At 40.8% G+C, this 53492-nt stretch carries 49 protein-coding genes and 3 pseudogenes; 26 read left to right on the top strand and 26 right to left on the bottom strand.

Annotated features, from left to right (window positions below):
- Nucleotides 1-364 (top strand): IS1 family transposase (locus FXV91_RS18590; RefSeq protein WP_229392286.1); only part of this gene is annotated, 364 nt, incomplete at its 5' end.
- A gap of 862 nt (nt 365-1226) precedes the next feature.
- Here FXV91_RS18590 and FXV91_RS18585 read toward each other — a convergent pair.
- The 4 genes from FXV91_RS18585 to FXV91_RS18570 all read right to left on the bottom strand — a co-directional run bounded on the left by FXV91_RS18585 (nt 1227) and on the right by FXV91_RS18570 (nt 4008).
- A complete protein-coding gene (locus FXV91_RS18585) occupies nt 1227-1781 on the bottom strand; it encodes a YkgJ family cysteine cluster protein (RefSeq protein ID WP_229392285.1) in 555 nt (184 codons plus the stop codon).
- Nucleotides 1782-1870: 89 nt separating this feature from the next.
- The gene (locus FXV91_RS18580) at nt 1871-2230 is read right to left on the bottom strand and encodes a DUF5615 family PIN-like protein (RefSeq protein WP_229392284.1); all 360 of its coding nucleotides are present in this window, start codon (nt 2228-2230) and stop codon (nt 1871-1873) included.
- On the bottom strand, nt 2230-2475 hold the full coding sequence (locus tag FXV91_RS18575) for a DUF433 domain-containing protein (RefSeq protein ID WP_229392283.1): 246 nt from the start codon (nt 2473-2475) through the stop codon (nt 2230-2232). The genes FXV91_RS18580 and FXV91_RS18575 overlap by 1 nt, the downstream gene beginning before the upstream one ends.
- A 936-nt stretch (nt 2476-3411) precedes the next feature.
- Nucleotides 3412-4008, bottom strand: a complete 597-nt coding sequence (locus FXV91_RS18570; RefSeq protein WP_229392282.1) for a dihydrofolate reductase family protein — start codon at nt 4006-4008, stop codon at nt 3412-3414.
- A 983-nt stretch (nt 4009-4991) separates the two neighbouring features.
- Here FXV91_RS18570 and FXV91_RS18565 point away from each other — a divergent pair.
- The gene (locus tag FXV91_RS18565) at nt 4992-5411 is read left to right on the top strand and encodes a hypothetical protein (RefSeq protein WP_229392281.1); all 420 of its coding nucleotides are present in this window, start codon (nt 4992-4994) and stop codon (nt 5409-5411) included.
- 323 nt (nt 5412-5734) lie between these two features.
- Here FXV91_RS18565 and FXV91_RS18560 read toward each other — a convergent pair whose 3' ends face one another.
- Nucleotides 5735-6262: a hypothetical protein gene (locus FXV91_RS18560; protein ID WP_229392280.1), complete on the bottom strand. Its 528-nt coding sequence runs from the start codon at nt 6260-6262 to the stop codon at nt 5735-5737.
- 138 nt (nt 6263-6400) lie between these two features.
- Here FXV91_RS18560 and FXV91_RS18555 point away from each other — a divergent pair, with 138 nt between their 5' ends.
- Nucleotides 6401-6622, top strand: coding sequence for a hypothetical protein (locus FXV91_RS18555; RefSeq protein ID WP_255680710.1), 222 nt, complete (start codon nt 6401-6403; stop codon nt 6620-6622).
- 1079 nt (nt 6623-7701) lie between these two features.
- Complete coding sequence (locus FXV91_RS18550; RefSeq protein ID WP_229392278.1) at nt 7702-8271, top strand: DUF234 domain-containing protein; 570 nt, start codon at nt 7702-7704, stop codon at nt 8269-8271.
- A gap of 762 nt (nt 8272-9033) precedes the next feature.
- On the opposite strand, the gene FXV91_RS18545 is transcribed toward FXV91_RS18550, so the two are convergent.
- Nucleotides 9034-9624, bottom strand: coding sequence for a nucleoside deaminase (locus FXV91_RS18545; protein WP_229392277.1), 591 nt, complete (start codon nt 9622-9624; stop codon nt 9034-9036).
- Between the two features lie 597 nt (nt 9625-10221).
- Here FXV91_RS18545 and FXV91_RS18540 point away from each other — a divergent pair.
- The 8 genes and pseudogenes from FXV91_RS18540 to FXV91_RS18505 form a co-directional block, all read left to right on the top strand.
- Nucleotides 10222-10614, top strand: a pseudogene (locus FXV91_RS18540) (IS630 family transposase); the annotation flags it as partial.
- Nucleotides 10615-10725: 111 nt separating this feature from the next.
- Nucleotides 10726-11403, top strand: coding sequence for an HAD family hydrolase (locus tag FXV91_RS18535; protein ID WP_229392275.1), 678 nt, complete (start codon nt 10726-10728; stop codon nt 11401-11403).
- A 200-nt stretch (nt 11404-11603) separates the two neighbouring features.
- Nucleotides 11604-11945: pseudogene (locus FXV91_RS18530) on the top strand (BREX system Lon protease-like protein BrxL); the annotation flags it as partial.
- An 882-nt stretch (nt 11946-12827) separates the two neighbouring features.
- Nucleotides 12828-13121 (top strand): hypothetical protein, encoded by a 294-nt coding sequence (locus FXV91_RS18525; protein ID WP_229392273.1) that lies wholly within the window; start codon nt 12828-12830, stop codon nt 13119-13121.
- 866 nt (nt 13122-13987) lie between these two features.
- Complete coding sequence (locus tag FXV91_RS18520) at nt 13988-15553, top strand: lamin tail domain-containing protein (RefSeq protein ID WP_229392272.1); 1566 nt, start codon at nt 13988-13990, stop codon at nt 15551-15553.
- A gap of 2 nt (nt 15554-15555) precedes the next feature.
- Complete coding sequence (locus FXV91_RS18515; protein WP_229392271.1) at nt 15556-15792, top strand: DUF3006 domain-containing protein; 237 nt, start codon at nt 15556-15558, stop codon at nt 15790-15792.
- Nucleotides 15793-16096: 304 nt separating this feature from the next.
- Entirely contained in the window at nt 16097-16672 is a 576-nt protein-coding gene (locus FXV91_RS18510) for a helix-turn-helix domain-containing protein (protein WP_229392270.1), read from the top strand.
- The gene (locus FXV91_RS18505; RefSeq protein ID WP_229392269.1) at nt 16669-18159 is read left to right on the top strand and encodes an FAD-dependent oxidoreductase; all 1491 of its coding nucleotides are present in this window, start codon (nt 16669-16671) and stop codon (nt 18157-18159) included. Before FXV91_RS18510 ends, FXV91_RS18505 begins: the two co-directional genes overlap by 4 nt.
- Nucleotides 18160-18230: 71 nt before the next feature.
- On the opposite strand, the gene FXV91_RS18500 is transcribed toward FXV91_RS18505, so the two are convergent.
- The 4 genes from FXV91_RS18500 to FXV91_RS18485 form a co-directional block, all read right to left on the bottom strand.
- Complete coding sequence (locus FXV91_RS18500; RefSeq protein ID WP_229392268.1) at nt 18231-18524, bottom strand: FtsX-like permease family protein; 294 nt, start codon at nt 18522-18524, stop codon at nt 18231-18233.
- A gap of 396 nt (nt 18525-18920) precedes the next feature.
- Entirely contained in the window at nt 18921-19634 is a 714-nt protein-coding gene (locus FXV91_RS18495) for an ABC transporter ATP-binding protein (protein ID WP_229392267.1), read from the bottom strand.
- Nucleotides 19635-19637: 3 nt separating this feature from the next.
- Nucleotides 19638-20846: an FtsX-like permease family protein gene (locus FXV91_RS18490; protein WP_229392266.1), complete on the bottom strand. Its 1209-nt coding sequence runs from the start codon at nt 20844-20846 to the stop codon at nt 19638-19640.
- A gap of 15 nt (nt 20847-20861) precedes the next feature.
- A complete protein-coding gene (locus FXV91_RS18485) occupies nt 20862-22088 on the bottom strand; it encodes a COG1361 S-layer family protein (RefSeq protein WP_229392265.1) in 1227 nt (408 codons plus the stop codon).
- A gap of 779 nt (nt 22089-22867) precedes the next feature.
- Here FXV91_RS18485 and FXV91_RS18480 point away from each other — a divergent pair.
- The gene (locus tag FXV91_RS18480) at nt 22868-23509 is read left to right on the top strand and encodes a TetR/AcrR family transcriptional regulator (protein WP_229392264.1); all 642 of its coding nucleotides are present in this window, start codon (nt 22868-22870) and stop codon (nt 23507-23509) included.
- A gap of 76 nt (nt 23510-23585) precedes the next feature.
- On the opposite strand, the gene FXV91_RS18475 is transcribed toward FXV91_RS18480, so the two are convergent.
- The 4 genes from FXV91_RS18475 to FXV91_RS18460 form a co-directional block, all read right to left on the bottom strand.
- Nucleotides 23586-24104 (bottom strand): plasmid pRiA4b ORF-3 family protein, encoded by a 519-nt coding sequence (locus FXV91_RS18475; RefSeq protein WP_229392263.1) that lies wholly within the window; start codon nt 24102-24104, stop codon nt 23586-23588.
- Between the two features lie 87 nt (nt 24105-24191).
- Nucleotides 24192-26336, bottom strand: coding sequence for a type I restriction endonuclease subunit R (locus tag FXV91_RS18470; protein WP_229392262.1), 2145 nt, complete (start codon nt 26334-26336; stop codon nt 24192-24194).
- 466 nt (nt 26337-26802) lie between these two features.
- On the bottom strand, nt 26803-27186 hold the full coding sequence (locus FXV91_RS18465) for a hypothetical protein (protein WP_229392261.1): 384 nt from the start codon (nt 27184-27186) through the stop codon (nt 26803-26805).
- A 65-nt stretch (nt 27187-27251) separates the two neighbouring features.
- The gene (locus tag FXV91_RS18460) at nt 27252-27602 is read right to left on the bottom strand and encodes a hypothetical protein (protein WP_229392260.1); all 351 of its coding nucleotides are present in this window, start codon (nt 27600-27602) and stop codon (nt 27252-27254) included.
- A gap of 603 nt (nt 27603-28205) precedes the next feature.
- Here FXV91_RS18460 and FXV91_RS18455 point away from each other — a divergent pair.
- A complete protein-coding gene (locus FXV91_RS18455; protein WP_229392259.1) occupies nt 28206-28907 on the top strand; it encodes a hypothetical protein in 702 nt (233 codons plus the stop codon).
- A gap of 336 nt (nt 28908-29243) precedes the next feature.
- Here FXV91_RS18455 and FXV91_RS18450 read toward each other — a convergent pair whose 3' ends face one another.
- From FXV91_RS18450 to FXV91_RS18425, 6 genes are all read right to left on the bottom strand, one after another.
- Entirely contained in the window at nt 29244-29567 is a 324-nt protein-coding gene (locus tag FXV91_RS18450) for a hypothetical protein (protein WP_229392258.1), read from the bottom strand.
- Entirely contained in the window at nt 29564-29863 is a 300-nt protein-coding gene (locus tag FXV91_RS18445) for a hypothetical protein (protein WP_229392257.1), read from the bottom strand. The genes FXV91_RS18450 and FXV91_RS18445 overlap by 4 nt, the downstream gene beginning before the upstream one ends.
- 215 nt (nt 29864-30078) lie before the next feature.
- Entirely contained in the window at nt 30079-30285 is a 207-nt protein-coding gene (locus FXV91_RS18440) for a hypothetical protein (RefSeq protein ID WP_229392256.1), read from the bottom strand.
- Nucleotides 30286-30517: 232 nt separating this feature from the next.
- A complete protein-coding gene (locus tag FXV91_RS18435) occupies nt 30518-30730 on the bottom strand; it encodes a hypothetical protein (protein WP_229392255.1) in 213 nt (70 codons plus the stop codon).
- Between the two features lie 104 nt (nt 30731-30834).
- Complete coding sequence (locus FXV91_RS18430; protein WP_229392254.1) at nt 30835-32010, bottom strand: class I SAM-dependent DNA methyltransferase; 1176 nt, start codon at nt 32008-32010, stop codon at nt 30835-30837.
- A 474-nt stretch (nt 32011-32484) separates the two neighbouring features.
- A complete protein-coding gene (locus tag FXV91_RS18425) occupies nt 32485-32877 on the bottom strand; it encodes a zinc-ribbon domain-containing protein (protein ID WP_229392253.1) in 393 nt (130 codons plus the stop codon).
- A 447-nt stretch (nt 32878-33324) separates the two neighbouring features.
- On the opposite strand from FXV91_RS18425, the gene FXV91_RS18420 reads away from it, so the two are divergent.
- The 6 genes from FXV91_RS18420 to FXV91_RS18395 all read left to right on the top strand — a co-directional run bounded on the left by FXV91_RS18420 (nt 33325) and on the right by FXV91_RS18395 (nt 37302).
- The gene (locus tag FXV91_RS18420) at nt 33325-33510 is read left to right on the top strand and encodes a hypothetical protein (RefSeq protein ID WP_229392252.1); all 186 of its coding nucleotides are present in this window, start codon (nt 33325-33327) and stop codon (nt 33508-33510) included.
- Nucleotides 33511-33534: 24 nt separating this feature from the next.
- The gene (locus FXV91_RS18415; RefSeq protein ID WP_229392251.1) at nt 33535-33885 is read left to right on the top strand and encodes a hypothetical protein; all 351 of its coding nucleotides are present in this window, start codon (nt 33535-33537) and stop codon (nt 33883-33885) included.
- Nucleotides 33886-34157: 272 nt separating this feature from the next.
- Nucleotides 34158-34829 carry a flavodoxin family protein gene (locus FXV91_RS18410; RefSeq protein ID WP_229392250.1) on the top strand — a complete coding sequence of 224 codons (672 nt, stop codon included), beginning with the start codon at nt 34158-34160 and terminating at the stop codon, nt 34827-34829.
- A gap of 18 nt (nt 34830-34847) precedes the next feature.
- Complete coding sequence (locus FXV91_RS18405) at nt 34848-35702, top strand: DUF169 domain-containing protein (protein ID WP_229392249.1); 855 nt, start codon at nt 34848-34850, stop codon at nt 35700-35702.
- A gap of 179 nt (nt 35703-35881) precedes the next feature.
- Nucleotides 35882-36724 carry a fumarate hydratase gene (locus tag FXV91_RS18400; RefSeq protein ID WP_229392248.1) on the top strand — a complete coding sequence of 281 codons (843 nt, stop codon included), beginning with the start codon at nt 35882-35884 and terminating at the stop codon, nt 36722-36724.
- Nucleotides 36724-37302, top strand: a complete 579-nt coding sequence (locus FXV91_RS18395; protein WP_229392247.1) for a FumA C-terminus/TtdB family hydratase beta subunit — start codon at nt 36724-36726, stop codon at nt 37300-37302. Before FXV91_RS18400 ends, FXV91_RS18395 begins: the two co-directional genes overlap by 1 nt.
- Before the next feature lie 90 nt (nt 37303-37392).
- On the opposite strand, the gene FXV91_RS18390 is transcribed toward FXV91_RS18395, so the two are convergent.
- From FXV91_RS18390 to FXV91_RS18370, 5 genes are all read right to left on the bottom strand, one after another.
- Nucleotides 37393-38226, bottom strand: a complete 834-nt coding sequence (locus FXV91_RS18390) for a winged helix-turn-helix domain-containing protein (protein WP_229392246.1) — start codon at nt 38224-38226, stop codon at nt 37393-37395.
- 258 nt (nt 38227-38484) lie between these two features.
- Nucleotides 38485-40053, bottom strand: coding sequence for an MFS transporter (locus FXV91_RS18385; RefSeq protein WP_229392245.1), 1569 nt, complete (start codon nt 40051-40053; stop codon nt 38485-38487).
- 35 nt (nt 40054-40088) lie between these two features.
- Nucleotides 40089-40640, bottom strand: coding sequence for a hypothetical protein (locus FXV91_RS18380; RefSeq protein WP_229392244.1), 552 nt, complete (start codon nt 40638-40640; stop codon nt 40089-40091).
- Between the two features lie 38 nt (nt 40641-40678).
- A complete protein-coding gene (locus tag FXV91_RS18375) occupies nt 40679-41248 on the bottom strand; it encodes a DUF308 domain-containing protein (RefSeq protein WP_229392243.1) in 570 nt (189 codons plus the stop codon).
- 1030 nt (nt 41249-42278) lie between these two features.
- A complete protein-coding gene (locus FXV91_RS18370; protein WP_229392242.1) occupies nt 42279-46865 on the bottom strand; it encodes a NosD domain-containing protein in 4587 nt (1528 codons plus the stop codon).
- A gap of 435 nt (nt 46866-47300) precedes the next feature.
- On the opposite strand from FXV91_RS18370, the gene FXV91_RS18365 reads away from it, so the two are divergent.
- The 6 genes and pseudogenes from FXV91_RS18365 to FXV91_RS18340 all read left to right on the top strand — a co-directional run bounded on the left by FXV91_RS18365 (nt 47301) and on the right by FXV91_RS18340 (nt 53193).
- Nucleotides 47301-47822, top strand: coding sequence for a DUF367 family protein (locus tag FXV91_RS18365; RefSeq protein ID WP_229392287.1), 522 nt, complete (start codon nt 47301-47303; stop codon nt 47820-47822).
- A gap of 147 nt (nt 47823-47969) precedes the next feature.
- Nucleotides 47970-48439 (top strand): annotated as a pseudogene (locus FXV91_RS18360) (TIGR00725 family protein).
- A gap of 97 nt (nt 48440-48536) precedes the next feature.
- Nucleotides 48537-48692, top strand: a complete 156-nt coding sequence (locus FXV91_RS18355) for a hypothetical protein (RefSeq protein ID WP_229392241.1) — start codon at nt 48537-48539, stop codon at nt 48690-48692.
- A gap of 89 nt (nt 48693-48781) precedes the next feature.
- Entirely contained in the window at nt 48782-51037 is a 2256-nt protein-coding gene (locus tag FXV91_RS18350; RefSeq protein WP_229392240.1) for a DNA topoisomerase I, read from the top strand.
- Nucleotides 51038-51595: 558 nt separating this feature from the next.
- The gene (locus FXV91_RS18345; RefSeq protein WP_229392239.1) at nt 51596-51736 is read left to right on the top strand and encodes a hypothetical protein; all 141 of its coding nucleotides are present in this window, start codon (nt 51596-51598) and stop codon (nt 51734-51736) included.
- Nucleotides 51737-52728: 992 nt separating this feature from the next.
- Entirely contained in the window at nt 52729-53193 is a 465-nt protein-coding gene (locus FXV91_RS18340) for a universal stress protein (protein WP_229392238.1), read from the top strand.
- A 96-nt stretch (nt 53194-53289) separates the two neighbouring features.
- Here the strand turns inward: FXV91_RS18340 and FXV91_RS18335 are convergent.
- Nucleotides 53290-53492 (bottom strand): transposase (locus tag FXV91_RS18335; protein ID WP_229392237.1); only part of this gene is annotated, 203 nt, incomplete at its 5' end.

The raw sequence follows: 53492 nt of genomic DNA, 5'->3' as shown, positions 1-53492 counted from the left end.
AGTTGAAACAATTCAATGTATCATTTTTGGAGATCCTAAAGAAATATTCAAAATGCTTGGAACTAATTCGGAGAGTTATATTGGCACTTCATATGCAGAAAGGATAAATCTTACGATCAGGACATCTCTTGCAAGATTTATAAGAAAAGGGATGAATTTCAGTAAAACAATGAAGATGCATCAGAAAGCTTTTGATTTATTCCAGGCATGGTATAACTTTATAAAACCTCATAAGTCCCTAAGATTAGAAATAAACTCTGGAAATAGAAAATGGTTCCAAAGAACCCCAGCAATGGTAGAAGGAATAACCGATCACATATGGACTTTAAAGGAATTACTAACGTTTAGAGTTCCAGTTCAATAACTTGGGGACACGACCAGATATAAAAATGTCTTTTTTCCATTTTCTCACTTAGTTCCTGTGAACAAAACACAAATTTTATTGGGCAGTGCGTGGAGAAACCTGCAAATTTCAGATAACTCAGCCTATTTTTTTTCTTTAACACAACAAATAGGTTCTTATTTTTACTTTTTCGCAGAATTGGGAGAAAATACCTAATTCTCAATTAATTTTAAATTTGGTTAGGAGACCATTCCTTTGGCGTAAACAAGGCATGAGAGGTCCTTAAGCTTGTAACATATTTTTCAACATCGAAATTATTAGCGTTATCTGCACTGAATATTGGGACGGGATAGGGGCTCATCCCCAAGATAATGAATCTTAAAGAGAAATAATTTTTAGGATTGAACAATCTATTTCTTGTAATAAATTCTTGAGAGTAATGTGCTTAAAAATTATGAAAGAATGATATAACAGTAATTTGGAGAGAAATAAGACGAAAATAAACATATGGTTCGTGATTGCCTCGTTGAGTTATATTGCAGCAATTGGTTTTATTATTGCATATTTTATCGGTGGATACTTTCCCTATATAGCTATAGCTATGATGTGGGCGTGTATAGGAGGTCTGGATATGATACTTGGTATACACAGCAGGAGAAAAGAAAAATAATAGATAAACGAGCTGATCCCAAAACTCAAAATTACTCTTACGAACTTCGAATTTGGAATAGTCAATCGAGGTTCGGATCATCAAAATAGTTCTAGATATAGGAATGAAAATGGTTTTGGGATGGGCTCAAACTTTAATTTGGTATAACGCCACGCAGTATACTCCCTCGCATAAAGGAGTATATTTTATGCAAAAAAAGGAAACGAATAATGATTACTTCCTTTCAAGAAATTCAATGAACGAATCTAAATTATGCTCTTTCATTTGAATACAAAAATCATTATTTTTGTCTATGTTTTTATACTGTTCGTACACGGCATTTAATTTACTATACATTGTTGAGTTTACCAATTTATACCACTGTGCATAATCTTGAATTATGTTAACGGACATCGGACACAATAACAACGTTAAACCAAATCCTGCTTCCAAATCCTGAAAAATTACAAAAGGAAAATTTCTACATGCTTCCGGCCTATTATCGTATATTCTGCATTTTGAGTTTATCAATAATGGGCACTTCTCAACGGCATTTATTGCTTTATAACATCCTTCTAGCTCTGATTTTATCGCATTCAATTTTAAAATATTCGCACTTTCTTTATCTACATTTTTTAAGATTTTCTCGTATTCTTTTCTATGAAAGTCAATAATATGATGTCTGCAGCAACTCGCATTACATGATTCAGGACAGATATAATGTTTGAGTATGCTTTGAGTTTTTGAGATTAACCAGTCGTATTTTTCAAAACGTTTTCTTTTATCCATAGCATTCACCCAATTGAAAGAAAAAAGAGATGTTAAGTATATAATAGCTATCAATTGCCCTATTTATGAGAACTTAACAAAAAACGTTTTTAATCTCTTTTCAATGACCTTATTCTAATTCTATTCTCTTCAACAACTGCAAAATGTCCTTCCCAATCATCACGTGAATCTATAACTTTTACAAGGGCTTTCGCTATGTAGGCTGAAGAGATCATGGGTATGCGAAAAAGAATAATTCCACGCGCTGGGGGTTGCTTTGTGGAAAAAACCAGCTCTCCGAAGTCTTTGTCGAATGTAACAAGAATACGTTTTTCTCTATGGCCCAGTTCCATAACTTCTATATCAGTGATACCCGGCGATTTTTCTCTTATCCACAGGACGTCGTGTCCACAGGCTCGGAGAGCCCCCACCGCACTCAGAGGAATGTTTTCATTTGCCAGCAGGCGCATCAGTCTACTTCCTGAGAAATCTCGATAGGATAAACCCTTTCTGTCCGGAGCAAATCGCTTGCGTACCCCAAACACGCTTGAATATCTTCATGGGTCAGGTCGGGGTAGTTCCGAAGGATCTCCAACTCAGTCCAGTCATGAGCCAGCAGGTCGATAATAAACTCTACTGCAAGGCGTGTACCTTTGATGATGGGTTTGCCTGTAAGGACTTCTGGGTCAATAACGATATGTTCTCTCCAGTTCATAGATCTCTCCAATGCTTTTTTGACACACAAATCGAATCAGTTGTGAACTTTCAAACGATAAGATATGGTTACTGAGGTCGATTTTTGTTGTTTTCTATCAATTCATTGTTGTTTTTCTATATCAATTTGATATTGTTTTTCTTCAATTTAATATTGTTCTACAACAAAATTTTTGCTTTTTTGATACGCAAACTGAATCAATTGCTAATTTTTCAAATGATGAAAAAGCATATACAGATACTCTCGGAAAAGTTCGGGAAAATGGACTCTGGATGAAGCAGGTGGCGTATGAATAAAGTTATTGACTCTATTTTTCTTCTTTTCTGTCAGTGGCCGCCCGATATCGCTCACTTTGCGAGCATGCGGGCATGGAGGGAAGTTTTATAATGAATTTAAAAAAGAAATTTAGTAACTCCTTGAGAGTCAACAAGGCGCTGCGGGATCTTTATACCTAAAACTCTCCTATTTTCACCGTTGAAATTATTAGCGTTATCTACACCGAACATGGGGTGGAGTAGAGTTCCTCCCAGGATGATGACATCCCAGGATGATGAATCTTAAAGCGAGATAATTTTAGGATTGAACAAATGCTCTTTTAATAATATACTTAAAAAATATCCATGGATAGTTAGAATATCACCCGTTTGTAAGGAGGGATCATTTACTCTTTCTATCCCTCGCCATCAGGCGGAATGCTAGTTTTTTCTTAATACTAGCAAAAAAATTAAAGTTTGCCACGGCGCCAGCTAATTTTCAAAGCTAATTAGCAAAAGCTTAATGCTATATTATTTTTACGTCTTTATATAATTATCTTGAGTGTGTTTTAAATCCAGATCGGTTCTACAACTGGGCAATTGGTTTTCTCCATGCTGTCTTCCACCCGACATTCTATTGATATTCATTATGTATTTCTGTTTTTCCCCTAAGATACATTCCTCAAAAAGATCCTGTCTTAACCTCGCCTGCACGCTCATAATTGGCAATAATGACACCGCTTGGCAACACCTTACCATCGGTTAACTTGAAAGCAGCCGGGATCGTTCCTTCGGCAAATAAGCGCTTTCCTGAGCCAAGTGTCACGGGAAATATTTTTAGCCATAATTCATCAACCAGATCGTGTTTCAAAAGCGTTTGGATGAGGTTGCCGCTGCCATGAACCTGTAATTCAGGCCCATCCTGCGCCTTAAGTTTTTTTATTGCTTCAACTATATCACCTTGCAGCAAAACCGATTTATCCCATGTAAATTGCATGGACTTATGTGAGGCGACATATTTTGTTGCCTGGTTAATCCCAGGACCCTCGTCTTTATGATGTGGCCAATAGGAAGCGAATATCTCATATGTTTTTCTTCCAAGTAGTAAATCAAACGGCTTGCTCATCTGCTCGTACATAACCTTACCTAAAAACTCATCAAAATAAGGAACAGTCCAGCCCCCATATCTGAAACCGCCCGAAATATCTTCCTCGGGTCCGCCGGGAGCCTGCATAATACCATCGAGTGTTATGAAAGATAGAACAACAATTTTTCTCATATTCTTATTTCTCCCTTTGTCGCTAAATGTAATTATTCATATCATCTTTTTCATTTTGAACAACACAGTATTTAGGTGCTCGGATTTTACTCTGTCATTGCCTTCATTTATTATACAAATTCGCCGTTGTGTAACTCGTTGCACTTCTATTAATCCTGCTTCACTTAACATAAATAGGGTGTTTTGAAATTAAAAAGCTGGCTTAGAGCTTATCCGAAAAGTCCTACTACTCTGAACATTGTTATGCGGAAATGAGCACAGAAGCTTAATCCTATTTTTTCTTATCATATTCTCGTAGTTGTGTCCAGTTTTTAGTTTGTTTTTACAGCACATTAGCTTGTATTGCGATTATTTTACTTTTCGGATAGGTTCTAAGAGACTATCTTAAAATTTAATACAAAACATAATTAGTCGTGAGTGTACAATCAAATAAATAGTTCCTCAACACCCGAATGCTCGCAAAGTGAGCGATATCGGGCGGTCACTGGCAAAAAAAGAAGAAAAGTAGAATCGACCAGCTGCCATAAAGAGCGTTTTATTGATGGCGCATCTTAGCAGCATCTGTGCTTATAACCAGGTGAGCAAGCTCGCTTAGTAAACTCAAGGCAGCAATGAAGATTACATGTGTCCAAATTGAAAATGGAAGTTTTATAAAGTAACATTAGAACAGAAACTGCATAAGATTTCTTACTATTCAGTAAAAGAAGATTTTTAATTGCAGGAAGCTAGCCACGAGCTCCCCGCGGACACAAACATAGAGATCTTATTTACAATTAATTATGAGCTACTGTCTATAAAACTTAAAGAATACACTCTTCTGAATATTATTTAAAAATGAGACGTCGTGAAGGAGCTAGACCAAGCTTGTTATTATTTTTCGAAAATGTATCAGTTTTGCAGTGGCTAACTGGAAAAAATAACAAACCCTAAAAACTCAGAAAATGAAATTCTTTCAGATTAAAGGACACAACAAAGGGAAAAAGATGGAACTAAAAGATCTCATCATACTAGTATTCAGCTTCATATCAATAATCTTCGCATTTCTTACCTACAGATTGCATAAAGCGGAATTCAAAAACAAAGAAAGAGAAAAGGAAAAAGATGAGATAGAACGTAGAGTAAAAATTCATGAACTTCTACTAAAACGGATAAAAAATGGAAAACTAGAAAATTTGGAAGAATTCACAGATTCTTCCGATTTTCAAAACGTAGCAAATAGTAATATAAAAAACAAAGTCAATCGATTTTTAAACGATTTTCATCTTACTCCTGAAGAGAGAAGAGCACAATCCATAGAGGGGCAGCTCCAAGAACGTGTCAGATGGAAGAGGAGACAGCTTGCTGAACTCGAAAAAGAGTTATTAAATGAAATTAACAAAGATAGAGCGAAATTGAGATACTAAAAAACGTACAATAGCAATTTGGCTGTGTGCCAATTTTTCTATAAAATTTTTACAAAGCTCCATTTTTGACTTTTATGATCTGCCTGAGCGCTTCAGGCAGAATGCGCTGCTAAACGAGCCAGACGTGGCCACCACCTTCTACGTGGAAGGTACGAAAGGTTACACGGACTATCTGCGTGGATGGGTGTATCCTGTTTTTTGGATATAGTCAGCGAACCCAAACCCGGAAGTAACGAGATGCGTACAGGATGAAAGATTGTTTGTGTTTGCTCCCATTATTGAATTAATTTAAAAGAACCTGTTAATTCGTCAATTGAGGAAAATCAGTGTATCTCTTGCTCATTTTTTATTTCGGTAATTTGTTCGTCTTTTAATCCTGTAAAACCTTCATAGACTACTGTGATTAAGACGAGGAAGAAATATAACATTGGTATTGGTATGTTGAATATTCTACTGTCTGGAAATAATATCATTGGAATAGTTACTGATATTGCGAAAAATGTCATCATCAACCATATAATTGATTTTTTTAGTGTTTTTGCTGGGTCGTTATCGTTTGGGGCGGTGACTGCAACGAATGTTGTGAGCCCTGTCAAACCACACATGGTGAGGAAATAGATGGCTAGGAAGAAGAACAGTCTGATGTTATTTCCCATTTTGCCGTAATCATCGAATTTTATTATTGTGACTGCGTGTACTAGAAGTCCCATTAGTACTCCAGTTAAACCAATAATAGTTGTTATTCGATCTTTGATTAAATCTGGATCTTGTGGTATTGTTGGTTCTTTCCAGTTTCGCAACTCTTCTAAAAATGTTGATTTCTCATGCTTTTTAGGACTTTCAGTAACCACTCAATCACCTTTCTGAACACTACACGATTAACATAACGCACGTCTTCCTAAATTTATCTTTTTATTTTTGCATGCTAACTATTGCACTGGTGACGGGTTTACTTAAGTAAAAAATCTATTTTGTTTGTTTGCTAAAATCTGCTAAAACCTGCTCTTCAAAGGCAACCTAAAACCCAGATTTTGTTAGAAGATGAAAAAATTGTCATTGAAGCTAAGAAAATGAGGGAAAATCTCGAGAGCAAGCAAGTAGGGGATCAATTATTAATTGACATTGCAAAGTATGGAAAGCATCTTGGCTGCAAAACTTTGCTATGTTTTGTCTATGATCTGAAGAAAGAATTGGAAATCCAATTGGTTTAGAAAATGACCTTAATATGATGTCAACAGAAGAATTACAAATCATTGTAAAAAATCGAACAAAAGATACTGGTTAACTCGTCTTATTGTGAGTGAATTTTTGTTTTATTAATTTGATGTATAGTGTATTCTTTTTAAGAAGTAATTAAACAAAGTACATAAATCACATTTATTTGCGGTACTTGTAGTCTGCGGGGTTTGATCTTCGGAATGGCTTCAGAGCTTACTGAAATTTATTCCAGCCCCCGCAGACTACATAGAACCGTTACAATTTATGAAGATATACAGGAATTTTTTTCCATTAATTTTTCAGTAATACATCATATTCAATCGAAAAAGCTGACTGATAGTAATTTCTTAAAAATATAAAAAGAAAAACGGATTTTCTTACCAAGTCAATATTTTTTATACTAACTGTAAGTAAAAAATCTGATGGAAAATCAGCCCGATACATAACAGTATCAGTCGGTCAGAGGTTTCTAACTCAAAGAAAAACTTCTTATTCTTGAAGACCAATTTGGTTGTCACTGTACTTTCCTCATTAAATTACTCAGGAAATGTACTGCCATACATTCTCTGAAAAATATTCATTTTTCTGCAACAATCATATTATAACAAGACTATAAATAGCAATATGTGTCATATGCTACATGCATCATATGACATACATCGATCAGTATGGTTTTTAGTTTTTAATAAATAAGTTTCGTGCCGGTTTCTCTCCGTACCTTATCTCATTGTTTTGATATGTCTAAAAACGGGGCAGTGTCATAAGTTTTGTGCTATGTAGTTTGCAGGGGCTGACCTTCGGACTGGCTTCAGAGCTTACTGAAATTTATCTCAGCTCCCAGACCACACAGAGTCTGTTTTTGCATTCAAATTATTTGTTACAAAATTCACAGATATATTTGTCTAATTTGTCTAATGCCAAGTTTTATCAAAAACCTGTGCATAAACTATAAAAAAAGTTGGGTATTTTTGCTCAACCCCTCTAAAATTAAGTTTTCAAGACTTATTTTTCAATTCTCGACGCCGTAGCCGCAAGAAACACAAAACCTTCCGAGATTGCAAACTATGCAGGTATGGAAGCCCGCCAGATCTACCCCTACCTTGAAAACCTGATCCGCCTTGGCTTCCTTGAGCGCAGAGTCTCTCTCTTTGGAACCTCAAAAAAAGGCATCTACCTGATAAAAGACCATATTTTTGACTTCTGGTTCAATTTTGTTTCCGCAAATAAGGAAGCTATAGAACGGGAAAATTCCAGCCTGACCCCTAACCCCGAAGCACTGGCCATGTATTTTGCCAAAAAGTTCGAACTTTTCGCCGAAAAAGAACTTCTCCCCACCCTCCTCCCCCAGTCCCGGCTCACAGGCCGCTGGTGGCACAAAACCGAAGAAATAGACATCCTTGCCGTAAACGAACCCGAAAACTCAATCACCTTCCTTGAATGCAAATGGCGCATTCTTACCAGATCCGCTGCCGAAAATTTCCTCAAAGCCCTCCGCGAAAAAGCCTCCATCGTCCAGTGGCAAAACGAGACCCGCACCGAGACTTTTGGCCTCCTTGCCAGAAAAATCGAAGGCAAAAAAGCCCTCCGCGAAAAAGGCTATCTGGCCTTTGATCTTGAGGATTTCGAAAAGGCTTTATCGTGAAAACCTTCTTTTGCTATTGAATTTACAAAATACTAATCTGGGTTAGTACTAATTGTAATTAGTATTTCTTCCCTGCGGCGATGAAGGTCGATGTTTCTAAAACTTATTGAATTTACAGAATTGGTAAAAGAACTGATTTTGATTAAAATCTTGCAGACAGCTTTGAAGAAACGTTCTTTGGAAAAACAGGGGAACCATATTCGCTTTTTTAACGTGTCTTGTCACGCTCGACGAAGGAGAGCGGCCTTTCCATAAAATCATACATGAAAAAAATCTATTTTCTGAATGGACAAAATATAATTGAAAGTTGATTCAATTTTTAAGTTCTGGGCTTCAGCTTACAAAATAGAACCGGTTATTTATTTTTCCTTGGTCTGAGCTCTCCCTATATTTCATCCATATTAACTGTTGGCATATCTTCTTTAATTTTGTGTATTACATTTTGGGAGTACCTGTCGTTGTAAGCGTGCTGCATAAATGTTCTTTGTGCTTTAAACAAATCCAAATTCCAGGAGAATGATTATAAATATAATGATTAAAAAAATAATCATTATGCAATTCTACAACCGGCAGAAAGAGCTTAAACTTATGGAACTGCCCGATCAGGGGAAACCATCTTTTCTCGTCATAACTCAGCTGCAGTGATATTGGGATACTAAGCCGGAAGGTTGTAGAATTTTTCTAATAGTAGGAAATGGGAAAACAACTATTTTTGCAATAATCTTACTGAAGTTTTTCTGATACCACAGGACCATACCTTTATTAAGCATAGTCCTTTCGAGCTTTGCGAACAGCAGCCAGGCCTTTCCAATCTTCCATGTCGAGCTCCGGCTTTTCGGTTCGATATTTCGCATACAATGCTATTCCTACAGGGTCTTCAAGGATATCGACTTTGACACCCTTCTCGCGCAGCATCTGTTCGTTGCCCGAGGCGTTAGTAACATCGCCGACGACCACGCGGCCGAATTGGCGCATATATATCAACGTAGCGCAAATGTCGCAGGGGCTGAGCGTTGTGAAAATCGTGGTATCGCTGAAGTCCTGCCGTCCCGCATCGCGTATGGCAGACGTTTCACCGTGGTTGTAAGGGTCGTTATCCTGCACGAGCGTATTATGACCTTTGCCGACAATCCGGCGCGTATTGTTATCGATAATGACGCCACCGATGGGGCAGCCGCCCTCATCATAGCTTTTTTGCGCAAGTAAAACTGCTATATGCATAAAATTGCGGTCGCTCAGTTTAGCAAAGAATTTATCTTCAACCAGCGCAGGAAGACTTTTCGTGGGCAAGTGGGCGATGACATTAAGTGCCTCTTCCGTAACAGGCGTGTCCTGTGTAATGAAGTGTCTCATAAGCTCTCCTTTTCAAATCACTCTAGCATTATTTTCAGCATCGCTAAAAAATTTAAAACTGGTTAATTTTAATACTGTTTATCATATGAAATCACATTAAAGATATTAAAGTAAATTCTTGTTGATCATTATAAACTTTTTTATTTACACATTGAATAACAAATTTACATAACTTTAATTTTATGGTTAAATTGTTTTCTTTTATCCTCGAATAAAAGAGAAATCGAACTCATCTTTAACGGAAAAAAATAGTGAAGTGTGAAATTATATGTTGCCTTTTTTAAAATAGAGAGTTTAGAGGAGCCCGATCCAAGAAAAGAATAAAGCTACAATCAACACTCTTTGACTCCTGTATGGGCAGTAGGGGACTTCAACTCAAAGGCTGGACAAATAAACTAATTTGGAGTGATAACAAACTGATAATAAGCAGTTTGAAAACAAAATGACAATAAGCAATTTGAAAACAAAATGACAATAAGCAATTTGAAAAATGGCCTCATTAGAAAAGAAATAGAGCAAATAGTGGAATAAGATTAATTTATATTGATCTACCATTTGATGTTGGTGCTGATTTTTCAATGAAAATATGAATACAGAAAAAATGGAACTCTTTCGCTATTAGCTGAAATCGATTTGATATCAGGAAGAATTCATTATAAAGTATTTGAAAGGCATAGAAGCTGGGAATTCGTACAATTCCTTAAAGAACTTGAGTTAATTTATCCAAGAGAAAAAATCAAAATTCTGACGGATAATCACAAAATACATACCTCAATAGAAACTCGAGAACACCTGGAAAGTGCTCCTGATAAATTTGAATTTGTATTCACACCCAAACATGCTTCGTGGTTGAATATAATTGAAAGTTTTTTCAGTAAAATGACAAGAAGCATGTTGAGAGGAATAAGAGTAGACTCAGTAAACGAATTAAGGGAAAGAATCAGTCGATATATAAACCAGATTAATGAAAATCAGTCACTTTTGCCTTGAAACATTAAGTTGAAGAAAGGGACGAAATGCCTGGAGGAATTACAATCTAAAAGAAAAAGGAATTAATTAGAAATCGATAATCTAGAATTAAAATCATGGGGAGTGAGGTTTATGAAAATAAAAATAAAATACATTGTTTCAGACCTTAATGGAACTCTTGTGGATGCTATGCCAATTTACACCAGAGTCTTCTGCGATATAGTGAAACAATATACGGGAATTGAATCACCTAATATAGCTGCATATTCCATTGCCGCAACAGGCACACCGTGGGATGAACAGTTTTCTCATATTTTGGAATACCACAAACTGCCTAAAGATGCAGTCCCAAAACTGATGGACGAATTCTGTAACATTATTTATAGTGAAACATATTCAATGTTTCCGAAAGCAGAAGAGCTTTTAAAATTATTCAAAGCCAAAGGCTACAAGGTGTTCATCACTTCTGGTAGTGGTACCGGACCGATGATGAAGCGTCTTTATGAAGCTGGTATTTTCCCTTACATTGATTGTTTATTAGGGTTCGATATTTATAAAAAAGGTCCAAAGCATATTGAAATGCTCGCTGAAAAAGAAGGTTTATCTTTAAAACAGTTTGCGTTGCAGTCAGTCTATTTTGGAGACGGACCAGGTGATATGCGACTTGCTAAGAACGCAGGACTTTTCGCTATAGGAGTGGCTCAGACGGTAGATCCAGAGATTCTAAAAGAAGCCGGTGCTGATCTGGTGCTTGCAAAAATCGGCGATGCACTGGAAATAGACTGGGAGAAGATGGATATAAGGATCTGAAGATCATTTTATTAACAATCCATGACAGCAACCTTTTACATAAAATTTTGTTCTTTCTCTGTTTTTCTCTATAGGTCAATCTCAGGCTCATTTTTGGCTACGAATGAAGTCACTCGATTTTGAAAAAAGGTCATAATTTCACAACAACTTTTAGGCTCTTCGTTGTTTTATATGGATTGAAAAGAATTTTCCAGTTAAGAAGTGATAAAGCCTTTTTCAACAGGACGCACTACTACATCCCTGGCTGGGAAATTCCAAAGTTCAGGCCTGAACACTTTACGGACAGGTACGGATTCATAGTTGACTGTATTTCAGAATTCTTCCGGGAAATGAGGAAGCGATCCTACGCCGATAATATAAACAGGTTCTTTAAACTCGGAAACAACCTGAACCAGCGTGATGTGATTGCCGTTAAAAAGACCTTCTCAGGCCTTATGAAACTCATCTACCCGGATGAGAATATCACCAGAGAGCAGGCACAGGAGATCCTTGAGTACGCTCTCGTAGGAAGAAGGCGTGTGAAAGAGCAGCTGAAAAAAATAGAAAAAATATCTCAAGCCATCCAGTCCAAATTAGTGGATATTATTTATCCCAGATAACTTTTACAGAATCTCTAATAAACGCCTTTTTATGTATCCCTTCAACCAGCATCACAAGTATCCGATTTCAACTAATGTGCTTTATAACCTGAAGTGGTGTCCGTAAACCGCCTTCGATAAAACCCTGAAAGTCCGAATAAGCTTCCCCGCATATATGGACGTTCTTGTTTGAGAGCGATGCACCATATAGTGAGAATGCGATTAACTCTTTTATTGCCTCTTCAACATGGAATCCGGCTTTCTAGATATGGCAACCAGCTTCAAAGGGCCTCCAGCTCCAATCTCTACAAAGGGTTCCCGGCTCCAGTCCCTGATGCCGAAACAGCTTATTAATTTAGCCTCTATTTCTTTAGCGTCTTTATTATTAGGATTTGATCGTATAATACTGAAGGTAGCCTTCACCAGGTCGTTGATCGAGATTCAACTTTGCTTTCAGGTGCTCTTTTTGCTGTACAAATGGTGTCCAGTAATACATGCTGAGCTGGTCACTATGAAACCTCCAGTGCAAATCATTATAAAATTCCTTAACATTCCTGGCTGACTCCAGACTTTCACAGTATTCCTTAATTCAAAATGCTTTCGAAACCTTTAAACCTCAGAAAAAACCATATTTAAATAGCTGTTACAGGCGCTATCCTTGAAAAATGAGGATTTGAAGGTATCATTGAATTCAGATAAATACATCTGTATTTTAAACTGGGCTGAATTCAGAAAGATGTGTCTGCATTTTTAATAAATGTTATAGCCATTTTCGTGACTATTTCAAATCTAAAGTTCAGTGTGACGCAGTGGATTACCTGCTTGTCGTACAAAGGAGTTAGAATCATGCATGACGCAAAACTGATAAAAGTAATTGCAGAATATCTCGCTAAATGCGCAGAAATACATGCAAGAGGCGAATCAATACCGCCAGAAAGTCTGGAAGGTTTTACGATTGATGTTGTGAGCTGCCTGGATGTGATTGGCATCGGTGATATTGGTAAAGAGTTAATCCCACTCAAGAAAGCACGTGCAACGATCAGACTTGCAAGGCGTGAGTTTGAGTGGCAGTGTGACAACGTAGAGCATCCCGAAGACTGGGAAACCTGCCTGCGGAATGCAATCTCAGGACATGTATGAAACCTTTTGAGATTTTGCCTGAAAACACCTCAAAATCGCGGCTAACATTTCAGGCACTATTCTCGGGAAAATAAGGATTGAATGCTTTCTACATCTGTTCGAGAATCTGCAGATAAATACATTTCATAAGGTTTCGTACATTCAAATTGAACTATCCATACTCTTTTTTGTGTCATAGTAAGTCAAATTTTGGCGGTGTCTCGGATTTATTGTAAATTCGAACCAAATTTTATGTACAGAACCGAATTCGGTTCTCTGGATGTAGATTTCTTCTCCTAGTGTCCTAAGATTTTTGATTTTGCAGGAAATTTGGCAGCTTCCAAAAAATATATCTTAAAAGCTGGATAACCAGTAAAAAACGCAAGCTGAATATCTATAAACCTTATCTGAAACAGAAATTCATTTTCCAAACAAAAGAATAAAAATAAAAAAGGTAAAAAATAAAAAAGGTAAAAAATAAAAAGAGTAATTCACCAATAAACCTTATAACTTTTAACCGTCCCCATAATCGACCATTTATAATAAGGAGCATATAGAGAAGGCGGAGTTAACGGTTTTCCAACTATCAAGCTTACCAGCTTATCGAAACTACCTTCCTGGACTTAACTTGACAGACTATAATTTTTTATTTCCTTAGTTTTTGAATTCTCATATGGGTCAATCCCCGATATAGAATTTTGCCCTTAATCCTGTTTATGGTGTACCCTGGTGGCTTACCCGCAACAGAATTCCTGAGATACACTGTCGCAAATAATCGCACATTTTTGGCAAATAACCCTAATTTTGAAAGTGTAAGTGGAATATAAAAAGGCAGTTTAATATAAAATCCACTTATATTGTTTAGCTAAAAATATGGTGTGATCGAATTGACGAAATCAGGAAAAACATTCGGAAGCGGATTATCGCGCTGGATTTTCGGTTTAATATTTGTTTTAATAATTATCGCTGTAATAAACTTAGGAATAAAGGACGTTCCGCTCGCTGAAGAGCCCCAGCAAACCACACCGCAGGTAGGAGAAACAGACCTGATTGAGGCTCAGGTTCGGGCTGAAGGAACAGCATCAGGTCAGGACAGCGGGCTTGCAGAAAGTGATTCTAAGGATACCGGGCTTGCAGATGATAATCTTGCAGATGATAATCTTGCAGATGATAATCCTGCACATGATAATCTTGCAGACAACAGTCCTGCTGCAGGTGAAAACCCGGCTGATGAAAACCTGACGGTTCATTTTCTCGATGTTGGCCAGGGAGATTCGATTCTCTTGAAATATAATGGAAAAGCTATGCTCATAGATGCAGGCGAAAGAAACCAGGGGTCAGGGGTTTCAGCATATCTTCACGAAAATGACATCTCCAGCATTGATTATGTTGTTGCAACTCACCCTCATTCGGACCATATAGGCGGCATGGGTGAGGTACTCAACAGCTTCCAGGTTGGGCTTTTCATTGACAGTGGCTTTCCGCACACCTCAAAAACATATGAAAACATGCTGATCACCATTGATGAGAAAGATATTCCTTTTGATGTAGCTGAAAAAGGAGAAGAAATAGAATTTGACCCTGCTGTTGATGTGGAAGTTTTGAATCCAGGCCCCGAATACTCCGATGAACCGAACGAAAACTCCGTGGTCCTTAAAGTAATCTACGGGGAGGTTTCATTCCTGCTTATGGGTGATGCGGGGCTTGAGACTGAAGAAAAACTCATAGACTCCGGGCACGACCTAGACTCTGATATTCTCAAAGTCGGGCACCATGCCAGCGGGTCCGGCAGTGGAGAAACCTTTATTTCTGCTGTAAGTCCCGAAATAAGCGTAATCGAGGTAGGCTCAGGTAATGACTACGGGCATCCCCATACAGAAGTTATTGAAAGGTTACAGAAAGCTTCCATGGTTTACAGAACCGATCTTGACGGCTCAATTGTAGTTACAACAGACGGATCTACTTATACAGTAACTGCTCAGAAAACCGAATCTGGAGGTGGAGTGACCAGAACCGAGCCTGCTGAAAGCGGGGCTGACAGTTCTTTGATGATGACTGAAACCGCACCAGAAGGAACCAAGTCAAAAGAAGCTGGATTAGAAGATTCCGAACCCGAAGAAGACGAAGCGAGTGGAATATTCAGTTCCGCAGAATCAGTCGTCTATGTTAGCGACCTGAGCCTGCAGGATGAATGGGTAGAGATCACAAACAAAGGGTCCTCTCCTGTTTCGTTAAAAGGCTGGAAGATTGAAGATGAAGGCAGCAAACATACCTACACCTTTACGTCTTACACACTGGATTCTCAGGCCACTGTAATTCTATATACAGGAAAGGGTATGGATACAGCTACTGAAATATACTGGGGATCAGGAAACCCTATCTGGAACAACGATGGGGACACGGCGTCTCTCTATGACAGCAGCGGAAAGCTGGTGGCTGTACTGGAGAGGTGACGATGGGAAATTTCAAAGTTACTCTCGACAGGATAGAAGGCAGTACCGTGGTGCTGCTTTTAAGGGAAGAGGAGTCAATAAAACTCAGTATCCCTCTTTTTTTACTGCCTCCGGAGAGCAAAGAGGGTGATATCCTGAATCTCAGCATTAACAGAGATGTTCAGGAGACAGAAGCAGCTAAAGAAAGAGTGTCATCTTTGCTTGATAAACTTAAAAATAAGAATAAAGGGACTGAATGAAACTATCTTTCTCCTTCTTCCGGATTTAAGAGAACTCCCATATTTCTTTATCCAGATGGAAAAAAACACATCATCTCCTGTGCCTGTAAAATGTTTACCTAACCAGTGTCCTGGCGGCCTTTCGCCCGTCCTGGAAATATCTGCGTGGATTTCTGCCGGGTTACGTATATACCCGGTCTGTTTTTCCCTTCCTTTTTCGTTATTTTAATCATTTGATAACATTCCCCGTTTTTTTCTCTTGACAATATATTTTATCATTGAATAACACATGTTATATAACATATGTTATTCAATTGGGGTCTGTATGCCACCCAAAACAAAATATGACAAAGAAGCCATTGTAGAAGCCGCTTTTGCCATCGCAAAAGAAGAAGGATTTGCCGGCATCACCGCGCGCAGCGTGGCGAAACGCCTTCGTTGCTCGGTTGCGCCGATCTATCTCAATTTCGGGACAATTGATGATTTGGTTAAGGCTGTGGTCGAGCGTGTTTTTGCCCTTTCGGATGAACTGCTGGCAAAACAAAAAGGACAGCATCTTTTTGAAAACATCGGGAAAGCCAGTTTAGTGTTTGCGCGGGAATACCCGGTCTTTTTTCGTGAACTGGTAATGCAGCAAAATCCATACATGACTTCGTATGAAACCATTCAGGACACTATGGTTGAAGCACTGGCTGAAGATGAAAGCATGAGTGGTTTGACGTATGATGAACGCAAGCGCCTGCTTTTAAAAATGCGGATCTTTCAAACGGGGATGTCGGTCATGATCGCCAATGGTCATCTGTCCTCGCTTGATGACCAGGCCGCTGAAACGCTACTTATGGAAATGGGGAAGGATCTCCTGCTAATACAACAAATAAAACAAAAGGGGACGGAGCCATGAAGAAAATAACTATTATAGGTGGGGGTATCGCCGGATTGAGCGCTGGAATCTTTGCCCAAAAGAACGGATTTGAAAGCGTTATCCTGGAGAAAAATCACAATTTAGGCGGGGAATGTACCGGCTGGAATCGAGAAGGCTATCACATCGATGGATGCATCCACTGGCTGGTTGGGACAAAAGTAGGAACACCGATTCATGACCTTTGGGTCACTGTTGGCGCACTGGAAGGGGTTAAGATTTTCCATCCAGAGAGTTTTTTGGCTTTTGAGCACGACGGCGTTATGGTACATCTTTATCGCGATCTTGACCGGCTTAAGTACAGCTGGCTTGAACTATCACCGGAAGATAAAGATGTTATTGAAGATTTTTGCCAGGCGATCAAGAAGCTGCAATCGTATGAAACACCCGTTGAAAAACCTGAGGACTTGATGACGTTTATGCAAAGATTCCGGTTGATGATTTCATTGAAAGATGCGGGAACAGTTATGCGAAAATATGGTAAGATCAGCTTAAAGGACTACGCCAGTACCTTTAAGCATCCGGCGCTTCAGGCTGCTCTTGCTTCATTTTTACCGGAAGGCTATAGCGCCTCATTTATTTTCTTTGCGCTCGCGGCCTTTACCAAAGGCCAGGCCTCCATTCCCTATGGTGGCTCTAAGGCGCTGGCAATGCGCATGGTTGAGCGTTACCTTGCCCTGGGTGGAGCTATTGAAGCTCCGTGTGAAGCCGTTGAGCTGACCATAGATCACAACAAAGTCCATCGCGTCATCTGTCACAACGGCAAAATCTTTGAAGCCGATTATATCATTGCAGCATGCGATGCGCACGTACTTTATGAGCGGTTACTTAAAGGCAAGTACCCGGATCGCGAATTCCAAAAGCGATATAGTAACCCAACAGATTATCCACTTGCCTCACAAATTCTGGTGGCGTTAGGCTATGAAGGCACAATCGGAACCCTTCCACGGAGCCTGTCCTTTCCGATGCCCCCATTTGAGATCCATGAATCACCTATAAACCGTTTAACAATGACGCACTACCGGCATGAGCCGGCATTTGCTCCAGAAGGCCACACTCTGATCACCTGCAGCATCAACCAGTTCCATGCAGATTACGAAGCCTGGGATGCTCTCGCCCGGGATCCCGAGGCCTATCAACGGGAAAAAGAAAGAATAGGCAAAGAGATCCTCCGGGCAATTGAAACGCGTTTTCCCCGGATGAAAGGAAAAATCAAAGTCCTTGATGTCGCCACGCCGAAAACTTACGAACGGTATTGCAATGCCTATAGGGGAGCATTCATGCCGTTTTTACCGACCATTCGGGGAAAAATGATGGCCCACACCGGACGGATTAAAGGTCTGGATAATCTCTTTTTAACCGGTCAATGGTTGCAACCGCCAGGGGGACTGCCCGTCGCAGTCATTACCGGAAAAGACACAATCATGCGGCTTTGTAAACAGGAAAAAAAGCCGTTTGTAAGCTGTTAAATAGCCCGAAAAATTAACCTTGCTACCTTTACCCGAAAGTATGGACACCGTAGACCTCACGAGTAAAAGGTTCAGCAGAAACACAGCGACAATAATGAATACAATATTCTGAGCCCGTACAACAACCGGGATAAAGGGCATACCGCCATAGAGGTCAGATTTTGAACTGACGGGACTTCATACTGGCCTATTGTCAGAGCTATAAGGACTCCTGCAAAAGTACCGGCAAGGGTGCCCATAAGGCCGAGGATTCCACTCTGGAGAATGAATATCCTCTGGATGCTTGAGGCAGAGGCACCCATAGCGCGGAGCATACCGATCTGGCCTGTTGCTCCAATAACCGAAAGGTTCAGGGCACTTACCACACCAAAAGAGGCTATGATAATAAGTGTAAATGCTCGGCTATGCGGGCTTGACCTGCTCTCTCAATCTGGGAGGTATCCGCTGCAGAGGCCGGGAGGATCGGTGTAAAAAACAAAAAGAGTACGAAAAGCACGGCTTTCATGGTTTTTTTCCCCGATTTGATGACAAATAGATTGTTTTGATCTCAAAGATTTTTAATTATTTTCTGGGCTATGCATAAATCTTACTAGATTTACTGAATACAGCTTATTAACAACCTTAGTTCCCAAATTTTAAGCGCATATTAAGCATTATTACAAAGATATAATCTCAATTGATGCCGATTTTGAAATTCAGCCCAAAAAATTATGTGCTTATATTTTAAGTGTATAATTCAATACCAGGGGACCTTTATGCGCCTAAAAATGCGGAACGTAGGGGTTATTCTTTACCTCTTTTTTTTTCTCATCGTTAACCAGGTTGCCATCCTCGAGAGTAATTACTCTATCAACATACTCAGTATGCCACGGTTCATGTGTTACCATTACAATTGTTTGGCCATATTTTTCATTCAATTCTTTGAACACCTCCAGTACTTGTTTTGAGTTGTTAGTGTCCAGGTTTGCGCATGGCTCGTCAGCAAACAATATGTCAGGCTTTTTTGCTATGGCTCTTGCGATTGCCACTCTTTGCTTTTCTCCACCAGATAATTCATCAGGAACCCTGTTATGTTTCCCTTTCAGACCAACCTTATCTAATGCTTCAAGAGCAGTTTCATAAGATTCCTTCCTTGATTTTCCTTCCATCATGGAAAGGATATAAACATTTTCCGCAGCACTCATTTCATTAATGAGTGCATAATCCTGAAAGACATAACCGACTTGCGTTAGCCTATAATAGCTTCTTTCTGCTTCAGGCAAGCTGGAAACCTGTAATCCCCGAATGGTATATTCCCCATCTGTTGCGTCGTCTAACAATGCCAATATCCTTAACAGAGTCGTTTTTCCACTTCCAGATGCACCCATTATCGCTACAAATTCCCCTTTATTTATTTCAAACGAAACGCCCTTGAGAGCCTTGACAGCAGTTTCCCCAGTCCCATAATATCTTTTCAGGTTTTTCACTATGATCATTTTTTATCGTCCCCATATAGCTTTGAGTATGCTCTCTTTTGATACACTCCAGGCAGGGAGTGTCCCGGCTATTACTGATAGCGTAAGCATGGTAACTATGCTTTGAATAAGCAGCATGGGATCTATCTGGGGTCTTATTTCCATGGTTTCGTAGAATGTTACTGGATTTGCCTGGAAGTAAAGCATAAGTGAAAAGTATAAAGTCAATCCTGCGAGTATTCCTAAAGAAACATAGAACATGCTAAGGAATGCATAGGACAATACTATTGATCCTGGAGTAATGCCTACTGCTTTTAAAATACCTATCTCTTTTTTCCTATTAAGTACGTTGATATAGATAATGATAAGTACCAGTGCTGCACCTACGATCAAACTCACAAACTTTGACATAATATTTATAGCACCCATGCTTTGCATTGCTTGCTTTATGAGAGTTTCGGATTTATCAGCCCATGTGAAGATTTGCTCATTCACCCCAGCTTCTCTAATTTTATCCTGTACCTGTTCTTCACTTCCTTGCTTGTCAATCCTTACGACTACACTGGTAGCTTTACTCTCTTCTAAACCATAAACTTCTTCAATTTCTTTGTAATGTACCAGGGCATTAAGATCAACAAGTTCAAATGAGCCTTCCATGATGCCTTTGACTTTATAGGTCCTCTTTACGCCATTGCTGTATGTTACGTCAACAAGAGATCCTGGTCTTACTTCACCCAGGTTATCATATATTTCTGATCCAAAACCTGTACCTGCGATCATAGCACCAATGATAATCTCATCCCTGGAAAGCTCTCCTAAGAAATCTCCTTCACTGATAATGTATGGGTATTGTGAAATATCATACTCTTCTGTGGGAAGCAATCCTGTAATAGTTGCCCCTACAACTTTCTGCTTATGCTCAATAGATGCTCCAGCGTCCAGTCGTTTTGTTGCAGCTCTCACACCTTCGACCGCTCTGACTTTCTGCAAAACGTTATCAGCATTGTTAATATAGGTGTTGTCACCTGATGGTTCAATGACAATATCCCCGTAAGGGTAGTCTTGCATAAATCCGGTAAATAGAACAGTCATTCCCCCTATCATTGATGGAAGGAATACTAAGTTCATAAAAATGAGTGAGAGAACAAAAACTATGAACATTAGTGTTTTTTTGTTTCCTCTTTTTACACTGCAGTATGCAATGAGGCCCCCCACTCTGATATCGTTGATCATGTTGAAGACCTCTCATTATTTTTCGTTGTTAGCAGAGTCACCGCTGCCTTCCATTAACTGCTTAATTATCTCATCTTTTGACTTTTTTGTTCTATAATTAGTGTAAATTAGTCCCCCAATAACTGCCAGAATAAGCAATACAATTGCAGCTGTTCCTGCTCTATTATTACTTTCCAGGACTATAAGATTAATTTTCGTTTCAATTTGTTCTTCACCAAAATCATCACCATACGTTATGGTTACAGGGATTTCGTATTCTCCTGCTTGATCAACTAAAAAAGTAATTACTGCAGGCCCATCTTCATTTGGATCAAGAGTTCCTATAAAGGATTCTTTTAATCCTTTGAATGGATGGTCAGCATAGACTCTTATTGAATTTATTGATCTGTCACCAGAGTTTTCGATTCTCATAGTCAATTCTACAGTATCACCCATGTAAGGAAGGACAGGATCTACCTTTACAGATGCAAGATTCAAGCTTCCTTTTTTATCAAGCACAGTTATTTTAATGGCATATGCATTTTTTTGCTTACCAAAATCATCTTCATACTCTATAATGACAGGGATTTCAAACTCCCCTGACTTGTTTGCCTTAAACTTGAATAATGCAGTTTGACTTGCATTTAAGCCAAGAGTTCCAATTGTAGAAGTTTTAATTCCTTTAAACTCATGATCCATACTAACTACTACAGATTTTGCAATTGTGTCACCAAAATTTTCTATGCCTAAACTTAAGTCAACTGTATCTCCCTCATAGATGTATTCAGGATTGGTTTTGACAGAAGAGATTCTTGGCTCTGCATCTTCGCCTATCACCCTTATTTCAACTTCATAATATTTTTCTGTATCAACGGGCTTATTTGCATATGTTAATTTCATTTTTAGAAGATGAGGACCAGGTTTAGCATCGGGGGTTGTTCGCATGTGATATATCAGGTACCTTTCACTTGTACTATAAGTTAATTTTGAAACATTAGTAACCAAATTTTCTGTAACTATTATATCTGGAGGGATGCTGATTATCTCAAAAGTAATATCTTCAGGAGTTTTAGTACCGCAGCTCTCAAGATTAATTCCCAGGGTGAATTCTTCATCGATACCTATTGAACTGGGTCTTATTTCCTGAACCTCTGCGTTTACGCACGCATAACTAGAAATTTCTGCTTCAACAATAGAAATTCCTGTTAAAATAATTGCAAAAACTAATAAAAGCAAATATGTTTGTCTTGTCTTCGGATTCATTTTTTACTCACCTCGTTTTGAATTTTTTCTGTAAATTCAACAAGATTTTTAAAAATTAAATCTAATGAAATCATTTGCTGATAATAATCTCCGATGATTTTGAGCAATTCTTCAGAGCCCTCTTCTTTACTGGTGCATCGATTCCAAATTATGGAAATAAAATTGGATTTTGAAATCAACACAGGTCAATGGGTTTCCCATAAAAGAACCACAGATGGACACAGATGGACATGAATAAACACGAATTGAAATTATCTGTGTTCATCTGTGTTCATGTGTGTTTATCCGTGGTTTATTAAGGATATATGGAATCGATGTACTAGTGTTTCGATTCCAAAATACGTTCCAAAACATGAACTATAAAACCTATCCATTGATCAATTAATTTTTTCCTTCAATTATGGATTCATTTTTGAATCGATACACTAGTTTTACATCTTTCAATTATTGCTGAAAGCTTTAATCGCAGGACTGACCATGAGTTCATTCTTGGATTTTACTGCTTTAATTGTCATTGTAAACATCCTTAGTTCCCATATTTTAAGCTCATAAAGCATTATTACAAATATATAATCTCAATTGTGATGCCGATTTTGAAATTCAGTCCAAAAAATTATGTGCTTATATTTTAAGCGCATAATTCAACATCAGGGGACTTTTATGCGCCAAAAATGCGGAACGTAGGTAATAACGCTCATGAACAATGTTCACTTAAGAGATGTTAATACATACAACTTAGTAATAAAGCTTTTGAACAATGTTCACATAGGTGATTTCATATGCCAGCTAAAAAGACTGTTCAGGACGATCAGAAAAGCATCAAACGGGACAAAAAGGCGAAGATTAGCTCTATTCAGGATGCCACATGTAAGCTGATAGAGACAAAAGGTTATGAAAATGTGACTATCCGGGATATAGCTGAGGCTGGCGGTGTGAGTATAGGGCTGATTTATAAATACTTCCCGGGAGGCAAGTTTGACATCCTTAAGGAGATCAGTTATCAATACACGGATGAGCTATTGATGACAAAAAAGCCCGAAAATGTCAATTTTAATGATTTCCCTGGCTACATAAGAAACGTAATAAACAATATGCAGCAATACTGGAAAGACAACAGCTCTTTGACAAAAGCCTTGATTATGACTGCACTGCTCGACAGCGAGATCGTGGACGAAGTCAAAAATATGGATTTTAAAAACGAGTATTACAAAGCTGTAGCTGAATTTTTTTGCCGTTTCAAAGGCGTTGAGATAGGCGACAAAGATCCTGTTGAAGTTCTTATAGACTGGGGGATTGCGGTAAAAGGTATTATCATCTGCGATGTAATCTATTCCCTCTCTCTTATCAAGAGCGAAAAATCCCTGACTGAACTGATGGTTGATATCTCTCTTAATATATGGGGTTACCAAAAGAATCCCTAAACTTTTTTGACTCAAGCCCGGCAGTAATTATTCTGTATCAAAAGCTATTTCAAAGGTTATTCAAAGAAACCATTCCTTATTCATCGTCCCCATCAGGGTACTGCGGAGGGCTTTTTCTCACTTTCTTTGTGATCTTCGGATATTTTCCTTTTCCCGAATAATCCTCAATTGCTGTGACATCTATCTGGTGTAGCCAGTCGTCTCCGAAATCGAAGCGGTAGCCGAAAGCTCGGCCCACTTCCAGGCCCAAGGAATCAATAGTTGTAGTGCGGACGTCTCCTGCCATTTCCTCTTCCAGGCCCGGAAACTCTACGTCCGCTGGCAGGGAATAGACAGCAGACCTGTCATCCGGACCCACGCCAAGTAAAAACTCATAGAGATATTCGTCGAAGCGGTCAAATGCCCTGAAGATGGCTTCATGGAGGTCTTCTAAAGTTTGCTCCCCCCGGATCTGGATGGTGCGGGAAATAATCAGACCCTCGAACTCGTCACACATAGGCCCTCCCATCAAGTGGACGACCATAGTGTATAGTTTGGAAGGAGTTTTGCCTCTGGCACCCTCCTCCGAGACCTTATTATTCTTTCCTGGAGGCATATTCATTGTGATTGGTGGCGGATGAGATATATTTTACTGAGAAATTGATTTTCCTTGCAGTTAATTTCGCATTTACCCTGCATCAGATTATGCAACAACCGGTGCGTAAAGGTATTCTTGAAATCCAACAAATAGTTCTCTTGTTTTGGCAATCCCGCCCAAGACTGCCTTAGCATCGCTTATTGTATGGTATTTGAGTTCAAGAAGCCCTGGCAATTTTTCCGGGCCGAGTTCTCCAACACCTGTTTCTATATATTTCGAGAGGACAAAATCCAGAAACTCTTTTTGCTTCTCATTTAATCCTTCGAAAATTCTTGATTGAGCCCTGTTTACCCGCGTTTCCCTTGTGACTGGCTGCAGGGCAAAAGAGACGTACTCCAGTACATCAAACAAATCACTTTTTTCAGCATCAATAAGTTTTTGTAATGTTGTAAGCTCATCCATACCGTATCCTGCTTTGGCAAGTTTTTCAAGGAATGCACTCCGCGTCACCGGATTAGACCAGATTATACGAAGCTCATTTTCATCCTTGAAAAATTCTGGCAAAATGCCGAACAGGTTTTGTAAAAACTCCTGTGCTGAAATCGGTTTGCCGTCTGCACTCCAGAAAGAGGTGGAAATCATGTGTTGAATCTCACGCTCTTTTCCGTCACGCAGCTTTATTTTCAGTTTTTTCTTTGCCTCTTTTTCGTCCTCTCTCGACGAAATGTAGGGTTCTTTCGGATCTTTTACTTTTTTCGGCAGCTCAGGTTTAGACTCAGGCTCAATCGGCTCACCATCCCATTCCGGATCGGCAAAATGGTGGTATGCATCTACAAAATCGTAAATGGTAAAATATTCTTTTCCATCGAAAAGCCGTGTTCCGCGTCCAATTATCTGCTTAAACTCAATCATGGAGTTTATGGGACGCATGAGAATTATATTTCGGATGTTTCTGGCATCAACACCAGTGGAAAGCTTTTGTGAAGTGGTGAGAATCGTTGGGACCGTGTTTTCGTTGTCCTGAAATTCACGTAAATACTGTTCGCCAAGTGAACCATCATTTGCAGTAACACGAACGCAGTAGTTCGGCTCCCTGCTTGTTTTATATTGATTGACCAGCTCCCGAACTGCCATTGCATGAATCTGGGTGGCACAGAAGACGATAGCCTTTTCTTTCTGGTCGATTTCAGAAAGAAAGATCTTTACCCGCTTGGCTTCACGTTCTCTTATTTCGATGATTCGATTGAAATCAGCTTCAGTATAGATTTTCCCTGCTTCAACTTCGCCCTCAATGACCTGATCATCCGTAGTATAAATATAGTCATCTAATGTGGTTTTTATCCGTTTTACTTTAAAAGGCGTGAGAAAACCATCGTTAATGCCTTCTTTAAGTGAGTAGATGTATACCGGCTCGCCGAAGTATTTGTAGGTATCCACATTGTCATTGCGTTTGGGCGTCGCGGTTAAACCAAGCTGGACTGCCGGAGAAAAGTATTCCATGATGCTGCGCCAGTTACCTTCATCATTTGCGCCGCCCCGGTGGCACTCATCGATGACAATAAAATCAAAATAATCCGCAGGATACGCACCAAAATACGGCGTGTTTTCCGGGCCGCTCATGAATGTCTGAAAGATGGTGAAGAATATGCTGCCGTTGGTCGGCACACTCCCTTTTTTGCTGATCTCTTTAGGGCTGATACGCACCAGTGCATCTTCAGGAAAGGCTGAAAAGGCATTAAAAGCCTGGTCAGCGAGTATGTTTCTATCTGCCAGGAACAAAATCCTCGGCCTGCGTTTACCATCACGCTTCAGGTTCCACCGCGTCTGAAAAAGTTTCCATGCTATCTGAAAAGCGATGAAGGTTTTTCCCGTGCCGGTTGCTAGGGTGAGCAGGATACGCTGTTTTTCTTCGGCAATGGCAGCCATGGTATTATTGACCGCAATTTCCTGATAGTAACGCACAGCCTTTGTGCCGCCCATATTTTCAAACGGGACATGAGAAAAGGTTTCACGCCAATGGTTTTGAGTGGCGAATGTCCTGTTCCATAATTCATCAGGCGTTGGGAAATTGTCAATTAATCCTTCTGCGCCGGTTTTCATGCATATCTGGTAAATTTCCCTGCCATTGGCAGCAAAGGTCGTTTCGATGTGCATTTTTTCGGCATAGTTTTTGGCCTGAGCCACACCTTCGCCCACTTCAAGTTTGTCGCTTTTGGCTTCGATAACCGCAATTTTGCGGTCTTTATACACAAGTACATAATCAGCTATGAGCGGTTTAGCGAGTTTCCCACCGGTCTGAATTCTACCTAAAGTTAGATGGTATTCCCGAAGGATTTTTGAACCTTCTACTACACTCCAGCCACTTTCAATCAGCTTCGGATCGATGAGTTCTGCCCGGGTTTGCGCCTCATTCCTAGTGCATCGACTCCAAAATAAATTCCTAATTTAATGAAAAAATTCGTTATCTGTGAATGTATTCAAAAGTCAAGTTTTGTGAGTATACTTCGGAATCGCAGTACTAGTAATACCAGCTGAATTTCAGCCTTAGTAAAAAATAGGTCTACTTCTCTTGGAGCTTTTTTTGATAGTTCGCGATAAAATCGAAAATTATTTCAAAAATATACCTGATGTACATGTTAATACTCCACAGGTTCTGTTGCAAGGGCTTTCTCGATCGTATTGTGATTAGCTTCAATCTGTGCGCGGGATTTGATGATCAATTGATTTCCATTAATGTAGAATGTTTCGTAATAGCATTGAGTTCTTCCCTGTTATCATCTAGATAATTGGACATCGTTGTGAGTTGAGCATCATATGCTTTCTCTTCGACCTGCATATCAATCGCCACAGATCTCAATATGTGTATTTTTCTATTCAGCTCATTTGCATTCTCAGGTGTCGGATCTAGATTGTATACATCCCCTGCATCCTCAACATCTGCCAGTGCAGCATTAAACTTTTTTCCAACAGTTTCATAGCTTTTTTGTGCTGCTGCTGTATTATTTGCATGCGTCATAAGCGTACGGTTACTGAATTCTGGCTTATAATCATCCGATTTTTCTACCGCTGGTTTTTCTTCTATGCATCCGGTTATTACCATGATTGTGGTAATTATAAGTAGAATACAAATGGGACTTTGGTATCCGTTTTAGTTTGTCCACCTTATCACGCACCAAGGAGAAGACCAAAAAATCCAACAATGAGTAATGTAGCAATAGAACCTGCAACTATCCCAATAGCAACACCTGTTGCAATGATCTCTGCCGTCATACAGCAGCCGTTTCCGGTTTTTGATCTCTGTGATTTTATGCAGGCTTCTTGGTATTTGTACTCCTTGATGATTTCCCTGTGACGGCAAGTAGTACAAAGGAGCATGATATCATCTTTTTTAGTGGTCGGAGACCTGTGGGTTTTACCTTCGTACTCAAATTCCAGCAACCCGTCCTTTTCAGCTGGTTGTAAAACAACGGTCTCTTCACTGCCACATTTCGGACAAATCCATTTTAGTTCACCCATTTTTCAACACTTCCTTAACGGACTATTACGCCTTAATGGAAAGGCTTTCGTTATGCATATACTCTATTTTTATATTTATAATAGTTCGCTTTTAAACTTTGAATCGTCTATTATTTACAGATTATCTTCGTAGATTAGCTTGAAATTCTTATTTTGCATATTCCTAGATGTGCGTGAATAGTACATAGGATGTTGAAACTGATGTCGATAGCAACAGCTAAACACTTAGACTAATCTTCCAGTAGCTCTGCCTGAAATACTACAAAAAATTCTTGAAGATCTAGGGAAAGCCGGAAAGGCGCAACGTGTTGAAATAGATGGTGGATTTCTTGCGTGGGTACGAGTAGGAGATGAAATCACGCTTGAAGGCACAAGCCCAGAGAATGGATGCATCAAGACCAATCACGCTGGAAAGAGATATAAGGTCATAATTTACGACAATTTACGACAAGTAAGGTAATGAAAAATTGAGTTTAAGGAAAACATCTTTTTCAGATGTTTAACCAAACGTGTGTAATTTAAATTTTTTATCGCTTTACTCTTATACAATTTACACTATTTTATATATAACGTGAGTTCTTATCAACTGAGCGTTGAGCGATTATGAGTGATGACCCTAATTTAGATGGCAACGTAGACGACAATGTATATGAGATTTTAAATGATAGATATTTGCTTGAATGGCAGAGAACACAAAGCATAGAGAACAAAGCCACCTGTATTATAGGATTTATCGGAGTGTTATTGGTCTTCGGTGCAGATTTGGGTCTTAGTCATTTAAATGCACTTAGAAGTCATGTATATATGCTAGTGTTTTACATCATTTGCATTATCTCACTCACTATTACGCTAGTTGCTGCTATGAAGTCTCTTTTTCATGGTAATGAGTCAATGTGGGTACTAGATACAGATTATGTAATGCGTGAATATATTCGCAGAAATAGACCATTTATTAAAACAGTGTCGGACGGATTAAACGACGGAATTTCATATAACAATGAAGTTAATGCAACAAAAAATTCATTATTAAAAACGGCTGTAATATTTTTTTCTATAAGCACTGTTTTATTATTTATATTTTCCATATGGTACTCATGTGTAGATACACAACAACCTAATGTAACGTCTGATAGTTTTAACGATTCAGATAACATATCAGACAATATATCAATAAATAATTACACACAAAACCATCTTACTCAGAACAATTCCAAATTATCAGGACTTCCCAATAATTCGTTTGTGTATCAAGCTATTTTTTATAGATATAACTTGAATTTGACTCCAAAAGCCAAAAGATATTAATACAAACTTAATAGTAAATAGGTATGGTGAAAATATGAGAGAGACACTAGAAACGCATTCTAAATCTGCTTCTGGTGATTATTGTCCAATTACAATATACCCTCACGATGCAAAAATAGGTACTAGAATACAACCGCAAAAAGTAAACCCTATTAAGGCATTTTTTGCTAAAGAACCAAAATTCAAGCATAATAAATAATCACATCTCACATTTCTTAAATAAAATTAAGTGGAATGCTGGATAAACCAGCCCCTTTATCTCTTTTTCAGCAGCCTCAAAAGGCTGCGAGGGTAATCCCTGCAATCACTGTCAGAGCCTTACCGGAGTCAACCATCTTATTTCAAGCCCTCTAAGCCCATGTAAGTGCTCCTGCTGTTTTTTCGTTCGGCAACTATGTCCAAGACCAACACAAAGGTGATGATGCCTTGAATCACTCCGATCGCAAGGAATATCCAAGCCAAAGATCCTGAAACATATACAGCGCCCTCCGAGCTGATCCCTATGAAGAGTTGCAAACCTGCGACAAACCAGAGGACAATCGCGATAGCGCCTGCAATCACATTGCTATAGTTGTTTCGATCCTTGACGAACAAACAAAAACAGAATGCTCCGACTGCAAAAACAGCCAAAAACACCCATAAAGATAGAGGTATGATCATCGTTTCACCTTCTGAAGTACAATTTCCCGTCCCTTGAAATCCACCGAAATCACATCCCCATATTCCCATCCAGTAGCCTCACAGATCCGCGCGGAAATCGAGATCTGGAGAGTGTCACCGAAAACAATTTCTTCGTGTTCGTGTTCTTCACCTGCTTCCAGTAGGGTGATTTTCTTCGTATCAGGATCGGTCAGAATTGAAAATCTACTGTATTTTTTCCAGCCATACTGCGTGCAGATGTGTGCCGGAACACGAAATAGAATTCTTTCCCCCACATACGCATATATCGTTTTCATTGTCCGCTTCGACCAAGCTCGATATGGTGCGAGTATAGCCTCAATCCGCTCTCTCCGCTCCGCGTTTTTCGCTTCGCGGTCTCTTTTCCATTCTACTTCTCTGGCTTTGGCTGCTTCCGCACGTGCTTTTCGCTCAGCTTCTTTCTTTCTCCGCCTTTCTTCCTGTGCATCGAGCCAACGTACATGCCTTGCGGCTTCCGCTTCTCGCGCTTCTTTCAGTGGAGTATTCCGCTTAACTCAGGCTTGGTATACACCCAAAGACATCCATCTCTCCGCAGCCTCCTGAAGTATCCAGATCCTCTGCGGTTATGGAGTCCAAGGAGGTCTGCAACCTTTTTCAGATCAGTCCCTATCTTGTCTGCAAGCGTGCGAGCTGTAAATTCCTGCATTGTACTGGCAGCATCAAGCATTTTTGGGAGCATTGTTTGTGCTGGGGGTATTATCTCCACCTCCATGCTCGATCCATCGAAAAACGAATATCATGCCGTCTAAAAAGCTCGCGCAGCATGCCGATTTTTATTCGCTTTTGCAGAGGTTCGGGGTCTGGGACTTCTACAGGGTATCCGTAAACATTCTACAGGGTATCCGTAAACATATTTGATCATGCTCACAACCTCCCTACTCTTTTTGCTTTTTCATATAAGCCCATAAGCATCACCTATATTCATTAATCACAATCATTGCACCGATAACGAGTGACGAAAAGCCCATTAATATCAGAGTTGGGCTTATTGCGCTTTGCGCTGCGGCAGCTTCAGTACTGTTTTCTGCTTTGGCGTCATTCATCATATCTTCAGCAGCAATCGTGCCGCACAAGATAACGATGGAAAGAGAAACGAGAAGAATAAATGAACCGATTATTTTCATAATTGGAGAATTTGACAAAAATAATATTTAAACCGGATTCAAGTTTTCTGTTAAAAAATTTGCACAGATATGCTGTTTATCGGTTACAAAAGACGGACTATTCTTCAAGATCTTTCAAAGAAAAGAACTACTGTTTTAACCCCTGCACCCGTGAAAGTACCGCCTGGTAAATCAAGAACCGTGTGCAGATTGCAGCTTTCCAGCAGCATTTTGCGCAGGCTCACGGACGCATTATCGGTATTTGAAAGAAAGGTGTTCTTGATTATTACGCCAGCTCTGCCGCCTGCTTTTAAAATTTTTATAAAATGCTGGAGGAACAGAAAAGCGGTTTCGCCGGTTTTGATAGGGAAGTTCTGCTGTACCTCAGCGCGTTCCTTGCCGCCAGATGGGGGATTGGCAACTACGATATCGTAACGGTCTTTTTCCTGAATATCGGAAATGTTCTCGGTAAGGGTATTGGTATGCACAATATTGGGAGCCTCGATGCCGTGCAGAATCATGTTCATGATGCCGATGATGTAGGCAAGCGACTTCTTTTCTTTACCGTGGAATGTTTCTTTCTGAAGAATCTCCATATCTCTGGTGGTCAGGTCTTTGTTCGTGGTCAGTTTCTTGCTCTCTTTCATGTATTCAAAGGATTCCGCCAGAAAACCGGCAGAACCCACAGCCCCATCATACACCTTATTACCGATGGAGGGAGAAACCACCTTCACAATTGTTTTGATAAGAGGACGGGAAGTGTAATATTCGCCGCCGTTTCGGCCAGCATTGCCCATGTTCTTAATTTTATCCTCGTACAGGTGCGACATCTCATGCTTTTCTGTCTGAGAACGGAAGCGGAGTTCATCGACCGTATTCAGGACTTCACGCAGGTTGTATCCGCTCTGAATCTTATTTCTTAACTCGCTTAAGATCTCCCCGATTTTGTATTCGATAGTATTGGCGTTCTCGTGATAATCGACTTTGAACTTTTTCAGGTAGGGAAACAGCTTGAGGTTTACAAAATCCTCCAGATCACTGCCTGTAAGCTCGTTTTGATGGTCTATTTTACCTTCTTTGTCTTTGGGAACTGCCCAGGATTCCCATTTATACTCCGGACTGATAATGTCTGTATAAACCTCACCCTTCAGCTCTGCCTTATCTTTGTTATCTCTTTCAAGATCGTCCAGATATTTCAAAAAAAGAATCCAGGAAGTCTGCTCCACATAATCAAGTTCGCTACTGCAACCGGCATCTTTACGAAGAGTATCATCGATGTTTTTAAAAGTTTGTTCAAACATGTTATTATCGTTCCGTTGATCTATTTTTCTGCTTAGCCAGCACCCTCGGCTTTGCTCAGGAAGAATATCTGCAATGTGTTAGGGGTCAGGGTTAATAAACAGTTCACTTTCCTTACGTTTCCAATTATTTTGGTATTCTGATAAACAGTTGATTAGCTATCGGTCTATGAATATAATTTTGTACATTACAATCTTTTCACATTTGAGGTGCTCTCAGACCAGACAAACTAACTCCTAAAATTGGTCTGATAATCAATCCGTGTGTATTCTGAAGGAGCTGTCCGACAATTCCATTTCAGAACAAAAATATGAAAAAATAAAGCATATAAAGCCTTTAAACAGAAAAATAAGAATTAAGTTATTACTTTTGGAAATTGTCGGACAGCTTGCGAAGGGCTAGGTATTCTTGATCCCACACCGTACCATGCAATAAATTTACAAAAGAAAAAAATCAACAGAAAAAAATCAACAGATTTAGGCTTCTGCGATTTTTGCATTGATCTTTTCAGCAGTCTTGTAAGCATCGTAGATACCGATTGCCCAAACTATCGGATAAGTAATCATTCCTATGAAAACAAATATTAGTAAAAAATTAATTATCTGGATAGCCATGAATAAAAAACCCTTTACAAATTCGCCGTTGTAAATTTGTCCTAATCCCGCAAACAGGAATGAAGCTACAGCTGCAAAACCAGGATTTTTTGGGGATAGAGACTGAACATTAGTTTTTTGTCTCACTCCACAATGCGGGCAAATTTCAGCATCTGACCTGATTTGCTTCCCGCAGGATCGGCAAAAAACGCTTTCATTTATTTTAACCATTTCCACAACCTGACTATCCAGAGAAACACCTACATTTTCTTCCATGAACCCAAATAATGAATGTGTAGAACATAAAACTTCTTAAGTTTTTTCAGAATTATATAATAATGATTTTAAAAAAATACACTGGCTCTTCCGTAAGATATGATCTTCTGCCACGTTGGGTTCTTCACTGTTTTGTAAAAGTTGAAAATAATTATGTATTTTGAGAATAACTCCTCTGTATACAATTTTCAGTTACTGACCCGCAACCTAAAATGGTAAAACCGAAAATTTATTGCTTTTTATTCTCGATGAACTGTAATAGTAAAATCCTTTCCAGTGTCTCCGGAACATAAGAAAATAGAGCACCTTTAGAATTGATTATTGAGACAAAATCGAAATATATATCAAGAGAAAATTTTGAATAAATTATACAGTTACATTACTATGCAGGAGACATTATAAACGAAAAAATTGGTTTTGGGTTTATCTATTGTCCTTATGGTTCTTATGAGCGGATGCATTAACATGTCATTTGAATCAAAGGTAAACAAAAACGGAGAGATTGTTCAATATAACATGATAATGGACACGAACTCCTTTGTATATGGTATGTTAAATTCCCAGGCTTCCGAAAATGGAGAATCTTTGCGAGAGAGTGTGACCTCGCAGGGTGGAGATTATAAGGAAGAGTGAAATGGAGACAACGTCAGGATAATTATGACAGGTCTTTCTTCGGAAAAAGCATATACAGAAATAAGCGGAGATTATCTAACATATAGAGACCCGATTGGGGACCTAGCCTCAGATTATGGAAAAGATGAAGAAGACCCCTTCGGCATGAATGAAGCTATGGATTCCGCTATAAAAATACATTACTATTTAGAGATGCCAAATGAAATAATTGATTCCAATGCTGATTTTATTGATGGAAACAAGGCTGAATGGCACATGGTTAATTCAAACTCAATAAGAGACATATATGCAAAATGTGAAGTTCCTTTATTACCTGGAATCAGTTTATTCAGTAGCCTCTGCATATTCTTTATTGCAACACTTATGAAAAGATAACTACCTACTATTTTGTAAATTTGGTTGGGTTTAAGGCATTAAAACACTCAAGCTCAATCAAAATTCTTATTTTGAACTTTTAACAAAAATGGTCTCTTATTTTTTAGGAATTATGTTTTTAAATCACTTCCAGAAAGAAACTCTATTTTGAAACTGCTATAATTCGTAATTTCCCCAACCAGCGAATATAATAGAGAACACAATAAAGTTTTAATTGAATACAGTATTGTTATTTCTGTAAAAATTTTGTAAAAATAAAGAGAGGGAAAACCATGAAAATAGTCGGTATATCATCAAGCCCGAGAGGCAAGAACAGCAATACCTTAAAATTACTGGATGCAGCCCTTGAAGGAGCTGCAGAAGCAGGAGCTGAAGTTGAGTCTATTGATGTTGCAAAGCTGGATATAAAATACTGCATAGCATGTGATAAATGTCATAAAAAAGGTGAATGCTCGATAAATGATGACTTTCCGGCTTTGCTGGAGAAGTTACTGGCTGCAGACGGCATAATCTGGAGCAGCCCTAACTACATAACAAATGTGACAGCTCAGCTCAAGACAGTTTTTGATAGATGCCCGCTTGTTATCCATGAGCAGCTCTTTGAAGGAAAGTACAGCATGTCCTTAACAACTGCAGGCGGCGACGAGCTCGATTTTATCCTGGATATTATGAACAATTTCATGGTACAGTGCGGAGGTAAATCTATAGGAGGCGTGGGATGTTCAATGTACCTTGGCCCTGAAGCGGTAGAAGCAGCAATCGAAAAATCGCGTGGAATGGGCAAAGACCTTGTTGAAGCGATAAAAGAGAAAAGACAATACCCTGAACAGGAAGCCAGGCAGCAGGCATGGAAAGAAGGGTTCAAACATTCTATCCTTGCCAATAAAGAACGCTGGGCTCACAATTGCGACTACTGGATGGAAAAGGGCTGGATTAAAGAGTGAAAATAAAAAATAAACAGTATGAGCAGAAAGAGTATTTTCAAAGCAAATTCAGGGGAAAGTGATGTAATGGGGAATGTTGCAACGTTAAGCGTTGAAGAGCTTGGAAAAAAGCTTACAGAAGCCGGAAGGCTGCAACTGCGCCCTCTCTGTGTCTATGCAACGGATGAGATCCCGCAGAGTGCAGTCCCATCGTATACTGTAGACCGCTGTGTGGCAAAGGCGGTTTACATTTCCGCCCTCTTAAATGAGACTCCCGCCCTCTATGTCGAAGTCGGACACGAACAGTGCTGCGCTGGCGGACTGGTATGGATGGGGCTTGCTGAACCGCACCCGAAGTTGAAGTACTTCGTGACTGTGGGCACTCCGGACTTCCGGGGCGGTGCAGCCGAACACTTAAAGGCGACCCCTGAGTTGTTCGATGAGCAGAAAGAACGCGCAGGGAAAATTACTCCCCATGGCAAATACACAGTTATTGCGCCGTGTACTGATGAAGTTGCACCTGAGACTGTCAGGGCCTTTATCCTGTTTGCAGGCAGTGAGCAGATCAGAAACCTCTGCGGGCTGGCGCAGTTCAGCAACTCCAATCCCTTCTTTAAAACGGTAATACCCGGAGGCCCTACCTGTTCCATGATGATTGCTTTTCCGGCGGGCATGGCAGAAAATGCACCTGAGGACTCAGCTTATGTTGGGCCTGTCGATCCTACAGGAAACCCATGGCTTCCACCCGAGTTGATGATTATGGGCATTCCCGCGGCGCTCGCAAAGCAAATGGCTGCTGATCTGGAAGAGTCTTTTATCTGCAAAAGGAGCAGAATAGCGTATCCTGAAAAACATGTCAGTATAAAGCCGCCGGCTGCAGACTCGCAAAAATAAAAGCAAAGACTGTACCTTGAGCGTTCAGGGGACAAGAATTTATTTAATCAAAGAGCGCAATTCCCAGAAAGTTCAGGATTTATTCGCTAGGCATTCGGGATTAAAATCTCTTCTCCTGCGTTTATTTTCTATTTATCATATGTTTATTTTCTATCCGTCTAATCCATTTTGGTGGTCTTTTGTCTTCAAAAATCAGCCGTGAAACCTTTATCCGGTCTATTGCAGACCTCCTGCGAAAAGCAGAAATCGAGCTTCCTGATGACGTGGTGGATGCGCTCAGAAAAGCTGAAGCCATAGAAGAAAATCAGGTTGCAAAGTCCCAGCTCCAGGCAATTCTGAAGAATATCGAGCTTGCAAAAAATCACGCTGTTCCAATGTGCCAGGATACAGGCATCATGATCTTTTTTGCCGAGCTCGGGAACGAGTTTCAGCCGGGTTTTGACCTTGAAGCTGCAATAAAGGAAGCAGTTACCCTTGCAACAGTCGAAGTCCCTCTGCGCCCGAATGCAGTGGATCCCCTGAGCCGCAAAAACAGCGGGGATAATACAGGATCAGGAATCCCGGATATTCACTGGAAGCTGGTTCCGGGAAAACAATTAAAAATCACTGCCGCCCCAAAAGGTGCAGGTTCCGAGAATATGAGTTCACTGCGCATGCTTAACCCCACAGAAACCGGAAGTATCAAAAATTTCGTGCTTGAGACCGTGGTAAACGCCGGAGGGATGCCATGCCCGCCCCTGACAATAGGTGTGGGGATAGGAGGTTCTTTTGATGCAGCAGCCAGGCTTGCAAAAGAAGCCCTTCTTGAGCCTCTGGATGCCCCCATGAACGAGTTTGAAAAGGAAATTCTGAACGCGGTAAACGCCCTTGGAATCGGCTGTATGGGCCTCGGAGGCAGTACGACCGCCCTTGCAGTACACGTAAAAACCGCACACTGCCATACCGCTTCACTCCCTGTTGCCATAAACATACAGTGCTGGGCAAACAGGCATGCTTCAATCGTATTCGGGGAGGTAGAATAATGGAATATCATCTGCAGACCCCGCTTAAGTTAGAAGATATCGAGAAACTCACTGCAAGAGACATTGTTTACATCTCAGGAGAAATCCTTACAGCCAGGGATGAAGCTCATGCAAGGATTCTCGAAATGGAAGAAAAAGGAGAAAAACTTCCTTTTTCCCTTGAAGGAGCAGTTATCTATCACTGCGGTCCCCTTATGCAGCAGACCGAATCCGGCTGGAAAGTAGTTTCAGCAGGTCCGACAACCAGCGGTAGGATGTCAAAAATGACCCCTCTTCTCCTGAAAAACAATGAAGTAAGGGCAATTATCGGAAAAGGTGGAATGAAAGGTGTTGCAGATGCACTCAAAAACAGGTGCGTCTACCTCGCATACACAGGAGGATGTGCAGCCCTTGCCGCAGAGCTAATAAAAGAAGTAAAAACCGTCCACTGGCTTGACCTTGGCATGCCTGAAGCTGTCTGGGTTCTCAGGGTTGAAAAATTCGGGCCGCTTATTGTAGGAATTGATTCAAAAGGCAAAGATATTTTTGCAGAGGTAAGAGAAAAAGCTGAAAAAGTGCTTGAAAGGATGCAAGAATAAAAAAGGCAGCCTTCTCCTTTCAATACTGCTTCATACACGATAATTCATGAGCATTCTGTTCTAAGAGCACAATTCAGAGCTATTTTCTTTTTACTTAGAATCGCCCCTCTGATCTGGAAGAAGAAGCTGATTTGATGGCATGGGTCCCAGAGGTTTGGCCAGTACCCTGAAGTATTCAAAAGTTTCCTGACCCCAGTTCACGGCTTTTTCTCCGAAACTGGCTATAGTGTTGTTCTCACTTTCATAACTTTTACCGGTAGAAAAGCAGGTAAGAACCATAGTATCAGTTACAGCAATTGTAGGTGGAGTGATATTCTCGTTCAGCACATAAATTTCAAAGTTTTCAAGAAGTAGCAGGGTATCAAGCTCTCCTTTAAATTCTTCTATAAATTTTTCAAATACTAATTGAGTTAGTATTATTGATACCCTCAGTCCTTTTTTTGCATTTTCTGCACAGATGCCCGGATAGCGCAGATCATAATGTGAAATGATCAGAAGAATCTGTTTTGAGCTGTAAAGAGCCTCAGTCGTTTTCTGGTATGCTGAAGAAGCATCTTCGTCCTGACTGCTGTCAGGTATCAATGCCATAAGTTCCTCCATTAACTTAAAAAATGTGAGTGGGGCTCCTCCTGGCTTAACACCTGACCAGTAATCGTAGTTGTCCTCAAGTAGCCTGAAAGCTTTCACAAGAGATTCCATTCTTCGAACAAGGATTTTCCCCAGAAGGGAGAGACTGTATGCTCTGTCCTCCTGAACCACAAGCCCGTTTTCTTTCAGCCTTTTAAGCTGGGGCAGGATAGCGACAGAGTTAGTGTCGAGTTCGGAGTTGATTTCTTCGATGGTCCTGGGCTTCTCTTTTAGAAACAAAAGCAGATCTGTCCTCTTCTCGGAAGACAGGAGAACTGTGATCAAGGAAGATCTCATCAACTCTACTGCAAAAACTATGGATATATATTTTTTCATTCTCAATATTATAATTCTGAAATAAACGGGCTCAGGACCTTTAATTGGCAGAAAAGTCCTGCTTTTTAAGCAAAATTGCCACAAAAGTAGGGAAACAGGTTTTTATCCTCAATAAAGTGAATAAAAAAGAGAAAAAATATTTTCATCCTGGGATCTGGATCAGAAATAATTTTTCCAGCCTTAAATCTTTTCAGATTTTTTTTAAACTTTTTGGCTATTTTACTGCTCTGTTTCTGGAGAAACCAAAATTTCAGGCGGCAGAAAGATCGAGACAATAATTCCGAATATTGAAAAAATCACCAGCCCCCAGAGGGAAGCTTTTATCCCCTGAATGCGGGAGATTTCATTGATCCGCACGATCTCCTGTGAAAGGTCAGGAGGGGCATCTTTCAGAATATCCGTCAGTTCTTCATTGCTCAAAAAGCGGGCATTCTCCTCTACTGCCGATATTATCAGTGGCTTGAGGTCCTCTGGAATAACAGTACTGTCATCAGTAAGAGTAATGGCTCCTCCCACCAGGCCCGCAATGACGATGGAGCCCATCAGGGCAGTCCCAATAGCCATGCCCAGGTTCTGGGAAGTGCTCATAAGGGCAGCTGTCTCGCTCGTTCTTTCAGGAAGTACCTGGGAGAGGACGAGATTCATTATCTGGGATGCTATAACTCCTGCACCTATACCTATTAAGGCAAACCCTGTCAGCAGGCCAAGCCCTCTAACCTCCACATTAATGGTTGCAATAGCCAGTAAAAGCCCTGCAATAAGTACGAGTAGCCCAACCTGGATAATGCGCTTTGGAGCTATGCGGGCAGATAATCGGGATGCTGTAAGCGAAGCAATTAAAAGCGGTATGGAAAGGGGAAGGTAGAGAAAGCCTGTCTGCATCGAGTTAAGGCCCAGGGCGATCTGAAAGAAGAGAGCCATACTGAACAGAAAACCTCCTATGAGAAGGGTCTGAACCATCTGGACAAAAACGCCTGAAGTAACCCCGCGGTCCCTGAGCACATCGAGCCTTATGAGCGGCATCTTCCCCATACTAATGACGTAGCGTTCCCAGAGGGCAAAGCACAGCAGGATAATGCCTCCTGCTAAAATAAACACTGAGGTAGGGGAGAGGCCGAACGGGGAAATTTCAATTCCTCCTATGTAAAAGGGCTGACGTGCTTTCCACCAGCCATAGGTCCCTGCCAGTAATACGCCAAAAACAATAAACCCCATCCCAAGTGCAGAGAGTATCGAGCCGACTATATCCAGCCTGGGTTTCTCTTCAGTCTCAAGGAGCGAATCCTGAATATACCGGCTTAACAACAGGACAATGAGCACGACCACTACCTCCCCGGCAAAAGCAAGCCTCCAGGTGTACTCAGTTGTCAGCCAGCCTCCTATAATGGGCCCGAGAGCAATTGCGCCTGCAACAATTCCCCCTATTATGCCATAGGCAAGGGCACGGTCCTTCCCGCTGTAGTTTGAGGTCACGAGAGTCTGGATAGCAGGCATGACAAGGGTTGCTCCAAACCCTTCAAGGATCGACCAGCCTATAAACAATACAGCCATTGTCGGGCTGATTGAAGTCAGGAGAGAACCAGCACCGTAGATGATCAGTCCTATTCGGAATGCCCTTTTTCTGCCAATAATATCTCCGATCTTTCCCCCGGTGATCATAAAAGATGCCATTACAAGGGCATATAGTGTAATGGCAGCCTGGACAGTGGCAACGTCAGTATCAAAATCTTCAATGAGCGTCGAAATCGAAACGTTCATTATCGTCGTATCAATAACTAGCACAAACATTGCAAGCGCTAGTGCGACAAGTACGGTCTTTCCCTCTATCTTACCATCTCCGATAGCCGGGGATAAGGTGCAATACCTGCGGTAAAGAAGATCCCCTTATCCAGTTCGCGGGCAGACTGCCCTCCGGATAAACAAAGCTGGAGCAGTAGATCAGGAACCCTTTTTTCATCACCCTGAAAATCGTAATCTACTGCCAGCAGCACACCACTCCTTAATCCGTTCCGAATGTTCCCCTCGCCCCAGGCAGCATGACGCAAATAAGAATAAGGGTGAACTATAACTGACAGATTAATGTCATACCAGGAGCCTCCGGTAACCAGCACCACAAAAGCCAGACACAGGTTAAAGACTGCAATGACAGCCAGGGAGAGCCAGGCTTGTGGGTCTACCTGCCAGAGCTGGGCTACCCAGGCCCATATGTAGGCGAGCAGACCGTACATCAGGGCGTACCAGAAATTGAAAATTCGGATATCCAGAACCCCCAGAAAGGGTAAAAATCCAAGAAACCGAAGCATTGCAATCACGTTTAAAAATGCCAGAAGCACGGCCACACCGGCCAGTATAGTAATACCGATAGGTATTTCCATATTCTTGTCTCCTTATTTTTTTTTGAAAAACTCCTTCTTCAGGTTCGCATTTTCAGTCCTCCGATGACTGCCCCGATTCCCCCGATAACGAGGAAGAAGCCGAATACCCACGGTAGAGCCAGGGCTCCTGCCAGAGAGTTGGTTAGAAGGAGCAGACCAAGGACTATGGTGAGGACACCAAGGATTCCCATCCCCCACCCTCCCCCTTTAAGTCCCCAGGCAAGTTTTGCAGCACCGCTGATTATAGCCCATATCCCTATGAAAATAACGAAGAATGTGAGTACTACGAAAGGGCTGTAAATAGGGTACATCAGTATAGCGATTCCTGCAATAATGCTCAGGATACCTGAAAGTAGTTTCCATAACCTATTCCCCGAGAATATGAACGCCCCTAAAACGGAAAGAATTCCTCCTGCAAGCCAGAAAATACCCAGGATTTGTAAGAGAAAGATAGTGGTTACTGCAGGTCTGTATAACAGGAATAAGCCAACAATAATAGCGATAACCCCTTCCAGAAGAACCACCCACCAGGGTGCTTCCAGAATTTCATACCCTACCTCGCTTTCAGAATCAACTGGTTGTTCAATGACATCGATTGGTTGTTCCATATTAATCTAACTCCCCAGTTCTTTTAGTGCTTCAATCGATACTTCCAGCTACCAGGATACAGGTGTAAGCACAGCTAAAGAGACATTACTCATTCTGAGCACTGAGTTTCCTGTTTCCGGAGAATTCCCGATACACTCCGGAATAGCCAGAGTCAAAAAGAAAACAGCCTTCCTCCCACAAAGAAGAGCAATTTCTTCATTTCGAACAGTCCATTGATGAAATTCACATCTGTACAGCTTACCCTTAATTAATCTCAAATTATCTCATTGTAAAAGGTGCTGATTGAGTACATCTATTCCATCATTGAAAGCCCGGCATGATGAAGGCTGAAATAAACTATTCATCTATCGCTGCAGCATATGAAGACGAGATTCATTTGGGATCTCAATTTCGATGTTAATTTCAATATCAGTTTCAGTACCAGGATTAATTCCCTCCCCACATTCTCCCGAGGATGAAGCAGTGATATTGTCAATTATATATAAATCATTGGATATAAAGTAACTTATTATTAGTACTCAAAAAAGACTCTTTTATCAGGAACGTCATCAGCTTGGCTGGGGGTCTTTCGAAAAAAGGGAAATAATTGAAAAAGTAATAAAGTAATAAGTTGAGAAAAAAAAGAAGGAAAAATCCGAGATAAAGAAAAAAGGAGAAAAAAGAAGTTTGAAAAAACAGTGAAAATCATAAAAGCAGAAATGGAAATAAGCATTTTTCGCTATTAATCTTTTTCTTCATCTTTTTCTTCATCTTTTTCTTCATCTTTTTCTTCATCTTTTTATTTGTTTGAAAGACTCCTCTCTGCGTCGAGCGTGGCAGAAACGTTAGGTACGGCTAATACAATTGTGAGGTAAGTGATATTTTTATTTAGTCCTCTTGAGCGAAAAAAAGCGAAAGATATTAAATTGGAAAAGGGATCAAAATCAAATCGAAAAAATAAGAAGATTTTAGGTTTAAGGTTTTCTTCAACCTAAACCTCTTCTCGCGAGCTCAGTATCGGAATTCTTTTTTTCCGAATAATCCCCAGTGTCATTTTTGTTCCCATAGTTGCATACTGGGAAAAGCCTGAGCTTCAGCCCCGAAGAAGTAATATTCATCGTCTTCTTCAGTCATCGCCGTTGTAAAGAAAGTCCAGTCTCCTTCATTAAACCTTTTAAGGATGATCGTGGAGATATCGACGTTATTTTCTTCAATCCAGGCTTTTGAAACTCTTAATTCCATAACTGTCTTCTTGATACTCTCGGGATTTTCAAATTCTTCGCTGCCTGCCAGAAGACTCATACCCCGGGAGACCTCAATGACCTGAGAGGCCTCAAAATCCTGGGAGAGATCAATGTTCAGCTTACTGTCCAGCTCCCGGTCGGCACCTGAGGAATCCTCTTTAAGCGCCTCAACCCCGAAGGCGACCAATGTAGAATGTTTCCAGGGTTCAAAACTTACTCCATGGATGCCAGCCTCAGGGCTGCTCAAGCTGAACTCGGTTTTCGAGTCTTCAGATACACTTTGTTGCGAGACTTCAACTGCCCAGAAGTTTTCTGCGGGCCCTTCCGAAATGTTAGTTGAATCCTGAGTATCCTGCGTTTCAGAAATGTTATCTTCAGGCAGAACCGGACAATCGAAAAGACAGATTACTGGCAGATAATCCAGGCTGCCTGTGTGAGAATTGATAACATAGGGTATGTCTCCTATTCCGTCACCATCAGCATCCTGCCCTTCATACTCACTCCAGTAGTTCCCGACTTCGGAACTGTTCCAGGTGTTCAGGTATTCGTCTTCAACATTCTTTGTATTGTTAAAATAATTGTTGTAAATCAGGTTTCCATAACTCTCATCGAACATTATGCCCGTTCCAAAGTTGTTTGAGACAACATTCGACGTAAGAGTATTGCCATCTGGACTTATTTTGTCCCCGATGCCTATATTTTCATCTATAAGGTAGACACCGTACAGATTTTCAAGGACAGTATTGTTGATTAAACTGTTGTTTTCAGACACCCAGAGTAAAATACCCATTAAGTTTGAACTGGCATCATTGCCCGTAGCTGTGTTGTTTTCGGAAACCCACATCGAAAACCCGTAATAGTTTAAGCTTGCAGTATTCGCATCCAGAGAATTATTGTTTGAATCTGTCAGATCGATGCCGTAACTATTTTCCGACACATCGTTATTGATTAATTTATTATTGTCTGAAGACTCCAGATAGATGCCTTCAAAATTGCAATTTGCCAGATTTCCTTCAAACGTATTATTTTCTGACTCATATGCGTAAACTCCGTTGTAATTGTCTGAGGCATTGTTATTAAGCAAGCTGTTGTTCTCGGAAATAGCCAGACAGATACCATATCCGTTTTCCGAAAGGATATTGTCTGTGATGGTAGTATTTTCCGAACTTAAAACATAAATGCCAGCATCGTTGTATGAGGCGCTGTTGTTGGCAAGCATACCGCCATCAGTACTTTCAAGATAGATCCCAAAAAGGTTGTCCGATACGCTGTTATTTTCAAGCCTTGCCCCACTTGTATTGTAAAGGTAAATACCGCACACGTTATTTTCCACGACAAGATCCCTGACTGAAACGTTCTGGCAGGAAATGAAATAAGCAGTTCCTGCGTTTGAGCTTGAATCAAGCACAATGCCTTCAGGCTCGTTTACGTAGAAATAGACCGGCTTGCCGTCCACAAGATTGTTTGTTTCTATGCTGTTCGGCTCAAGCATTCCCTCGGCTCCGAAGTTAAAGCAGTTGTCTGACATCGTATTGTTTTGGAGAGTATTTCCCCAGGAATTGCTAAGGTAGAGCCCGTATAATATATTGGAATCTGCTGTATTGTTCTCAATGGTATTTCCACAGGCGTTCTCAAACATGAAACCGCATTCCCCATTTGAAACCGCACTGTTGTTTGCGATTTTCCCATACCCGGAATCCAGGAGATACATTCCTATGTTGTTATTTGCAAGCGTATTATTTTCAAGCAGGGAGATGCTTGTATTGCAAAGGACAACTCCCCAATAGTTGTGTTCCAGGTCCAGGTCCCGTACCGTCACATTCTGGCAGTCCATACAGAAAACGACCCCTGCCCTGGAAGATGCGTTTATTTCCAGGTCGGTTTCCCCGATAATGTGGTAGACAGGCTTGCAGTCAACGGTATTGCTCTTATCTATATCGTTTAAGGAAGCAAAATCTGTAATTTTCAAATTATATTTATTGTTCCTCATCTCATTGCAGCGGAGCCTGTTGCCCCCGGAACCTCTAATGTAGATGCCGCAACTGTTTGAAATAGCTCTGTTCCTGTAGAGAGTATTATTATGGGAATCATACAGGTAAATCCCTGTATGGATATTTGAACTGGCGTTGTTTGCCTGCACCGTATTGTTAGATGAGCTGTACAGGCAAACTCCGAGCAGATTGTCTGTGAGGATATTGTTACAGATGCTGTTTTCATTGGCATTATAAAGTAGGATTCCATAATTGGATAAAAGCCCATTTGAGTACTTGCCTGCTCCGACTATGGAAAATCCGTTGATATTTACGGAGTCGGCGGTAATGTAAAACACACAATCTTCCGGATTATCAGACTGGACCACGGTGTTTTCAGGCCCGGACTCGGATCGGATTGTCAGTGTCTTATCAACATTTACAGTTTCATTGTACCAGCCCTCGCGGACAATAATCGTTGAACCGGCAGCTGCCCTGTCCACTGCTTCCTGAATGGAAGAATAAGTGCCGGATACAGTACCAGATGCATTGTCATCATCAACATACAGAATCGCCGCCTGTTCCCCCACGGAAACACAGTCCGTCCTGGAACTACTATTAGCCCCGAATTCGTTCTCCACTGAAAATGTTACCGTATAAAGTCCTGCTTTTGTGTACGTATGCACCGGGTTTTGTTCAGTTGAATCTATGGTCCCGTCCGAGTTAAAATCCCATTCCCAGGCTGTCGGGGAATTAATGCTGGCATCAAAGAAATTAACCGTAAGCGGGGCAGCTCCCGAAGTAACATTTCGTACAAAAGCAGCTTCCGGAGCTGCATCTCTGTCAGTAAACGCTTTTATGCAGGCGTTTGAATTTTTAAGGATAGAAGAAAGGTCTATCCAGTTCAGGCCGTCAGGGCTGACATAGCTTTCCCCGGCGTAGGAAGAAGCCTGGCTGCTGTAATCTTTCACCGGGCACTCAAGAGCAAGGGGATATCCGTATTCAGGAGCGGTGAACCTGATCGCCACCGAGAAATTCTGCCCTTCGGCAAGGGGAACTCCCCGGTCCAGCCGGACGGTGTGATACCCTGCGTAAGTAAATGTCCCGTTTTCGGATGCCTTCAAGCCTTCAGGATTTACAGGCCCGGAAACCGGATCGGTATAGATATAGACCTCATACTCAGCCCCTGAATCCGTAGTATAGAAACTGACAGCATTGAGTGTTTCATTCTCCTCGGCTGTGAAGAGATTGGCAGCCCAGGCAGATGTTTTTCGGGCATAACCGAAACTGTTGACCCAGCCCAGGGGGTCATACTGGTATACGGAATCGAAGTCACCGAGATCCTCTGCTGTGTAAATGGCATTATCTTTGCCTATTTTCGAATCATAATAGGAGATGTAGAAATAACCCTCTTCTCCCCAATCAGGCCCCCAGGAGTTCTTTACAATAAAGGCGCCGTCTCCCGGAGCAGCCGGATTAAATTTATTTTTATCAAAGGAATCGTCCCAGCCGACAATAGCAACCAGGTGATTGGGAAATTCCTGGCCGGCGTAATAATAGCTATTGCTAACAGGAGCAAAAAGGTCAAGGTCTACATATATTGTGGAGGCAACTGCCCCGTATTCCTGCAGAGCCCACTTGATATTCTCGTTGTCCAGAGCCCCATGCCTGTCCGGGATGAACAGAATTTCCTGCACATGTTTTACTGCCGGAAGCCCTTCGGGAGAAATACTGGAATGAGGATCATAGGGATCATCTGTTTCAATGACAGGCCCACTCCAGCGTGTGAGGTAAGCTGCAGACATCAGAGTAAAGCCACCTTCATAATAATCAAAGCTCTCGGGGTAATAGGGTGAAAGCAGGTTTTTCATATTATTTTCCGAAAAATCCCAGGTTTCTGAGGGGAGCAGATAGGACTCAAGCGAAGCATAGGAACCATAAGCCCAACAGCTTCCCTCATCTTTCTGGTCCTTTACAGGGCTGACTCTCCCAAGAGCCCGAAGGTCATAGAAAGATTCGGAAGAACCTGAACCTTCCATACCCTCAACCACTTGAAGATGCGAAAGATCTACAGGAGCAGGGTTCAGCCCTGTTGCATACGCTCCAGCCTTTGGTTCAGTTTCAGCCTCCAGTTCAGCTTCAGCCTCTTGTTCGGAAGTCAACGAGTTAAGAGAAGAAAAGAGCAATTTTTCAGTATTTTCTTTTTTATCCATTTGTTCCTGATATTCCAGAAATTCGGGATTAATAGGAGCGAAAGAATATTCTTCCCCGGAACTTTCTTCTGCAACCGGGTCTGAGATAGTGGTAAACTGTGCAGCGGATTCATTTTCATTAGATGTCTCCTCACCTGGATCTGCTGCCGCAAATCCCGAAATAAGGATAACAGAAAGCAATAAACTGATGATAATTTTCACATTTATCATGAAAAACCTCTCTCAAGTAATTAGTTTGTGGACATGTTTTCACACCCCTCTGGCGTTTTTATCAGGTACCGTTCTGCTAAAGGGAATGGAAAATCTCAGGTGTCCAGGAAAAAGTAACCTACCTGGAAAAGGGTGCAAAAACCTGAGCATATAGGTTTGAAATCTTCTTGAACATGGAATAAAATAAAAATTGAATGAAACAGCCTAACATATCTAATATTTTAGAGAATAAACAGTGAGGTGTATAAATAAATTCCGAAATTTTTGCGCAACGTTTCCAGAAAGTTCCGGCTAAAAAGGCTCAAAAATCCGGAAATTTTCGGATGAGGGCGAGACTGATGAATTGCCATAGAACAGGCCTGGTGAATTTGTGAATAAAAGAGAGAAGAAGCAAAGACGTAAGACATATAAAGCCCACATTCCAGAGGATCAATGATGAATTCTGAAAAGCCCCGGGATATTTCCCTTTATATCTACCATGCCGGACAGTGCGACCCAAAAAAATGCACAGGAAGAAAAATGGCTCGCTTTGAGCTTGCCCGACTTTATGACAGGGTGGAGAGGCTGCCACGTTCAGCGATCCTGCTCGACCCGATGGCGGAAAAAGCCCTGTCGCCAGCTGATAACCCTAAGAAAGGAATAATCGTACTTGACTGCTCCTGGGAAGAAGTTGAACGAATTTTTCCTGAGCTTGGAAAACTGAATCTTGAACACAGGGCTCTTCCATATCTTCTTGCAGGCAACCCTGTCAACTTCGGAAGGCCCTTCAAACTCAACTCGGCAGAAGCCTTTGCAGCAGCCCTCTATATTCTGGGGCACAAAGAGCAGGCAGAAAAGGTCCTTTCCAAGTTTAACTGGGGGCACAGCTTTCTTGAACTGAACAGGGAGCCTCTTGATGAATACGCAACTGCAAAAAACAGTACCGAGATTGTGGAAATCCAGAGTCATTACATCTGAGGGCGGCTACATTCAGAGAACCTACACGAGAAAGCTACATCCAGAGAAAGCTACATCCAGAGAAAAGCAATTATATCGAAGTCACTCGATAACAGAGGCGCTACCTGACCGGACCTCAAATAAAAGAGCTAAAAGGAGTTATATACAGTGAAAGCACCAGTAAGAAAGCAGATTGGGGTTATAGGGGCCGGGACCTGCAGCAATGAGACGAGAGCCCTTGCAGAAGCTGTGGGAAAAGAGATCGCAAAAAAGGAGCTGTTCTTCTATGCGGAGGCCTGGGTGGGGTGATGGAAGCAGCAGCGCATGGAGCAAAACTGGAAGGAGGGGTGACCATAGGGATTTTACCCGGAACCTGTAGAGAAGACGCAAACCCATGGATAGACATAGCGATTCTCAGTGGAATGGGGCATGCCAGAAACGCCCTTATAGCCCAATCCTCGGATGCCCTGATTGCTGTTTCCGGGGAATACGGGACTCTTTCGGAAATCGCCTTTGGGCTGAAAATGGGAAAACCTGTGTTTGTACTCGACTGTAAATGGAAAATAGAAGGCGTAAAGAGGGCAAGAAGCCCGCAGGAAGCTGTAGAGTTTGCTCTGGCACTTATTAAAAATCAATGAAGAACAGGAAAACTCAATGAAGAATAAGAAGAATCTAATGAAGAATAAGAAGAATCCAATGAAGAATAAGATAACTTAAGAAATTTTGAGACGAATTTTGAAGCCTCAAGCAAAAACCGGATCAAAAAGCGCTTTGCAAAAAAGTAAAACAGGCAAAAAAGGAATATCTGAACCTGATTTTAGTTACGGATGGCAGAAAATCTTAATATTTGATCCAAAAATTTATATTGCAAAAGGAAACTTCAAGAATTAGGAGGCAGGCTTCGACTCAGACTGGCAGGAGTTTTGGGGTACGCCAGTATTCCTCCACAAAATTTAAGAAAAGTTATACCGGAGTTTTAAATGCACCTTATCGTAACGGAAAAGAACATAGCAGCAAGGAGGATAGCTGCGATTCTGGCTCCAAAAAGTCCCAAGAAGGAAAGAGTCAGCGGAGTAGACGTATACCGGTACGAGATCGGATCCGGCGAAAACAGGCAGGAGACTGCAGTAATAGGGCTTTCCGGCCATATTGTCGGGATAGATTTTCCAAAAGAGTACAACAACTGGCAGAAGGTTGATGCCAGAGCCCTGATAGACGCCGAGATTACAACAACTCCGATCAACCGGAAGATAGTGACTGCTTTAAAGAGCCTTGGAAAAGAAGCAGACAGGGTCACCATTGCAACTGACTACGACCGGGAAGGGGAACTGATAGGAGTCGAAGCTCTGAACATTATAAAGAAGGTGAACCCGGATATCCCTTTTGACAGGGTACGTTACAGTGCAATAACTCCAAAAGCAATTGATGCTGCATTTGCAAATCCTACAGATGTTGACTTTAACCTCGCAGATGCGGGTCACTCAAGGCAGGTAATTGACCTGGTCTGGGGAGCTGCCCTTACCCGATATATTTCCCTTGCAGCAGGCAGGCTCGGGAAAATGTTCCTTTCTGTAGGAAGGGTGCAGTCCCCAACCCTATCTCTTATAGTTGACAGGGAAAAAGAAAGGAATATCTTTGTCCCGACCCCTTACTGGGAGATCCATGCCGAACTTGAAACCGCATCAAGGGAAACTTTTTCCGCCCAGCACTCAACCCGCCGTTTCCTGGACAAAGAGGAAGCTGGAAAGGTATTCAAGAAACTTGGAAAAAAAGCGGAATTAAAAGAGATAGAAAAAGGGACGAAAATTGACCAGCCCCCTACTCCTTTTAATACTACCGGATTTATCAGCGCGGCAAACTCAATCGGGCTCAGCCCCGCAAACGCCATGCGTATAGCTGAATCTCTTTACACGAACGGATACATTTCATATCCCAGGACAGACAACACGGTTTATCCAGATACTCTGGACCTGAAGGCTCTAATTGAGATTTTTAAGGAAGGGCCTTTCAAGGAATATGCAAATGCCCTTCTTGAGAAAGCTGAACTTGTCCCCACCCGTGGGAAAAAAGAAACAACAGACCACCCACCTATCTATCCTGCTTCCCTGGCAAAGAAAACTGACTTAAAAGAAGAGGAATGGAAGGTCTACGAGCTTGTGGTCAGGCGCTTTTTTGCAACCTTTGCTGGCCCGAGCACCTGGGAGACCATGCGTCTGAGGCTTGATATCGACGAGGAAGAGTTCAGGGCAAACGGAGCAAGGCTGCTGGAACACGGCTGGCGCTGGTATTATCCTTACAATGCTCCGGAAGACCGTCTATTTCCGGAACTCAGGGAAGGAGATTCCCTGAAAGTGATAAAGAAAGAAATGCTGGATAAAGAAACCCAGCCACCCGGACGCTACGGTCAGGGCAGGCTGATCAATATAATGGAAGACCTCGGGCTTGGCACAAAAGCTACACGTCACGAGATTATCAGCAAGCTTTATTCCAGGGCTTATATCCACGGAAACCCGGTACAGCCTACAAATACCTCTTTTGCCGTAATGGATACTCTTGAGAAATACTCTCCCACAATTACGAAACCGGACATGACAAAGTTGCTTGAAGAAAACATGGACAAAATTGCAGAAGGCAAAATCAAGGAAGATTCCGTACTTGAAGAGTCCAGGGAGATGCTCAAGCAGGTCTTTTCGGAACTTGACAAAAACAGGGATAATATTATAGAGTCCCTGCAAGCAGGCCTCAGAGAGGATAAAATCATAGGCACCTGCTCCTTATGCGGAAACGATCTCATGATCCGTCGCTCGAAAAGGGGAAGCCGTTTCATAGGTTGCAGCAACTACCCTAACTGCACCTTCTCCCTGCCCCTGCCAAAGAGTGGCCAGATAATTGTCACAGATAAATCCTGTGAGACTCACGGGCTGCACCATATCCGCATAATCAATCAGGGAAAACGAGCCTGGGATCTTGGCTGCCCCCAGTGCAATTTTATCGAATGGCAGAAAACCCAGCAGGAAGTGCAGGCCCAGCAGCCGAAAAAAGAAAGGCCCAAATCCATTAAAGACATCGAAGGCGTAGGAAAAGCCACTGCAGGGAAGCTCGAGGATGCAGGAATAAATAGCATAGAAGCCCTTGTTGAAGCCGATGCAATTGAGCTTGCAAAAACCATAAAGGTCACCGTAAAGAAGATTAAGAACTGGCAGGTCTCATGCGGTAATACAGTTGAGGACTTATAATAGAGGTCCTCAATCAACTTTGTTATTTAAGTTTATTTTTAGAGTTCATTTTAAAGAGTAAAACTTTTTCCAGGCTTTGAAGTATTTTTAAGAGAACAAAAAAGAGAACTTTTGGAAAAATTATTTAACTTTTTTCAATCTTTAATAACAGTATGTCCACTGTTTCAAGCTCTTCTGTTATAATGACTACTCAAGTAATACCTGGAGAATTACTCATTGCAGCGTTCTTTATTTTGATTATCCTTATTTTCTATTTGTTTTACAGAAGAAAGAGAAAGTGATATTTATTTTCCATAGTCTCCGGAAGCAGCTTGATATTTAACCTGCTATTTTCCTGTATCAAACTTGAATATGGACCGCTTGCTTATGCATCCTCTTATTTAGTTTTTCTATCTGTTCGTCCTTAGTGTGCAGCTGTTCATAAAGTACCGGGGCTGAATTTCAGATATTCAATTATAGGAAACTATGAGAACGGATTGAAGAAAGATGAACCTTTATATAGTATCTGACTGTTTTATAATTATTCATTTGTAAAAAGGATTACCAGAGGTTTACAACTTGGCGACCAAGAAACAGAAAGCAGCAAAACGAGATAAGATAGATAAGGAAACTAACGGCAAAGTTCAAAAACCAGTTGAGGAAGTTAAGATGCCGGACAACAAAACAAAAGAACAGGATAAGAAAAGAAAAGGAAAATAAAAAAGAATATTTAAATCAGACCTTCTTTTCTTATTTTATTTATAAACTATTTTTGCATTTTCGAATATCCAAAATTTAAAAAACAGTTTTATATGTATTCCAATCTGTGATACTATCTTAAGTCATGAAAGCTAGATCCTTTCCACTGCTGATATTCACTCTCTATCCTTCTTTTTTGCCGCTTGATTCAAATGCTTCAATCTGTGCTAAAACGGATTTCTTTTCAATGTTGAGCATCTGTATTTATATCCCAATTTCTACAAACTGATTCTTTTACACTTTCCTGATTTCAAATTCTAAACTTGTTATCTTGCACTGCTTTTTATTATTTCTAGACTTCTCCTTTCTAAATTTCTTTCATTCTACTCCTTACTCCTTCTACCCCTTTCTTCCTTCTACCCTTTTCTTCCTTTTGGTAAGAGCCGCCAGGAAAGATGGCGGAGGCGTCCGAAATTTTTGGGAACGACCGCTACACAAACGGAAGAGAGCACTTGTAATCCTGTGAATTTAAACCCAGCCTCCTGAAGTAAGAGAGTGATTTTTCATATCAAGTGGCTGTTTTCCCATTGTATTGGATTTCTTTTAATTGCATTGGATGTTCAGCTTTCTTTTTTTCTTAGTTAGTGGCGGACCGGCCAAAACCCTGCGCGGCGAGATAGGGAGAAAACTGAGGTATTATTTGCGGGCATGCTTGACGACAATACCGACAGATTGAGAAGTGATATTTGTTTATTTTAGAATAGAATAACTGGAAGCTGTGAGTAACTTTTTCCGGAATTGCCACTTTCTTACTGTCTCATACACTCATATTTAAAATGAGATGAGTGTATTATTATAAAGTGTTTAGAGTTTACACATTTGAGCCTACATTTTTTTTAGAACGGGAAAGAAGTTGTAGACCATGGTGGATGTTTAGTTCTTTACACCTGTATTACACTGTAATTTTTCATGGAAGTTTAATGCAAATCAAAATTTGTGACGGAGGACAATATATGTCAAGTAATTTATACCGGAATATTGTGATTGCAACAGACGGATCTGCTAACTCCCGGAGAGCTGTTTCTTGCGGTATTGAGATTGCAAAGCTTAGCGGAGCCACTGTCCACGTCCTTTACGTAGTGGATACACCTTCTGTAATTTCTGAAAATTGGACTGCCTGCAAAGAAACGATCCACGAAGTAATAATGAACGATGGAAAGAAAATATTGTCTAAAGTTAAAAAAATCGTAGAGGACTCAGGAGTGGCGGTAAGAGAGGTTCTTTTAGATGGCCACCCTGGTGATGAAATTATCAATTTTGCAGAAAATAATAACATGGACCTGATAGTAATGGGTACACTCGGAAAAACCGGATTCGAAAAGTTTCTGATGGGAAGTGTTGCAGAAAAAGTAATAAGAGGTTCAAAAGTCCCTGTCATGGTCATCCGAAACGGGAGTTCGGAGAACTTAGGTGTGTGAACTACACCTACCTAAAATCTTCGTAAACTCAGATTTTTGAGGAAGGTGCTTCCTGCTTCATACTAGGCGGTTGCCGTTTTTTCCCGGTCCACAGGCTCAAACCGTAGTCCCTACGGCGAATTTCTTTATATTGATAGCTGCATTAATGTCCCTATCATGCAAAACATTACAGGAAGGACAAAGCCACTCTCTAATATCTTCTGTCAAATTTGGATGCTTATAACCACAAACGTTACAAGTTTTTGAAGATGATTCCCATTGACCTATCTTCAAAACTGTTTTACCAGACCATTCAGCTT

The organism is Methanosarcina sp. DH2, from assembly GCF_020804225.1.
Lineage (GTDB): Archaea > Halobacteriota > Methanosarcinia > Methanosarcinales > Methanosarcinaceae > Methanosarcina.
This window is presented reverse-complemented; position numbering and strand designations above follow the sequence as displayed.

Excerpts from the sequence above, each read along its gene's own strand:
- FXV91_RS18515 (WP_229392271.1), top strand. The coding sequence starts at position 15,556 with ATGGGAAATTTCAAAGTTACTCTCGACAGGATAGAAGGCAGTACCGTG.
- FXV91_RS18475 (WP_229392263.1), bottom strand. The coding sequence starts at position 24,104 with ATGCCTCCAGGAAAGAATAATAAGGTCTCGGAGGAGGGTGCCAGAGGC.
- FXV91_RS18510 (WP_229392270.1), top strand. The coding sequence starts at position 16,097 with ATGCCACCCAAAACAAAATATGACAAAGAAGCCATTGTAGAAGCCGCT.
- FXV91_RS18575 (WP_229392283.1), bottom strand. The coding sequence starts at position 2,475 with ATGAACTGGAGAGAACATATCGTTATTGACCCAGAAGTCCTTACAGGC.
- FXV91_RS18385 (WP_229392245.1), bottom strand. The coding sequence starts at position 40,053 with ATGTTTGTGCTAGTTATTGATACGACGATAATGAACGTTTCGATTTCG.
- FXV91_RS18380 (WP_229392244.1), bottom strand. The coding sequence starts at position 40,640 with ATGGAAATACCTATCGGTATTACTATACTGGCCGGTGTGGCCGTGCTT.
- FXV91_RS18525 (WP_229392273.1), top strand. The coding sequence starts at position 12,828 with ATGCATGACGCAAAACTGATAAAAGTAATTGCAGAATATCTCGCTAAA.
- FXV91_RS18445 (WP_229392257.1), bottom strand. The coding sequence starts at position 29,863 with ATGAAAACGATATATGCGTATGTGGGGGAAAGAATTCTATTTCGTGTT.
- FXV91_RS18490 (WP_229392266.1), bottom strand. The coding sequence starts at position 20,846 with ATGATCAACGATATCAGAGTGGGGGGCCTCATTGCATACTGCAGTGTA.
- FXV91_RS18415 (WP_229392251.1), top strand. The coding sequence starts at position 33,535 with ATGACAGGTCTTTCTTCGGAAAAAGCATATACAGAAATAAGCGGAGAT.
- FXV91_RS18350 (WP_229392240.1), top strand. The coding sequence starts at position 48,782 with ATGCACCTTATCGTAACGGAAAAGAACATAGCAGCAAGGAGGATAGCT.
- FXV91_RS18425 (WP_229392253.1), bottom strand. The coding sequence starts at position 32,877 with ATGGAAGAAAATGTAGGTGTTTCTCTGGATAGTCAGGTTGTGGAAATG.
- FXV91_RS18405 (WP_229392249.1), top strand. The coding sequence starts at position 34,848 with ATGAGCAGAAAGAGTATTTTCAAAGCAAATTCAGGGGAAAGTGATGTA.
- FXV91_RS18375 (WP_229392243.1), bottom strand. The coding sequence starts at position 41,248 with ATGGAACAACCAATCGATGTCATTGAACAACCAGTTGATTCTGAAAGC.
- FXV91_RS18390 (WP_229392246.1), bottom strand. The coding sequence starts at position 38,226 with ATGAGATCTTCCTTGATCACAGTTCTCCTGTCTTCCGAGAAGAGGACA.
- FXV91_RS18545 (WP_229392277.1), bottom strand. The coding sequence starts at position 9,624 with ATGAGACACTTCATTACACAGGACACGCCTGTTACGGAAGAGGCACTT.
- FXV91_RS18550 (WP_229392278.1), top strand. The coding sequence starts at position 7,702 with ATGGAAGCCCGCCAGATCTACCCCTACCTTGAAAACCTGATCCGCCTT.
- FXV91_RS18370 (WP_229392242.1), bottom strand. The coding sequence starts at position 46,865 with ATGATAAATGTGAAAATTATCATCAGTTTATTGCTTTCTGTTATCCTT.
- FXV91_RS18410 (WP_229392250.1), top strand. The coding sequence starts at position 34,158 with ATGAAAATAGTCGGTATATCATCAAGCCCGAGAGGCAAGAACAGCAAT.
- FXV91_RS18440 (WP_229392256.1), bottom strand. The coding sequence starts at position 30,285 with ATGCTCCCAAAAATGCTTGATGCTGCCAGTACAATGCAGGAATTTACA.
- FXV91_RS18465 (WP_229392261.1), bottom strand. The coding sequence starts at position 27,186 with ATGGTAATAACCGGATGCATAGAAGAAAAACCAGCGGTAGAAAAATCG.
- FXV91_RS18365 (WP_229392287.1), top strand. The coding sequence starts at position 47,301 with ATGAATTCTGAAAAGCCCCGGGATATTTCCCTTTATATCTACCATGCC.
- FXV91_RS18580 (WP_229392284.1), bottom strand. The coding sequence starts at position 2,230 with ATGCGCCTGCTGGCAAATGAAAACATTCCTCTGAGTGCGGTGGGGGCT.
- FXV91_RS18450 (WP_229392258.1), bottom strand. The coding sequence starts at position 29,567 with ATGATCATACCTCTATCTTTATGGGTGTTTTTGGCTGTTTTTGCAGTC.
- FXV91_RS18455 (WP_229392259.1), top strand. The coding sequence starts at position 28,206 with ATGAGTGATGACCCTAATTTAGATGGCAACGTAGACGACAATGTATAT.
- FXV91_RS18430 (WP_229392254.1), bottom strand. The coding sequence starts at position 32,010 with ATGTTTGAACAAACTTTTAAAAACATCGATGATACTCTTCGTAAAGAT.
- FXV91_RS18485 (WP_229392265.1), bottom strand. The coding sequence starts at position 22,088 with ATGAATCCGAAGACAAGACAAACATATTTGCTTTTATTAGTTTTTGCA.
- FXV91_RS18435 (WP_229392255.1), bottom strand. The coding sequence starts at position 30,730 with ATGAAAATAATCGGTTCATTTATTCTTCTCGTTTCTCTTTCCATCGTT.
- FXV91_RS18340 (WP_229392238.1), top strand. The coding sequence starts at position 52,729 with ATGTCAAGTAATTTATACCGGAATATTGTGATTGCAACAGACGGATCT.
- FXV91_RS18460 (WP_229392260.1), bottom strand. The coding sequence starts at position 27,602 with ATGGGTGAACTAAAATGGATTTGTCCGAAATGTGGCAGTGAAGAGACC.
- FXV91_RS18505 (WP_229392269.1), top strand. The coding sequence starts at position 16,669 with ATGAAGAAAATAACTATTATAGGTGGGGGTATCGCCGGATTGAGCGCT.
- FXV91_RS18585 (WP_229392285.1), bottom strand. The coding sequence starts at position 1,781 with ATGGATAAAAGAAAACGTTTTGAAAAATACGACTGGTTAATCTCAAAA.
- FXV91_RS18420 (WP_229392252.1), top strand. The coding sequence starts at position 33,325 with ATGAGCGGATGCATTAACATGTCATTTGAATCAAAGGTAAACAAAAAC.
- FXV91_RS18570 (WP_229392282.1), bottom strand. The coding sequence starts at position 4,008 with ATGAGAAAAATTGTTGTTCTATCTTTCATAACACTCGATGGTATTATG.
- FXV91_RS18395 (WP_229392247.1), top strand. The coding sequence starts at position 36,724 with ATGGAATATCATCTGCAGACCCCGCTTAAGTTAGAAGATATCGAGAAA.
- FXV91_RS18495 (WP_229392267.1), bottom strand. The coding sequence starts at position 19,634 with ATGATCATAGTGAAAAACCTGAAAAGATATTATGGGACTGGGGAAACT.
- FXV91_RS18480 (WP_229392264.1), top strand. The coding sequence starts at position 22,868 with ATGCCAGCTAAAAAGACTGTTCAGGACGATCAGAAAAGCATCAAACGG.
- FXV91_RS18535 (WP_229392275.1), top strand. The coding sequence starts at position 10,726 with ATGAAAATAAAAATAAAATACATTGTTTCAGACCTTAATGGAACTCTT.
- FXV91_RS18565 (WP_229392281.1), top strand. The coding sequence starts at position 4,992 with ATGGAACTAAAAGATCTCATCATACTAGTATTCAGCTTCATATCAATA.